This is a genomic window from Amycolatopsis sp. WAC 04169, from assembly GCF_003947535.1.
GTDB lineage: Bacteria > Actinomycetota > Actinomycetes > Mycobacteriales > Pseudonocardiaceae > Amycolatopsis > Amycolatopsis keratiniphila.
Genome location: NZ_QHJI01000008.1, coordinates 114,348 through 169,202, shown reverse-complemented (window position 1 = coordinate 169,202; position 54,855 = coordinate 114,348). Strand labels below are relative to the sequence as shown.

The following is a 54,855-nucleotide window of genomic DNA, read 5'->3' as shown; positions in this document are numbered from 1 at the left end:
GTCTCGGGGTCGATTTCCAGCGGCTTGCCGGTGACCGGGTTCGTGCCCTCGGCCGGCTTCTCCTCCGGCTTCGGCGTCTCGGGGACCTCCGCGGCCGGCGGAGTGCTGGCACCGCCACCACTGCCGCTTCCACCGCCAGTGCCACTCCCGCCACCGGTGCCGCCGCCGGTGCCCCCACCGGTGTCACCGCCGCCACCCTTGTCCTTGCCCTTGCCGTCGTCGACGGGCGGCTTCTCGGAGCCGGGCGCGGGGAACGGGTTCGTGTAGTCCTCCATGAACCGCGAAAGCTCGTGGTACTGCGTGTTGATCGTCTCGGTCGCGTTCTTGCAGAGCTTCTTGAAGTTCTCGTACCGCTCACCGAACTCGGTGGCGAACGAACCCTTCAGCCACTGCTTCGCGGCCCCGATCGCGTAATCCTTGTTCTCGTCGTTCAGCTTGCAGTCGTCGTGACGCAGCCGTTCGGCGAGGTTGTTGCCCGGACACGCGGAGTCGAGCCAGTACGCGACGTCCATGAGCTTTTCTTTGGAGTCGACCTTGCCGTTCGCGATGTCGACGACCTGCTTCGCGATGTACAGGGGCGCCGTCGCGACCTTGTCGACCCGGAGCTTCAGCGTCTCGTCGACCTTCAGCTTGAGCGCGCTGTAGATCTTGTCGATGGTCGAAGGCACCAGTTTGATGGCGCCGTCCATCTGCGCGATGAGTTCCTTCGCGTCAGGCTGGATCCGCTGCTCGTACTTGACCTTCGCGGCCGTCGCGCCCTCGCCCTTCCAATCGTGGAAGAGCGTGGTCAGCGCCGAAGACGCGTCCCGCTGGGTCTGTTCGACGATCTTCTTGGCGTCGGCGAGATCCTCGACCTCGTCGAACATCTTCTGGAAATTGATCTCACGGTTCTCGTGGAACCGGTCCCAGATGTCGGTCTTGTAGCTGATTTCGCCCGACTTCTCCGGCATCTTGTTCCAGACCTGCTCGGCCCAGTCGGAGAAGAAGTCCAGTGCCGGCTTTCCGAGGTCGAGCACCTGGTCGGATTTGGTGGTCGCACCCCCGGCGGCGGGCCGGGACATGGAGTCGAGGTCCTTGTCGGCCTGCTTCGTTTCGGCCGCCTGCTTCTTGTCCCCGGCCGCGTTCGAGTCCCGTTCGGCGACGGCCTTCTTGTATGCCTCTTCCCTGTTCCACGGCAGCATCAAGGCGTCTTTGGTGCCCTGCGTGACGTAGGGGTCCTTCAGCATTTCGTCGATCTGTGCCTGCGTCGGTTGACTCATTACTGGGCTCCCGCCTTGTTGGCAGCCGCGGCGTTCGCCTGGTCGGAAGAGGTGTAGCGGGTCGACGCGGTGCTGACTCCGCCGGCGAGCTGGGTGAGCTGGCCCGCGTACCCCTTCATCGCGTCGGAAATGGCGAGGATCCCGGTGGCGTAGCCCTTTTGGTAGTCCTTGTGGACCCGGCCGAAGTTCTCGGGCCCGACCTGGGTCGGCCCCACCTTCCCCGCCTCGGACGTCGTTTTCTCAGCCGCGCGCTCCAACGACGTCGACGCCGTGAGCATCGCCTCTGAATCGGCTTTGTAGCCCCCGTCCGGCATGACCGGTGCCCCCTTCGTCCCGCTGTATCCGCCTCGTTGTCCTACCTACGACGCACGCCGGCGGCATCAGGTGCCGTCGCATATGCACACAGAATGTACCCACCGGTCATCCGGACCGCAGGGACATTCACACCTTTGCTAACTCAAACGATTTCGGCGCAAGAAGCCTGGTAGACCGCGTTTTCGCGGTTTCGCGCCCGCCTCGACGGCTTCGGCGAGCACGGTCGCCGCGCCCCGGATGTCGACAAGGCGGTCCAGCTCGTCGAGGTCGAGGTCGACGCCGAACTCCACCTCGACGGTCGCCAGGAGCCGGACACGGCGCCGGGAGTCGACGCCCATCTCGGCGAAGGGCGTGTTCTCGTCGATGGTCTCCGGATCGACGTCGAAGGTCTCGCAGACGAGGGCCTTGATCTCGTCGACGTACTCGCTCCCGTCAGCTGCCATGGGGGGATTCTGTCCCATCCGCCGTCCAGTACCGCGTTCTGGCCGCGGAACGCGCGACCTTGCCGCTGGAGGTCCGCGGCAGGCCGCCGGGCTTCACCAGGAAGAAGGCGCGGAGGCGCACGTCGTGCCGCTCGGCGACGGCGCGGGTGGCGGCCCGCTCGATCTCGGCTTCGTCGAAGTCGGGGGCCTTCCGGGCGCGCTCGGCGACCACGACGACGCCCTCGCCTCCGTCACCGTCGACCGAGAACGCGGCGACCCGTTCGGGACCGAGAAGGGGATGCGCGGCGGCGACCGTCTCCTCGATGTCGTGGGGGCTGTGGTTACGGCCGTCGATGATGATCAGATCCTTGATGCGACCGGTCACCGACAGCCTGCCGTCGCGGATCGCGCCCAGGTCGCCGGTGCGGAGCCAGCCGCCCTCGCCGTCGAGTGCGGCGTCGAACACCTCGGCGGTCAGGTCCGGACGCCGCCAGTACCCGGCCGCCACGTTGGGCCCCTTCACCCAGATCTCGCCCACTTCGCCTTTAGCGGGCAAACCGCGATCCGGCGCAGGGACGACGCGGACCCGCTGCCCCCTGGGCCGGCCGATCTCGACGACCTCCCGGCCGTCCACTTCGGTCACCACCGGACCGTCGGAATCGCCGCTGGCGACGTAGACCGTGGCCTCGGCCAGACCGTAGGACGGCCGGAACGCGCCACGCGGGAAGCCGTGGGGTTCGTAGGCGGCGAGGAACTCCCGGACGGTCGCCGCCCGGACCGGTTCACTGCCGCTGAGCGCGATGGACACCGTCGAGAGGTCGTACTCGGCGCGCTTCGCCTCCGGCACGGCCTCGGTCACCAGGTCGTACGCGAAGTTCGGGGCCGCCGTGAGCGTGTTCGGATACGCCGACATCAGCAGCAGCCAGCGCTCCGGGCGCCGGATGAACTCCAGCGGCGCGATGAACACCGTCCGGCCGCCGGAATGCATCGTCCCCGCGAGCAGTTGTGCCAGCCCCATGTCGTGGAAGAACGGGATCCAGCCGACGCACGTGGTGCGCTCGTCGACGTCGTAGGCGTGGCAGATCTGCCAGCAAGCGGCCGACAACGCCCGATGCGTGACGATCACGCCCGCCGGTGATCGCGTCGTGCCAGAGGTGTACTGCAGGTAGGCGGGGTCTTCGGGGGAAACCGGCGACGGCAGCGACCGGTCCGCCGGATCCGTCGGCAGGGTGTCGACGGCGATGATCTCGCGGGGTGCCGGAACCGGCTCGGTCTCGGCGAACTCCGTCAGCCGCCCGACCAACGCTTCCGACGTGAGCCAGATGTCGGCGTCGCAGTCGTTGAGGACCCCGACCAGCCGCTCGCGGTGAGCGCGGACGTCCGGAGCGGACAGGGGCACCGCGACGGCCCCGGCGTACAGCGCGCCGAAGAACGCGACGACGTAAGAGAGGTCCTGCCGCGCCGTGATCGCCACGCGGTCTCCCGGCTGGATGACCTCGCGCAGCTTCGCGGCGACCGCCCGGACGTGGACGAGCAACTCCGCCCAGGTCAGCGTGTCCTCGACGGGTTCGTGCCGGTTCGAGCAATCGAGGTGCGTGTACGCCGGGCGCTCGACGTCGGCGCGTTCGAGCAGCCGCCGCACGAGCGGGGTCCGTAAGACTTCTTCGGGCACTTCTGAGCGCACTGGCACATCCTCCGGCCGCGGCATGGGCATCATACGAATGTGGACGACTTCTTCGTGCTGGACGATCCCGCGGATCGCGTCAAGGCTCTGCGCGACCGCGAACTCAGCTCGAACCCGGGCGGCGCCGCGGCCGAGACCCCGAACCTCCTGCTGATGGACGGCGCGGACCACCGGCGGCTGCGCGCGGTCGTCAAGGAGGTCATCGCCCTGGTGGAGCCGCTTCCGGAGGCCGTGCTCGCCGACCTCCGGATCGCGTTTAGCCCGCTAAAGTCGCTCCGGCGGTTCGATCTGGTGGCCGATTTCGCCAGGCCCGCGGCGGCCAGGGTGACGGAGGCGGTGCTCGGCACGGTCGAGCCACTCGGCGAGAAGCTCCTGACGAACCTTTCGGAGACCGCCGCGAACCTCGACGTCTGGTCGGGTGGGCCCGCCGGAGCCGACACCGCCGCGCTCAGGGTCGCGATGTTCTTCCTCAAGGCGACGGCCGTCGAAGGCGGCGGGCTGGCGCTGCTCCGCGAAGCGCATGAAGCGGGCCGGATCACCGAAGACGAGCTGATGATCACGCCGGTGATGCTCGCCCACGCGGCGTACGAGAACTCCATGAACTTCCTCGCCCTCGCCGGCCTCGAACTCCTACGCCGCCCCGACGTTCTCGAGGACGTACGCGGCCTGATCCACGAAATCGCCCCCACCCGCTTCGCCGCCCGCCGCGTGACTACACCGTTCTCCTTGGCGGGCAAGGACTTCACGACCGGGGACAAACTGGCCATCCCCCTGGGCCCCGACGCCGAGCTCGCCTTCGGCCTCGGCCGGCACACCTGTCCCGGCTCGCGGGTCGCGGTCGCCGAGGGCGAAGTCGCGCTTCGCGCCCTCGCCGAGATCCTGACTCCCGACCACGTCGCCGAAGACGTGCGATACAAGACGCACGCCGTCTTCCACGGCGTCGAGCGGGCCGTCGTGGCGCTGCGAACCTGACCGCTCAGGTCGCCAGCCAGTCGGTGTTGGCGAAATCGTCGTCGTCACCCCGCGCGGCCGCCGCCCGCCGGTGCCGCCCGGCCGGACGCTCCTCCGGCGCGGGTGCCGGTGGCGGCGGAGGAGGTGCCGGCGCAGGAGGAGCAGGCGGCCGGTACGCGACCGGCGGCTCCTCGGCCGTCCGATACCCGGCCCGACGCTCGTTCTCGGCCTCGTCCTCCTCGAACCCGAAGTCGCCGTCGTCCTCGACCTTCTCGCTCAGCGTCGACTCGGTCGCCCAGCCACCCGCGGCCTCCGCGCGCCGCTTCTGCTCGCTTCGCGCCGCCAAAGCCGCGGCCGTCTCCTGCTTGAGCTGGTCGCCCGCGGTCCGGGTCTCCTCGATCGTCTTGGCCGCGCGGTTGTCGACCAGGTACATCCGGTCGCCGTTCTCGCGCTCCAGCCCGGCCAGCTTGTGCCGGAGTGTGGCGAGATCCTCCTCAGGATTCACTGACCCCTCCCCTAGCGAAAGCCGATGACGCCGTCGTCGTCGAGCGAGCCGCTGATCCGGCTGCCCGTCGTCGTCGCGGTGTCGAACAGGCCGCCGTCGACCCGGTATCCGCTGGACGTGCGCTGCTGGTCTTCACCGGATCCTTGTCCGCCTCCGGCCGCACCGCCGCCCATCATGCCCATGCCGCCCATCATCCCCGCACTGGCCGCGACCGGATCCTGGACGCCCCCTCCGGGAGCGGAACCGAGCCCGGACGACGTCGTGGGCGAGGCCCCGCCACCGCCGGTCCCGGCCGGATCCGACGCCTCGCCGAGGCCGTTGTCCCCACCGGCGAACGGGTCGCTCAGCGACTGCGCCGTCGTCGCTTCCGGATCACTTCCGGCCGTCACCGGTCCGGTCTGAGCGGGCGCTCCGCCGCCGCTCCCTCCGGACGTGGCCTCGTGCGGCCGGACACCCGGCTCGGCCACCTGGCGCGCAGTCTCTTCGGCGGGCTGTGCGGCGGCATGCCTTCCAGCCGTCTGCGGTGTCGAGTCCGGGCTCGCGTGACGGCCGGCCGCGGGCTCGTCTTCGCCCAGCGTGTACTTCGACGGATGCCCCGAGCCGTCGTCGACGGTCACCAGCGTCGGCCCGTCGGGACCGCTCGGGCGTTCCGCGGTGATCTTGAGGCCGCCCTCCTCGATGTGGATCTTGCCGTCGGGGCCGGGCTGGTGGACCTTTCCGGGGTTCGAGGCCGACGGCTCGGCGCCCTCTCGCGGAGCCGGGTCGCCCGCGGCGGCCTTGCCGTCACCGAAGTCGAGGTCGTAGTCCTTGACCTGCCCGGTGCCGTTCTGGACGGAGATGCCCATCTTCCCGTCTGCGCCGGGGTCGGCCATGGAGATCTTGCGGTCACCCTGCTCGACCGTCACCGGCTCGGGCCGGGTGTCCTCCTTGATCGCCTCGCCCGTGCGGGGGTCGATCGGATACGGCTCGCCGGTGGCCGGGTCGATGTCGAGCGGCTTGTCCGTGACCGGGTTCTTCTCCTGGCCCGGGACTTCGGGCTTCACCGGCTCCGGGAGCTCGGTGTTGCTCGGCGTCATCCGCCCGGCGCCGCCCCCGCCGGACGACGGGCCACCACCGCCACCCGCGGACGGGCCACCGCCACCACCCTTCTCGACCGGCTTTTCAACGGGCTTCTCGCCACCGGTTTCCGGGGTCTTGCCCAAATCCGCGAACGGATTCTCGACCACCTGGCCGAGCGAGTCGAAGTACGCCTTCCACGCGCCGTTGATCGCGTCGCGCGTGTTCTTGCACACCAGCTGGAAGTTCTCGATGTGCTTGCCGAACCAGCCGAGGAAGACGTTCTTCAGCCAGGCAACCGCCTGAGGTTTGAGGACCTCGTCGATGGTGCTCTGGTCGATGTCGCCGGCGTCGTCGTTGAACGCGTCCTTCGCTTCGATGCTCAGGAACTTGATGCAGTGGATGATGTCGTTCTGGCTGCACGAGCCGTCGGCGATGCGGATGATGCGCTCGATGTCCTGCGCCGTGGCACCGTCGATGTTGTCGGTGAACCACTTCTGCAGCCACTCGACCTTCTCGCGGCAGAACTTGCCCACCGAGGCGTTGGTCCGCAGAAGTCCGTCGCCCGCCGCCTTGAACGCTTCGGCGACCAGGCCGGTCTTGTCCGAATACGCTTTTTGATAGGCACGGGCCTGCTCGGCCGCCGGGCCTTCCCAGGTGCCGAGCGAGTTCCCCAGCTTTCCGGAGACGTCCTGCGCCGATCCGGCGATGGCCGTGCCGACCGCGGTCAGCTCGTCCGCGCTCGCCTTGAACAGGTTGAACGGGATGTTGTCCTGTTCGTGGTAGAGCCGCTGCAGCTCGCCGAGGGATACCGCCGCCCCGCCGCCGGCCAAGGACAATGCGCGGACGTACAGCGGGTGGAAGATCTCGTAGACCTTGAACCCCGACAGACCGGGGACCATGATGTCGTTCGAATTCGCGCAGCCCGGATCGGTCTCGGTGGCGCGCCCACCGATCTCCTGGGTCTTCGCCGCGTCCTTGTTGAGCGCGTCGCGATCGCCTTGCCGTCCGGCGGCCTGGTTCGCGTCGTACTTCTCTTGCGCGGTCTTGTAAGCCGCCTGGACCTCTCCCAGGGAGCCGTCATTGACGTTGAGATCGCCCTCGGTGATCCAGTCACCGTTCATCGACTTGATGTAGTCCCGGAAGCCGTTCCGCTCGGCTTCGCTGGCGAAACCGCAGCTTTCCGGCGTCTCGTCCTCGATGTAGTCGATGTAGTTGAGGGCGAGTTCGCGTTTCGTGTCGCGGTCGATGTTCGGGTCGTTGAGGATCTTCTCGACTTCGGCCCGGCTGGGGATGTCGTGGCCGCCACCGCCGCCGACGTCTGCGAGGCCCATCAGTGCTTCCTCATCTCGGCGGCGTTGGAGTCCTCATTGGACTGGTAGAGGTCCTTGGAGGCCGCGAGTTTGCGCCCGAACTCGTCCGACGCGGCGAGATAGCTGCGCGCGCATTTCGCCAGGCGCTGGATGCTCGCGGAATAGCCGTTGAAGCAGTCCCCGTGCGCCGGACCGAAGCTCGCCGCGCTCAGGTTGATCTGCTCGACCGCCCCGATCGGCCCTTCACAGGCCTGCTTGGGCAGATCCTGCAGAACCTTGGCCGCCTCGTTCAGCTGAGCCGGATCGACCTTGTGCCCTTTACCCGCCACCGTCACCCTCCCCTAGGTATACGCACACGGAATGTACCGGGCCGGTAACCGCAGCGCAGCGACTTGGGGAGAACGTGAGAGGGCTTACGAGGCGGAGGAGACGACTCCCGCCAGCCTGTCCGCGGCCGCCTGCGCGGTGTCGTGTGCCGGAGCCTCGACCATGACGCGGACCAGCTGCTCGGTGCCCGAGGGGCGCAGCAGCACACGGCCTTCTTCGCCGAGCTCGGCTTCGACGGCACCGACGGCGTCACGGACCGCGGCCGAGACGGCGACCGCCGCCTTGTCCGCGACCGGGACGTTCACCAGCACCTGCGGCAGGCGGTTCATGACGGCGGCGAGGTCGGCGAGCGACTTGCCGGTGGACGCCATGCGGCTCATCACCCGCAGCGCGGTGAGGAGGCCGTCGCCGGTGGTCGCGTAGGCGGGAAGGACGACATGGCCCGACTGCTCGCCGCCGAGCGCGAACCCGCTCGCGCGGAGCTCTTCGAGGACGTAGCGGTCGCCGACGGCGGTGGTGACGAGGTCGATGCCGTGGGCACGCATCGCCAGGTGCAGGCCGAGGTTGCTCATCACGGTCGCGACCAGGGTGTTCTTGGTCAGCTCGCCGGTCTCGGCGACCACCAGCGCCAGGACGGCCATGATCTGGTCGCCGTCGACGAGTTCACCCGAGGCGTCGACCGCGACGCAGCGGTCGGCGTCACCGTCGTGTGCGATCCCGAGGTCGGCGCCGTGCTCGACGACGGCCGCGCGCAACGCGTCCGGGTGATTCGACCCACAGTGTTCGTTGATGTTCACGCCGTCCGGGTCGGCGTGGATCGCGATGACCTCGGCGCCGGCCTTGCGGTAGACGTCGGGGGCGGCGAAGGAGGAGGCGCCGTTGGCGCAGTCGACGACGACGCGCAGGCCTTCGAGCGGGTGCGGGGTGGCCGACAGCAGGTGCTGGACGTAGCGGTCACCCGCGTCGGGGACGTCCTTCACCCGGCCGACGCCGATGCCGGTCGGGCGGATGACGGGGGCGGCGAGACCGGCTTCGATCTCGTCTTCGATCCCGTCGGGAAGTTTGTGGCCGCCCGCCGCGAAGAGCTTGATGCCGTTGTCGGGCATGGGGTTGTGGGAGGCGGAGATCATCACGCCGAGGTCCGCTTCGAGCGCGCCGACCAGATAAGCGACGGCGGGCGTCGGGAGGACGCCGAGACGGAGCACGTCGGCGCCGGCGGACGTGAGGCCCGCCACGACGGCGGCCTCGAGCATCTCGCCGCTGGCGCGCGGGTCACGGCCGACGACCGCGACCGGGCGGTGCGAGCGGTCGTGGGCGGCGAGGACGCGGGCGGCGCTGGCGGCGAGCGAGAGCGCCAGCTCCGGGGTCAGCTCCTCGTTGGCGAGGCCACGTACGCCGTCGGTACCGAATAGACGAGCCATCTGTCGACCTCCTTGAAAAACCACCACGACAACCTAGCCAGTGCCCCTGCGCCCCCTCCCGCACCCCCGGTTCGCCTTTAGCGGGCTAAACGCGACGCGCGCGACTTTAGCGGGCTAAACGCGACACGGGTGGGGCACGTGTGGCGGGTGTGACAGGTGGGACGGCGGGCGAGCGGGGCCCGAAGGACCCCGGAAACACGGAAGCGCCCATCCGAGAGACGGATGGGCGCTTCCGCGGGTTGCGCCAGAGGCGCGATCAGCGCTTGCTGTACTGCGGAGCCTTACGGGCCTTCTTGAGGCCGTACTTCTTCCGCTCCGTGGCGCGGGCGTCACGGGTCAGGAAGCCGGCCTTCTTCAGGGCCGGACGGTCGTCGGCGTCGACCTCGACGAGCGCACGGGCGATCGCGAGACGGAGCGCACCGGCCTGGCCCGAGATCCCGCCACCGTGCAGGTTGGCGAAGATGTCGAACGAGTCGGGCTTGTCGACCGTCACCAGCGGCTCACGGATGAGCTGCTGGTGCACCTTGTTCGGGAAGTACTCTTCGAGCGTGCGGCCGTTGAGCTTGAACTCACCGGTACCGGGAACGACGCGGACCCGGACGACGGCTTCCTTGCGGCGGCCGACGGTCTGGGCGTTGCCACCGGCGGCGCGCGACGGGCGCGGGGCGGCGGGGGTTTCGCTGGTCGCGACGGCGTCACCGACCGCGGGGGTCTCGACAGCCTCGACGGCCTCGGTCTCGGTGCTGGTCACAGACTGTTCCTCACTCACTTCGCGACCTGCGCGATCTTGGTGATCTCGCGCGCCTGCGGCTGCTGCGCGGCGTGCGGGTGCTCGGCGCCGGCGTAGACCTTCAGCTTCTTCGCCTGGGCGCGGCCGAGCTTGTTCTTCGGGAGCATGCCCTTGACGACCTTCTCGAGCAGGTGCTCGGGCTTGGTGTCGAGCAGCTCGCCGAAGGAGCGCTTCCGCAGACCACCGGGGTAACCGCTGTGCCGGTACGCGAACTTCTGCTCGCGCTTGTTACCGGTGAGCGCGACCTTCTCGGCGTTGACGATGATGACGAAGTCACCGGTGTCCACGTGCGGGGCGTAGGTCGGCTTGTGCTTGCCGCGCAGCAGCGTGGCGACCTCGGTCGCGAGCCGGCCGAGCACGACATCCTCGGCGTCGATCACGTGCCAGGCACGAGTGACGTCGCCGGGCTTGGGGCTGTACGTGGGCAAGGGTCTACCTCGTCGTCAACATTGCGTGTGGGTTCTGTGCGGGCCTAGCGCTTACGCGCCGCAGCGCACAACGACATATGAAGATACCCCCACGCCCGACCCTACTGCGAAGCGGGGGTCGGTCCGGGGTCCCATACTAGGACCGGCGCCCGGCGGGCGCCCCGCAACTGTACCTCGCCGGTGTGGCGGAACCGCCCACGGCATCATCCTTCGCGGGAGAGGATGAGACGATCCGGACGCGCACCGCGCGCGGGGGACTCGATCAGGGGAACGGCGATGAACAAACGTCCAACGACCATCTTGTGCGTGCTGAGCGCCGTGCTGGCGCTGACCACCGCCTGCGGCCAGGGGCGCGCGGGCACGGCCGTGCCGAAGGGCGACGACGCGGCGACCTACGTCGGCACGAAGTTCGAAACGGCGATGAACAAGCTGCAGGACACCATCGGCGACCAGCGCGACGTCACCAGCGAGTCGGGTGCCTACTTCCGCTTCGACGAGAAGTACATCCGCAGCACGATCTCCTCGGCCCGCACCGGCTCGCCGGAAAGCCGGGTCAGCCGCCAGCGCTCGCAGAAGAACCCGGACGAGAGCATCGACTGGTACACCCCGGGCGACGGGACCGTCGAGTACGTGTACCTCGGCCCCGTCTACAAGAGCCTCGCCCCGACGCCGTGGGTTTCGATGCCGAAGTCCGAAGCCGGGCTGACCATCCCCTGCGCGTGGGTCGGCATCATCACCGCCTGCAAGATGGCCGACGCGATCGCCGTGTCCTACAACGCGGACAAGAAGATCGTGAAGGGCGCCAAAAGCCTTCCGGAGAACCGGATCGAGCTGACCGCTGACATCCCGTTCGGGAAGTTCATGGAGCGGCGGGTGGAGATCCTGCCGACGTCGATCAGCAGCGCGGTCACGGCCGAGATGAAGAAGGCCCCGGTGCGCACCACCGTCTCCCTCAACCCGGACGGGACGCTGAGCCAGATCGTGATGGAGGCCAAGATCGAGGGCGGCGGGCACAAGATAGAGCTGCGCTACGACTTCCGCTTCACCGGCAAGGCGAGCACGCAGGATCTGCCGAAGCTGCCGGACGCCTCGCAGATCACCGTGCTGCCGGACAAGGCGGCCAAGGACGACTTCAACCGCCGCTTCAACGAGTTGAAGGGCGTCTGAGGCATGACCCGCTTTCGTCCCGACGCCGTGAAGTCCTCCCCGTTCCGAGGTGACCACCGATGAGCCAGCCGCCCGAACAGCAGCCGCAGCAACCACAACAGCCGCAGCAGTGGTGGCAGCCGCCGTCGAATCCCGCGAACCAGCAGCAGGGCTGGCAGCAGGAAGGCCAGGCGACCGGACCGCACTCCGGGCAGTGGCAGCAGAACGACCCGAACGCGGCGACCACCGGTTCCTACACGGGGCAGTGGCAGCAGCAGCCCGGTGTCACCGGTTCCTTTTCCGGCCCCTGGCAGCAAAGCGCCGCTCCGGCGCCGGGCACGGCGTGGCAGCCGCAACAGCAGCAGCCGATGCCACCGCAGCAGGATTGGCAGGCACAGCAACAAAGTCCGGGCACTCCCCCGCAGGGGCAGTACGGCGGCGGGTTCCAGCCCGTCCAGCAGGCACAGCCTTCCCAGTACGGCGGGCTCGGTGCTTTCGGCACGGAACCCGAGAAGAAACCCAAGGCTTCCAAGAAGACCTTGCTGATCGGCGGGATCGCCGCGGCCGTCGTGATCGCGGGCGGCGTCGGGGCCTGGCTGCTCGGCGCGTTCGCGGGTGACACCCTCGATCAGAAGTCGGTCCAGGACGGGGTCGTCCGTGTGCTCAACGAGCATTACGGCGAGCCGGACGTGAAGAACGTGACCTGTCCGTCCGGCCAGCCGGTGGAGAACGGCACCACGTTCGACTGCACGATCGAAATGGCGGGACAGCAGAAGAAGGTCACCGTCCGGGTGCTCAACACCTCCCCGGAGTTCGAGGTCGGCGCACCGCACTGAGCCTCTCCTCAGGACAGGAAAGCCGCGACGATCCCGTCGCGGCTTTTCCTTTGACACAAACGAAACGGCGGGCTCGGCATCCGAAGATGCCTGCCCGCCGTTGCTCGTTCGGAGCCGGGAGACTCAGAACAGGCCGGTGACGCCCTGTTCCGTGGCCTGGTAGCCGTCGGCCAGCTGCGGCAGCACGCCGGCGACCTGCGCGAGCAGCTGCTTGAGCTCCTCGAACTTGTTGTCCCACTCCTGCTGAGCGGCCATGTACGCGACCTTCGCGTCACCGTCCCAGGTGTTGACCAGCGGGGACAGGTCGCTCTTCAGCTGCCCGAAGAGGGACTCCAGCTCGCCACCGGTGTTCTTGCAGTCGTCGGCCGCCGCGTGGATCGTGGCGTAATCGACCTTCATCTCGCCCATGAATTCCTCCAGTTATCAGAAAAGTCTTGGTTTTTTGGTGCGGTGTAGCCGAATCAGCCGAGGACGCCGAAGCCCTGGTTGACCGACTTGATGAGCTCCTGCTGCTGCTGCTCGGTCGCGTTGTACTTCGAACCGGCCTGCTCGAGCAGGTCACCGATGTTCTGGAGGGCCTGGTTGAGCCCACGGCCCGCCCGGTCGAAGCGCTCCATCACGTTGTTGAACGCGAGCGCCGCGTCGCCGGTCCAGCCCGCGCGGGTGGCCTCGATGTTGTCGCGAAGCTTGCTCAGGTTCTGGTCCATCGAAACGCGGACCTCGGTCACGCGCTTCTCGGCCTCGGTGAACTGCTCAACTGTCCCGGTAAATCCGCCAGCCATGGGAGCTACCCCCTTCGTTCGTGGTTTATCCGTACTCGGTGAAGTTCGTTTGGTACGGACCTACGACGGAGACACTGCCACGTCTGGTTCCCTCTTGTCGCTCGTTGGTTTCAAGTAGTTGCTTGCGTTAACGCTCCCGGCGGGAACCGCCATCGGGAATCCGGCGCGCGCGCTGCGATTCACGCCGGGAAAAGGGCTTCCACCACGGGATTTAGCGAATGCACAGTGGCCGGTCAATCGCCGCGGCTCATGATTCGCGACTGCGAAAAGTCCTCGTCGTCGTCACCCACACGTGGCCGTCTGGACACGGGTTCCGGCCGAAGGGGAACCAAATCCGCCGCCGACGGCAACGCCGGAACCGGAAGACCGGCGCCCGCGCGGAACCGTTTCGCGGCGTTCCGGAGCACGGCAGGGGTCGGCGCGGCCTCGCCGCCCGCGAGCCGTCCCTTGCCGAATTGCTTCGCGAGTTCGGCGTTCTCACCCCGGCGGCGTTCGTAGCGCGCCTTGGCCGTACGGGCGACCTGCCGGGCATAGGTGACCGCGTCGCGTCCTGTGCGCGCGAAGTGCTCAGCGGCGGTCTCGGGTTCGGGTGGCATGAGCCTCCCCCTTCAGTTGACGACCACCATCGTTTTGACGACCTGCTCGCAGGCCGCGCTCACCCGTTGTTCGTGCGGTGAGCCGGTGCCGTACTGGCAACCGATGTGGACGCGGATCTTTCCTTGAGCGACGACATACCAGTCGACGCGGGCAGCCGGCTTGGTCTCGCGGTAGTGGATGACGGTCTTGCCGGCGTACTCCGCGGCGCCGTTGAAGCCGCTGTACACATTCGGCTTGCCCCGGGCCTCGGCGCCGAGTTCGTCGACGAGCTTCTGTCTGTCGGCCGTCGCGTCGTAGGTCATCACGTATTCCTGGGCGACCACGAGGTCGTCCCCGTTGAGGGAGTCGCTCGGGTGGATCACCACCTGACGCTTGGCGACGCGGTCGTCGGTCTGCGTCCAATCCGGCGGCGCGACGAAGCGGTAGTCGTACTGGGCGAGCGTGCGGCCCTCCGGCTCGGCTTCCCCGCTGTTGACCGCGAAGAGGACGCCGCCGGCGATCGCCGCCACGGCCACCACGGCCGCGGCGACGATCCAGGGTGTCTTCTTCTTCCCGCCACGCTCGGCGGACTTGGTCTCACGGGCGGGCTCACCCGGCCGCCACGGCTGCGGGGGCGCCACCCCCTGCTGGCCCATCGGCGGCGACGGCGGCCCCTGCTGCCGCGTCGCGTTTAGCGGGCTAAACGCGCTCTGCGGGGGCGGGGCAGGCTGGTGAGGGCCGGGAGGGAACGGGGGACGCGGCGCGTCGGGGCGCCGGTCCGCGGGAGCGGGAACGGGCGCGGGGGCACCGCCGACCCGCGAGACCGCGGAGCCCGCCAGCGAACCCGTCCGGTCCGGGTCGATCAGCACGGCACGCAGCGCGCCGCGGGCGACCACGGTCTCGGGCTGGTCCAGCGTGGTGGGGACGACCCCGGTCCGCTCGTGCACCAGCCGGGACACCATCGGGATCCGGCTCGACCCGCCCACGAGGAAGATCGCCGTCAGCTGCTTCGGCCGCAGCCCGGAATCGCCGATCGCGGCCACGGTCAGCTCGACCGCGCGCCCGAGCGGACCCGCGATGAGCCGCTCGAGATCCTCCCGGGTCACATGCGCGTCGGCGAACGGCGGCGGCATCGGGACGTCGGTGTACGCGTGCCGCGACAGCGTCTCCTTCGCGCCGCGCACGTCCTGCCGCAGCACGCGGCGCCGCCGCCGGTCCGTGAGTTCGCGGCCTTCGACGAGTTTCCGCCATTCCGGCGGGTCGGCGGCCGACACCAGCGAGCCCACGTGCTCCAGCAGCGCCTGATCGACGTCCGCTCCCCCGAAGCTCGGATCCCCCCGGGTGGCCAGCACCTGGAACCCGGCGCGTTTAGCGGGCGAACTGCGATCCGCCGGGCTGCCGGGCATGCGCTGCACCACGGAGACGTCGACCGTGCCACCGCCGAGATCGAGGACCGCCAGCGCGTCGCCGGGGCGGCCGCTGAACTCGACGGTGCGTTCGGAGTTGAGATCGGCCGGGGCGAACGTCGCCGCGTGGTAGACCGCCGCGGCGACCGGCTCCGGCACGAGCGCGACCTGGCGCGCGAGCCCGTTCGCGGCCTGCCGGAGCAGCCGGGTCCGGGTCGCGCCCCAATCCGCGGGGTGGGTCAGGACGAGCAGTTCGACCTCGGCGTCACCGGCGAGCCGGCGAGCCTCGGTCACCGCGCGCTTCAGCACGGCGTGGACGACGTCGGTCACGCGCAGGACGTTGTCGCCCAGCAGCAGGTCGCCTTCGTCGATCCGGCGCTTCGGGTTCGGCTCGTAGCGCGACGGGTCCACCGCCGCCTGCCGTTCCGCCTCCTGGCCGACGAACAGCGTCCCGTCCGGCGCGGCGTAGACCGCCGACGACATCAAGGGCTGCCCGTCCACCACGACGACCTGCGGCTCGCGGCCGTTGATCGAAGCGACTACGCAGGTGCTCGATGTCCCGAAGTCCACCGCAACCCGCACTGTCACAAGCCACTCCCGCAGATCGTCGTCGTCACCCCACGCCCGGCCAGTCCCTCACCTGGTTCCGCGGGAGGTCAGTCCGGCTGGATCCACGAGACCTGCATGAGCTGCTTGCCGTGCTTCCGGGTCACGAGGTTGCCTCGGCCCGGCGGCATCTGGCTCGGCTTCACGTTGGCGACGAGGTTGCCCTCGTCCCGCGAGCCGTTCATGACCATACCGGGCGCCGCGATCTCCCTGAGCTTGCCGAGGATCGGGTCGAACATCGCCCGGCTCGCGCCACCACTGCGGCGGACGACGACGATGTGCAGGCCGACGTCCTTCGCCTGCGCGAGGAATTCGGCGAGCGGCTTCAGCGGGTTGCTCGTCTGCGTGGCGACCAGGTCGTAGTCGTCGACGATGATGAACAGCTCCGGACCGGTCCACCAGGACCGGGTCTTCAGCTGCTCCTGCGTGACGTCGGGGCCGGGGAGCCGCCGGGTCATCGACCCGTGGACGTCCTTGACCATGCTGTCCAGCTGCGCGGCGGACACCGCGTAGCCGAGCAGCTGGTCTCCACCGACGAAGCCGAGCATCGTGCGCCGGTAGTCGACGAGGATGATGACCGCTTCCTGCGTCGTGTACCGCTCGGTGATACCCCGGGTGATCTGGCGCAGCAGGTTCGTCTTGCCCGACTCGCCGTCCGCGAACGCGTAGAAGTGCGAATCGGCGGCGAAGTCGAGGTAGATCGGCTGGAGGTCTTCCTCGTTGACACCGATCGGCACCAGCTTCGTGTTGCGCTTGGTGTCGATGGCCAGGACCTCGTCGTAGGTGACCATCTCCGGCAGCAGGCGGACCTGCGGCGCCGGGCGGCCCTTCCACGCGGCCTTGATCTTCGCGACCGCGTCGGCGACGCCGGCGGCGACGTCGTCCGGGTTGCTCGACCCGTCGATCCGCGGCAGACCGGTCAGCAGGTGGAGCTTGTCCCTGGTGAGACCGCGGCCGGGGCGCCCGGCCGGGACGTTCACCGCGACCCGGCGGTCGATGTCCGACTCGCTCGGGTCACCGAGGCGGAGCTCGAACCGGGTACCGATCATGTCCTTGATCGCCGGGCGGATGTCCGCCCACCGGTTCGCCGCGATGATGACGTGCACGCCGTAGGAGAGACCCTGGGTGGCGAGCTTGGTGATCGAGGTCTCCAGCTCGTCGAAGTCGTCCCGCAGGGCCTTCCAGTTGTCGACGATCAGGAAGGCGTCGCCGAAGGCGTCTTCCTCGGGTTTGATCTCGCCCCGCCGCTTGCGGTTGCGGAACTCGTTCATCGAGTCGATGCCCATGGCACCGAACCGGCCTTCCCGCTCGGTGAGCAGGGTGGTCAGCTCGGCCACGATCCGGCGGGCCTTGTCCGGCTCGCGCCGGGCGACGGCCACGCCACCGACGTGCGGCAGGCCCTGGAGACCGGCCAACGTACCGCCACCGAGGTCGAGCGCGTAGAACTGCGCTTCCTCGGGGGTGTGGGTCAGCGCCATCGACATGATCAGCGTCCGGAGCATGGTCGACTTGCCCGACTGCGGGCCGCCGACGATCACACCGTGCCCGGCACCACCGGAGAAGTCGGCCCACAGCAGGTCACGACGCTGTTCGTACGGGCGGTCGACGATGCCCATCGGCACCTGCAGCCGTCCGTTGCCGAAGAACCCGACCGGGGAAAGACCGCGGTCGTCGGTGGGGTTCAGGTTCGGCAGCAGGGTGTCGAGCGAGTTCGGCTCCTTGAGCGGCGGCAGCCACACCTCGTGCGCGGGCGGGCCCTGGCCGATCAGCCGGGACACGATCACGTCGAGCTCGCTGGGCTCGACGGCCTCCTCCGACTTGGCCTCTTCCACCGGCGCGGCCTCGATCTGCTGCGGCTCCGGTTCCTTCGGCAGTTCGACGAAGTCCGGGACGAACAGCTGCGGGCGCTTGTCCGCGCGGACCACGGTCGCGACCGGGCCGGCGGCCTTGATGCCCGCAGGCCGGTACGGGCCCGAGACGTACGAGGCCTTGAAGCGGACCAGCGTCGAGGTGTCGTACTTGAGGTAACCGCCACCGGGCACGGACGGCAGCTCGAACGCGTCGGGCACGCCGATCGCGGCACGGGATTCCGCGGCGGAGAAGGTCTTCAGACCGATGCGGTAGGAAAGGTGCGAGTCGAGACCGCGCAGCTTGCCCTCTTCGAGTCGCTGCGACGCGAGGAGCATGTGCATCTGCAGCGACCGGCCCAGACGGCCGATGGCGACGAACAGGTCGATGAAGTCCGGCTTCGCGGCCAGCAGCTCGGAGAACTCGTCACAGACGATGAAGAGCGCGGGCAGCGGGTCGAGGTCGGCGCCGTTCTCGCGGGCCTTCTCGTACTCCCAGACGTTCTTGAAGTTACCGCCGTTCTTCAGCGCCTCCTGGCGCCGGTTCATCTCGCCCGCCAGCGCGTCCTTCATCCGGTCGACCAGCGTGACCTCGTCCGCGAGGTTGGTGATGACCGCGGAGACGTGCGGCGCGGAGTCCAGGCCGAGGAACGTCGCACCACCCTTGAAGTCGACGAGGACGAAGTTCAGCGTGCTCGACGAATGCGTGGCGAGCATGCCCAGCACCAGCGTGCGGAGGAACTCCGACTTACCGGAACCGGTCGCCCCGATGCACAGGCCGTGCGGGCCCATGCCCTCCATCGCGGCTTCCTTGATGTCCAGCTCGACCGGCTGGCCGTACTCGCCGACGCCGAACGGGACGCGGTAACGGTCTCGCACCGGGCGCGGGCGCCAGGCCTGCTGAACGTCGAAGGTCATCGGGTCGCCGGGGATGCCCAGCAGTTCGAGCAGACCGGGGTTGGACAGCAGCGGCTCTTCCTCGGCGGCGTCCTGCGCGGCGGTGCCGACGCGGTACGGGGCGAGGAGGCGGGCCAGCGCTTCGGCCTCGACCACGCTGAGCGTGTCCGGACGGCCGAACCATTCGACGCCGCCGGCGCTGCGCGCGCCGAGGCGGTCTTCCTCGACGACCAGCCGCAGACCACGGCGGGCCGCGAGGTTGCCGATGGAGTCGGAAAGGTCGATCAGGGTGACGCCGACCAGACCCTCTTCGAGGATGATCTGCTCTTCGCGGGTGACCTCGGCGTCGTCGACGATGATGACGATATGCGGCTGGTCCGGGGCGGGCGTCGCGTTGCGGGAGAACCGCTGGCGGTCACGGAGTTCTTCGTCGAGCCACTGCTCGATCTGCGCGAGGGAGCCCGCCATCATCCGCAGCTGGCCGATACCGTCGGCGAGCGCCGGGTGCTGGGCGTGCGGCAGCCACTTCGCCCACTCCCACTCCTCCTTGGCACGGCCCGCCGTCGCGACCGCGATGAGGACGTCGTCGGGGCTGTGGAAGGTGACCAGCTGGGCCAGCATCGCCCGGGTGAGGCCGCGGGTCAGGCCGCGGTCGCCCTGCATGCTGACCGCGGCGAACCCGCGGAGGGTGATCTGGGTCGGGAGATCCGGGACGATCGAGTGCGCGCGGACGAACCGGCGCAGCGCGAGCGTGGCGATGGGCTCCAACTCGTCGACCGGGCCGGTCTGCGGCGGCACGAGCCGCGTCGCGAGACGGTGCGAGCTGCGGCCGACACGGAGGTGGAGGAAGTCCTGGTCGTTCTGGCGGCGTTCCCACATGCGGCGGCTCGCGGCGAGCGACCACAGGGTCTGCGGGTCGGGGTGGACCCACTCGAGCGCGGCGCGCTGGTCGACCATGGCCTCGCGGGCCCTGTCGCGCATCTGGCCGAGGTAGCGCAGGTAGTCCTTGCGGTCCTCGTCCATCTCGGCCTTTTTGGCGCCGCCGCCCTTGCCCGCGCCGCCGGCCATCATGCCGACGGTGCTGAGCACCATCATGCCGCCCATCATCATCATCATGGGATTGCGTCCACCGGTGGTGAACATGAAGACCATCATCCCGATGGAGGCGACGATCATCACCGCGGGAAGCAGCTTCATGACGATGTTGCCCGGGATGGTGCGGGGCACCTCAGGCGGCGGTTCGAGATGCACCTCGCCGCCCGGCGGCCGCGGCGCCGCCAGGCGCGGTGACTTCTTGAACTGCAGCGTGCTCATCGAAGGACCCCTCTTCAAACTCGACGATGGCGGCCACCGTTGGTGCGCGTACGGGTGCGCGAGACAACCTATCGAACGTGACCGACGAAATCCGGACAACGCCGAGAACGGCCCCGACCGGGACCATACGCATGCCGGGAGTGTAGGGCTCCGGCTCCGCCGACGTGCGTTTAGCGGGCTAACTGCGATCCGGCGCCCACACGCCCGGACGTGCGTTTAGCCCCCTAATCGCGATCCGGCCGACCAGACGCGCCACTTGCGTTTAGCCCCCTAAACGCGATCCGGCGGTCCGGGCCCCCAGGTGCCCGGGGCTCAGGCGCATCGCGTTTAGCCCGCTAAAGTCGACGCGCCGGCAGCCGGGCAGGGAGGCTTCGCAGGTCGCCTCTCCTACTTTTGCCGGTCTTTTTCCGACAGTCGATGATGTGGGCACCCGGGTTCGGTATAGGTTCCCCCGGGAGAAGACTCTCAGGGCAGGGGGAAGGCAGTGGCAACGGGCACGACGGTATTCAGCAGGGTGACGGTGGTCGCGCCACGCACCCGGATCGACGTGGCTTTGCCGGCTGACGTCGCGGTGGCGGACCTGCTGCCCATGCTGTTGGAGATGGCGAAGGAGGCGACGCCGGACGGCGGCGCCCGCCACGGCGGCTGGGCACTGGCGAAGCTGGGCGACGCGCCACTCGACCCGAGCCGGACCCTCGCGTCCCTCGGTGTCGTCGACGGCGAGCTGCTTCAGCTGCGCAAGCGCAACGAGAACCCGCCGCCCCCGCTGTACGACGACGTCGTCGACGCGATCGCCGAGTCGTCCCCGGACAGCTTCCGTCCGTGGACCAAGGAGACGGCGCGCCGCTTCGGGCACATTGCGGGCGGCCTGTCGCTGTTCTTCGCGGCCCTCGCGCTCTTCACCAGTGGCTCCTTCTACGGCGGCAACGCACTCGCAGCCGCGATCGCCGGCGGTGTCGGCGCGATCGCGTGCGTCGCGATCGGCGCGACCCTCGCCAAGGCCTACAAGGCCGAGGCGACCGGTGTGCTGATCGCCGCAGCAGGCGGTCTGCCGCTGGCCTTCGTCAGCGGGTTCTACATCGTGCCGGGGCTGTCCCTGTGGGCGAACCTGCTGCTCGCGAGCACTCTCGTGATCATCGTGGCGGCGGTCTGCATCCTCGTCATCGGGCACGGGATCACCACCTTCATCGCGGCCGCGACGACGGCCACGATCTCGGCGCTGACGTTCCTGGCCGCGACGCTCATCGACACCCCGATCGCCGGGATCGCCGCCGGCGCAACCGCGTTCTCGCTGGCCTGCATCTCGATCCTGCCGCGCGCGACGATCAAGCTCGCGGCCCTCCCGACGCCGCACGTCCCCGGCAGCGCCGAAGAGCTCAAGGAAGACTCGGGTTTCCCGGACTACCGCGCCATCGAACGCCGCACCGCGGTCGCCCACGAGTACATGACCGGTCTGCTGACCGGTTGCGGCGCGGCCACGGCGCTGTTCGCGATCATCGCCTCGACTTCCCCGACGGTCTTCGGCCCGATCCTCGGCGTGATCGCCACGCTGGTCCTGCTCCTCAGGGCGCGCGCGTACGCGAACGGCGCGCAGGCCATCGCCCTGCTGACCACCGGCATGGTGTCCGGCGCGGGCATCCTGCTCGGCTGGATGTGGTCGGCGAGCCCGCTGAACCGCGTTCTGTTCGTGTTCGGCGCGCTGCTGCTGATCGGCGCCGGCGCGCTCGTGGTCGGCGTGATCTTCCCGAACCAGCGCTTCTCGCCGCCGCTGCGGCGGACGGTGGAGATCTTCGAGGCCGTCTTCATCGCGACGGTGCTCCCGCTGGCGCTCGGCGTCATGGATCTCTACACCACGCTGCGCCACCTCAACTTCAAGTGACGACCCGATCGGATGATGCTCTGATGGCTGTAGCGCGGAAGTCCAGGGGGACGCGCGTCCGCCACCTCGGCCTCGCCGGACGTACCGGAACGGTGCTGCTGGCGGCCGGTATCGGTGTTCTCTCGCCGGCGTCGGTGGCCCTTCCGGCGTGGGCGCAGCAAAGCAGCGTCGCGCCGGACGCAGGCGGTTACTACGGCACCCCGCCTCCGGTGGATACGTCGAAGAGGCCGAACGACTCGGGGAAGCCGGACAAGACGTACGAGAAGAAGACCGAGTGCGTCCAGCGCAGCAAGCTCGGCGGCGACCAGGTCGACATCAAGAACCGGCCCTGGGGTCAGCAGTACCTGCAGATCGAACGGGTCCACCAGTTGATGCGCGGCGCCAAGCAGTCGGTCGGCAAGGGCATCAAGGTCGCGGTGATCGACACCGGCGTCTCCGCGCACCCGTACTTCGGAGGTCGTGTCGAATCGGGTGGCGACTACGTCGCGACCCCCGGCGGCGGCAAAGCACCAGGGCTCGAGGACTGTGATGGCCACGGGACCGAGGTAGCGGGGATCATCGCCGCGAACCCGCCCGACGCGAGCATCGGGTTCCGAGGGGTCGCACCGGACGCCACGATCCTGTCGATCCGTCAGTCCAGCCAGAACTACGAGGAAGCGGAGAAGAAGGAACAGCCGCCGGCGCCGCCGGCTTCGTCCAACTCGGCTCCTCCCCCCTCATCGAACAATCCGGGGTCGCAGCTTCCGCCGTCCTCTGGGAACGGCGCTGGCGGCGGAACCGCGCCGGGCCAGGACAAAGGCGGACGTCAGCAGGAGCAGGGCAAGACCGCGGGCACGCTGACAACGCTCGCCCAGGCCGTGGTCCGGGCTGTCGAGCAAGGCTCCAACGTCATCAACATGTCGGTCGACAACTGTCGCCCGGCCACTGGGAGCATCACGAAGGGCGAGCAGGAGCTTCAGGCAGCGGTTAACTACGCCGTCGAGCGCAATGTGGTCGTCGTCGCGGCAGCGGGCAACGTCGGTGACAAATGCCCGCAGAACGACCAGCCGGATCCCAAGGCTCCCAAAACGATCGTCACGCCGCCCTGGTTCTCCGATGACGTGCTGTCGGTCGCGGCGATCGACGACACCGGTGGTGTCGCGGAATTCAGTGTCCACGGACCGTGGGTCAGCGTCGCCGCCCCAGGCACCAAGATCATTTCGCTGGACCCCGCGGAGGGTTCCAGCAGCCTGGCCAACCTGACCATCGAGGGTGGCAAAGACCCGGGCCCCATCCAGGGGACCAGCTTCGCCGCCCCGTACGTCGCCGGTGTGGCCGCACTTGTGCGTCAGAAGTTCCCGGAGCTGAATGCCCGTCAGGTGATGACCCGGATCAAGGAGACGGCGCAGCATCCCGCGGCGCCGGGCGGACGGGACAACTTCGTCGGCTTCGGCGTCATCGACCCGGTCGCGGCGCTGACGGCGATCGTGCCGTCGGAGGCGGACAAGGCCAAGCCGGTTCAGTTGCCCGCGAACCTGCCGCCCGCGAACGACCGTGACCCCGCGCCGATGATCGTCGCGCTCGCAGGAACCGGCGGGGGCCTGGTGGCGCTGCTCGTCACGCTGTTCGTGGTGCACTCGGTCCGCCGCAACCGGCCGACCGCCTCCCCAGGCCGCAAAACCCCGTAGCACTTGCGTTTCGCGGGCTAATCGCGATCCGGGCTCGCCCGGATCGCGATTAGCCCGCGAAAGTCGCTCTGGCCCCTGGGGGCACCTACTTGGCGGGCTTGTGCTTCGGAGCGGGCTTCGGCGGGGTCTCGTCCTCACCGATGACGGGCGGGACGACCTGGCCCGGCTCACCGACCACATCGGACGGCTTGGAAGCGGGCCGCGTCTTGGACTGGTGGGCCGTCCGGCCTCCACCGCCCATGCCACCCATGCCCATCATGGGCGCCATCCCCATCGGCATCATCGCCGAACCGACGCCGGCCACACCCGATCCATGCGCCGGAGCGGCCTGAACGGGCGCGACCTCCGGGATCAGCGCCTGCCCTTGCTCGGTCAGAGGTTCCTGCGATCCGGTCTGCCTGCCGTCGGCCGCGGCCGGAGACGTCGACTGCTCGTCGGACGCGGCACCGGAATCGACCTGGTCGGCGGCCTTCTCCTGAACCGGCGCGCCCTGCGCCTCGGAATTGTCGTGGAGCTTGAACTCCTCCTGCGGGTACCGGTGAGTGATCTCGATACTCCGCGATCCGGCGTCAGGATCGTCGACGCCGTCACAGAACCGCACGAAGCCTTCGAGGACGTTGCGAGCGGCTTCGAAGAGCGCCTTGGCCGACTCCTGCGCCTCCTCCAACTGGGTACGCGCCCGCCGGACGCCGCCGACCGGCAGCATCGCGGTCTCGGAGGTCAGTTCCGCAGTGTCGACGAGGACCTCGACGAGGTCGGTCAGGATTCGGCGGATCGACAGCACCAGCTCGTCGAGCGAACTCGCCAGCGTCGTGAGGGCGTCTTCGACGTCAGAACCCGCGGCGTGGATGTCCACTATGTACGCGACGAACGCGTCGGCGTCCTTACCGGACCACCCGGCGTCGAGGCGCCCGAGGTCTTCGGACAGCTCCTTCGACACGTTGCCCGCGGTCTTCGCCGCTTTCCGGAGGAGGTCGGCCTCGTTCCTCAAGTCCTCCCAGCGCCCCACCAACGGGGTCAGGTAGGTCTCGACCGGATCGATCAGCCCCAGATGGCCGGACAGCTCCGAAACGAAGGCGAGATGCGGTGCCGCGGCCTCGACCAGCTCCTCCCCGCCGGAGCCCGTCGCGTTTAGCGGGCTAATCGCGCTCGGGGGCGGTTCGGGGGCAGCCGGGCGTGCGGCCGCCATCGGGTGCGGGATGGAATCCGTCGGGTTCTCCGATTCGGCGATCATGCGGTTCAGAGCTCCACGGCGCGCTTGATCATCTGCGCGGCCTCGTCGTCGTGCCCGGCATGCCGCGCGGTCACGGTGTGCAGGGCCTCGGACGCCGACCTCAGCGCGGCCGCGCCCTCCACCAGCTGACGCCGGATGGCCTCGGCCGCACGCCCATAGGACGCGCCGAGGCCCAATTCCTCGCCCAGCGTGCCATGGGATTCGACGGTGACGCCTTCACCGGTCACTTCCGCGGCCGCCAGGTCGAGCTCTCCGGCGGCCGCGTCCACCCGCTTCGCATAGTCACCGACGACGTCGCCGTCGATCTTCAGGCCGGCCACTGCACCCTCCACTCACCCGATACCGCTCGGGCGTTGAGACGCTCGGGCCGTCCGGCGGGTTCCCATGATCAGTTGCCCGCCGGTGCCTGCTGCGACTGCGTGGCGACCGCGCCGGCCCTGTCGTCGATCGGCACCGTGTCGAACGTCCGGAGCACATCCTGCGTGTTCAGCGAAGCGCCGGTGGGCAGGATCCTGACGATGGCCTCGGGCGCCGGCACTCGCTTGTTGAGCCCGATCGAATCAGCCGTCACGGCGTCAGGGACGCCATATCGGATCCCGCGATCGGAGATCAGCTGGATCGGCCCCTTGTCGAAGGTCTCCTTGCCGGTCGCCGACTGCACGACGGCCGCGAAGCCGGGCTCCATGTAGAAGCTGTTGATCGGCGCGCCGACCGGACCGGGGGTACCGATCTTGACACCGGGCGCGGATCCGTCGGCGTTCCTGCCCTTCGGCAGCTTGTCGTCGACGAACACCGCCGTGTGCCCGTCCCGGCCGTTGCCTTCGCCCGTGATGGACCAGCGCAGGCAGGAGACCCGGGAACCCTGGGTCGCGTCGAGCACCGTCGGCACGGTCTTCGGGTAGGCGTCGAGCTCGACGACCTGCGAGACCCGCGTGAGGTTGCGGATCTTGCCCAGCGGCACGGACATGACCGACGTGCTGCCGTCGTTCTTCCCGGTCTGCACGATGTCGGCGACCGCCGGCGAGATGGCCTGGATTCCTTCCTTCGTGACGAGGTAGAAGTCCTTCCGCCCTTCGGCCTGCTCCGTCGAGAAGACGTCGCCGACCTTCATGTCCTCGATCTCGTAGTTGGGCCTCTCGCCCTTGCCCGGGACCTCCGGAAGCTTCAGCTCCGGCACCTCGGGGATCGCGTCGAGCAGGCCCTGGGAGATACCGCGGGGCCGGTCGGACAGCTTCAGCGCGGAACGGACGGCGTTCGCGTCGGGCTTGATCTCGGCCTTCACCGCGTTCGCGTTCCGGGCGTTGGGGTCCGGCGTCTGCCGGTAGATCAGGTACTCCCGGCCGTTGACACCCTTGGCCAGCAAGGCCTCGTTCTGGTCGAGCTCACGGTTCCCGAGCTGCTTCACACCCGCGTAGACGGTCGTTTCCGTCTTGGAGAGATCCGGCTGGGGTATCGACGAGTCGTATATGACCTCGTCGCAGACGCCCCATTCCGGGGAGACGCGCTGGGTGTCCGTCGGCATCAGCTGCGGGCCGTTGGGAATACCCATGAGCTGGCCGCGGGGAATGTTCTTCAGCTGTTCATCCGAAACGACTGTGGGGTTCTTCACTTCCGACGCCTGCATGGGCCCGGCCGGCTTGCCTCCCGCCTGCTGCCCTTGCTTCGACTGCGCGATGATCAGCAGCCGCGCGGACGCGAGGTTGAAGGTCGGAATCAGTTTCTTCGGGTTCCCGGCGACGACGTAGACCGTTCCGGACTGTTCGCCGATGACGATGTTGCCCGCGTCCGGCACGGAGGGCTTCGGGTTCAGCAGGCCCCAGATGAGGAAGACCAGGACGCCCAGCGCGGCCAGCACGACACCCACGATGGTGGCCCGCGTGTGCGTGCGCATCGGGTCGTGGAGCATGACGGCGTCGCGACGGACCAGCGCGGATTGCATCCGTCGCAGGACGAACTGATAAGCCTGAACTTGAGACTTAGTAGTCGGTGTTGATGGCATTCTCGACCTACAGTCCTCCCCGTCGCGGTACGGTTCCGCAGGATAGCCGTACGGGGACCGTCTGGTGTGGGGTTTCTACCAACTCCAGCTAGTGTCAAGTTCCTCGGGACCGGCTTTCCGGGTACGCAGCAAGCACGAGGGGAAGAGAAAGCGCGGATGTCCGTCACCACTCCTCCACGTCCGCCCGGCCCTCCGGGGTCTCAACCTCCTGGTCGTCCGCCGGGGCCGCCGCCAAGGCCCGGCAGACCGGGTGGTCCGGGCGGCCCGGCCGGAGGCCCGGGAGGTCCCGGTGTTCCTCGCGGTCCCGGGGGCCCAGGCGGCCCTGGAGGTCCTGGCGGACCGCAGGGTCCGGGCGGCCCCGGTGGCCCGGGAGGCCCCAAGGGACCCGGTGGGCCCGGCGGACCTGGTGGTCCGGGAGGTCCCGGTGGGCCAGGCGGCCCGGGCGGTCCTCCGTCCGGCGGCCCCGGTCCGCAGTCCGGTCCCCCGCCCGCTCCGGCGGCACGGATCGCCGCGCCCGCGCGGCGCCGGACCGGTGGGATCAACCTCGGCCCGCTGCCCGTGGCGAACCTGGTCGTGCTCGAACTCGGGCTCGCGATCGGTCTCATCCTGCTCGCGATCGACATGAAGCTGAAGTACGTCGCGATCGGCGTGCTCGGGTTCGCGCTCATCATCGCGTTCCTGCGCTGGGGCGGCCGCTGGTTCACCCAATGGGCTGGACTCACGATGCGGTACATGTTCCGGTCACACGATCGTGTGGCGAACCCGCTTCCCCCGAGCAGCATCGAGTCGCTCGCCGCCGAAGAGGACTCCGTCACCGGCCCCGACGACGCCCGCGTGAACCTGCTTCGCCTGGCTGTTCCCGATCTCGTCGTCGCGCACGGTGTGGACCACGAACGTCAGCAGGTCGGCATCGCGTGGAACGACGGCACGTGGACCGCGGTCCTGCTCGTCGAACCCGCGCCCGCGCTGATCACCCAGGCAGGTGGCGCACCGAGCCTGCCGCTGTCCGCGCTCGCGCCGTGCCTCGAAGACCGCGGTGTGGTCCTCGACTCGATCCAAATGATCTGGCACTGCTACCCGGGCAGCGCCGCGCTTCCGTCGGACTCGCCCGCCCTCAGCTCCTACATGGAGGTGCTCGGCCCGCTTCCCGCGGCCGCGCGGCGGACGACGTGGGTCGCCATCCGGCTCGACCCGCGCCGGTGCCCGGCCGCCATCCGCGAACGTGGTGGCGGCGTCGTCGGTGCGCACCGCGCGCTGATCGGCGCGCTCTCGCGGGTGCGGAACGCCTTGGAATCGCAGGGCGTGCCGACCCGGCCGCTCGACCCGGACGAGTTGCTGCGGTCCAGCATTTCGGCCGCGGAACTGACCGCGGTCGCCGGTTCGCAGGGGAAGGTCGGCCTGCAGGAACGCTGGACCGGCGTCACCGCGGCCGGCATCGGGCACGCGAGCTACGCGATCACCAGCTGGCCGAAGGGCAAGATCAGCGGCAGCCTGAACGCGCTGACCAGTGTCCGCGCGCTGTCGGCGACGGTGGCGATGTCGATCTCGCCGTCCGCGGACGAGGGCAAGATCGGGCTTCGCGGGATCGTGCGCCTGAGCGCGCGGAACCCGCGCGAACTGGACGCGGCCGACCAGCGGCTGCAGGGCGTCTCGGACCGGCTGGGTGTGACGCTGACGCCGCTGCGCGGCCTGCAGATCTCCGGGTTCTCCGCGACTTTGCCGATCGGAGGCACGGCATGAGCACCCGCATGCGTGACGCAGGCCAGAGCGCCGGTGTCGCCCCGGAATTCACCGTCGATCCGGCGATGCTCGACGCGATCAGCCCATCCGGTGATCGCGGCGGCATCGTCCTGGGCTCCGGGCTCAAGGGTGAACCGCTGACCATCTCCGCGCTGCGCTCGACGCCGACCCGGATCGTGCTGGTCGGTGGTCTCTACCTGGCTCGTCAGGTGGCGTTGCGGGCGATGGCGGTGGGGGCGTGGGTCGTCGTGGCGACCGGACGTCCGGCCGCGTGGCAGGTGCTCCCCCAGGCCGCGGGAAACCAGCCCAACGGCAGGCCTTCGCCGCTGGTGCAGATCCGGCGGCTGTCGCCGGTGGACCTCCCGCGTCCGTCCGAGGACGCACCGCTGCTGGTGGTGACCGATGGCGGTCCGACACCGCAGGACCTGTTCCCGCCGCGGTCGCCGTGGCAGACGACGGTGTACGTGCTGCCGTACCTGCACCCGCAGGCCGGGGCGACCGCGAACGCGGCCGACCTGGTGCTGATGCAGCGGCTCCCGCCGGGCCAGGCCGAACTGGCCGCCCGCATCTGGCGGCTCCCGCCCCAGATGATGAAGCAGCTCACGACGCTGAAGGACGACCAGGTCGTCGCCCTGGGCCGCAACCTGTGGCGTCCTCTCCGCCTAGTCACCACCGCCAAAGAACAGCAGATCCTGGGCCCGGTCCGCCGAGGCGACTAACCCCCCGCCCGCGTCGACTTTAGCGGGCTAATCGCGCTCTAAGGGGACACTGTCCATATCGGACAGTGCCCCCTTTGCGTCCCGCCGCATCGCGTTTTGCCCCCTAAACGCGATCCGAGGCGTGGCGTTTGTCAGTCAAGGGGCAATCGCGCCGGCTGTGGATAAGCCGGGCGTTGTGGATAAGTCGCCCCGAAATGGCATCGATGGCCGCAGGTTGTCGGCCAGGTCGGCCACCGTGTCGACATGACCAAACCCTTCGATTCATCTCACCTCCCCGATGTCTTCCGCGGATCGGAGGCGCGCAAGGCGGGTCTCATCACGGCCAGCCAGCTGCGCGGCTCGAGCGTGCGGAGGTTGTTTCAGGACGTCTACACGCGCGCCGACGTCGAGGTCACACACGAGCTGCGATGCCGAGGTGCCGCACTGCTGGCGCCTCCGGAAGCAGTCCTGACCGGGCGATCGGCCGCGACCGTCCACGGTGTCGAGCTGGCCAACCCCAGCGACCCCGTCGAGATGATCGTGCCGGAGAAGAACCGCTTCGGCCCGATCGTCGGCATCAAGGTTCGGCGGACAGAGGTCAAACCCGAAGAATCGAGGCCCTGGAACGGCATTCGCATCGCACGGAAACGCCGAATAGCGTTGGATCTCCTGCTCCGGCTTTCTCCGCGCAAATCCAGCTGGACGCGACGGCTTCGCATCGGCGTCCCGGATCTGGACCAGTTCATGAGGGCCAACAAGCTGACCGATCTGCACCTCAACGGCGAGTTCTACGGTCGCAGGAATAGAGGAATTCGCTTGGCCAGGCATGCTTTACGGCTCTCCGACCCTCGCGCAGAATCGCCTCCGGAATCGGAACTCCGCATCGTGCTGGCCGCCGGCGGCATCACGGCGACGCCGCAGGTCGAGGTCAGGTCCAGGGCCGGCCGTTTCCTCGCTCGTCTTGATCTCGCGGACGAGAAGTTCCGCGTCGCCATCGAGTACGACGGCCGATGGCACAGCACACCGAAGGAACAGGCCTATGATCGCAAACGCCGAAGACGTGTGGAGGCAGAAGGATGGCGATTCGTCATCGTCACCGCCGAGGACCTGGCGAACGACCTCAGGGGCGTCGTCGACGCCGTCTGGCGGGCCCGCCGCAGCGCGTTTAGCCCGCTAAAGGCGCCGCGGCCGGGTCAGGAGGGGGTGCGCATGGCGCGCGTTTGATCGGCACGCGCGGCGAGTTCGGCGTCTGGCGGGTAGTCGACGGCCATCAACGTCAGGCCGTGCGCGGGAGCGACGGCGCTGTCGCGCGTCCGGCTCTCCAGAACGTCGCCCGGCCAATCGAGCGGACGTCGGCCGTCACCGACCAAGAGCAGCGCCCCCACCAGACTGCGCACCATCGAGTGGCAGAACGCGTCGGCGGATACCTCGACCTCGACCGCATGCGGTCCGGTCCGCCCCCACACAAGCCGCTGCAGCTCGCGAATGGTCGTCCCGCCTTCACGCTGCTTGCAGAAGGCCGCGAAGTCCTGGAGCCCCAACAGAGCCGCCGAAGCCTCGTTCATCGCGTCAACCGACAGCGGGCGGCCCCAAGCCAGAGTGTCGTGACGCCGCAACGGATCCACGCCCCAGGGCGCGTCCGAAACACGGTAGAGATAGTGACGCCGCACGGCCGAGAACCGCGCGTCGAACCCGGGCGCCGCCACCCGGGCATCCAGCACCCGCACGTCTCCCGGCAGGTACCGGTTCCAGCGATGCCGCATCCGCCCCAGGTCAGGAATGCCGTGCTCGTCCAGTTCCAGACGACCGGATCGCGTTTTGCCCGCTAAAGGCGACGCGTCGACGTGGACCACCTGGCCGGAAGCGTGCACACCGGCATCGGTGCGGCCGGCGACGACGACGGACTTCGGGATCGAGGCTCCTGGAGGCTGTTTCGCGAGCGCCTCTTCGAGGACTCCCTGCACGGTGCGCCGTCCGGGCTGCCGCGCCCAGCCGGAGAAATCGGTGCCGTCGTACGAGATGTCCAGACGCAGACGAACGAGCCCGCCCTCCGCAGTGGGAGTGGCGGGCTCGTCCGGGGTGTTCGGTGCCGTCAGGACGTCAGTCCTTCTTGCTGTCCGCGTCCGCGGCGGGGGCCTCAGCGGCCTCGTCGGCGGCGGGAGCCTCGGTGGCCTCCGGAGCCTCGGTGGCGGCCGTGTCGGCAGCCTCAGTGGCCTCGGTGGTCTCCTCGGCGGCCGGAGCGGCGGCCTTCGGCTCGTCCTTGGCGAACTTCGTCTTGCGCGCGGCCTCGGCCTCGGCGGTGACGGTCTTCTCGGACACCAGCTCGATGACGGCCATGGGGGCGTTGTCGCCCTTGCGCGCCATCGTCTTGGTGATCCGGGTGTAGCCACCCGGACGCTCCGCGAAGAACGGACCGATCTCGGCGATCAGCTTGTGCACGACGTCCTTGTCGCGCACGACACGCTGGATCTGACGACGGTTGTGCAGGTCGCCCCGCTTCGCCTTCGTGATCAGCTTCTCGGCCAGCGGGCGCACCCGCCGGGCCTTCGCCTCGGTCGTCGTGATCTTGCCGTGCTCGAACAGCTGGGTGGCCAGGTTGGCCAGGATCAGCCGTTCGTGCGCGGGCGACCCGCCGAGACGGGGTCCCTTTGTGGGGGTGGGCATCGGTTCTCCTCGTTCAGCTCACAGCTGAAGGCCGGCGCTCCCCCACCCGACCGGTGAGGGAGCCGTAGCTGGCCTTACAGCTGCTCCGTCTCTGCGTAGTCCTGGCCATCGTCGTGGCCGTTGTCCGAAATTCCGTCCGTGATGCTGTCGACGCCCTCGGACCAGCCTTCACCGTCGTAGCTGGCCGCGGCCGCGGTCGGGTCGAACCCGGGCGGGCTGTCCTTCAGCGCGAGGCCGAGACCGACGAGCTTGAGCTTGACCTCGTCGATCGACTTCGCACCGAAGTTGCGGATGTCCAGCAGGTCGGCCTCGCTGCGCGAGACCAGTTCGCCGACGGTGTGGATGCCCTCGCGCTTGAGGCAGTTGTACGACCGGACGGTGAGGTCCAGGTCCTCGATCGGCATCGCGTAGGCGGCGATGGTGTCCGCCTCCTGCGGCGACGGGCCGATCTCGATGCCTTCGGCGTCGACGTTCAGCTCGCGCGCGAGACCGAACAGCTCCACCAGCGTCTTACCGGCCGACGCGACAGCGTCCCGCGGCGTGATCGACGGCTTCGTCTCCACGTCCAGGATCAGCTTGTCGAAGTCGGTGCGCTGCTCGACACGGGTCGCCTCGACCTTGTAGGTCACCTTCAGCACCGGGGAGTAGATGGAGTCGACCGGGATCCGGCCGATCTCCGCGCCCGCCTGCTTGTTCTGCAGGGCCGGAACGTAACCGCGGCCGCGCTCGACGACGAGCTCGATCTCGAGCTTGCCCTTGCCGTTCAGCGACGCGATGTGCAGATCCGGGTTGTGCACGGTGACACCGGCCGGGGGCACGATGTCGGCGGCGGTGACCTCACCGGGGCCCTGCTTGCGCAGGTACATGGTGACCGGCTCGTCCTCTTCCGAGGAGACCACGAGCTCCTTGAGGTTCAGGATGATGTCGGTGACGTCTTCCTTCACCCCGGGAACGGTGGTGAACTCGTGCAGCACGCCGTCGATGCGGATGCTCGTCACGGCCGCGCCCGGAATGGACGACAGCAGCGTGCGCCGCAGCGAGTTGCCGAGCGTGTAGCCGAAGCCGGGCTCCAGCGGTTCGATGGTGAACCGGGAGCGGGTCTCGTTGACCGTCTCTTCGCCGAGAGCCGGTCGCTGGGAAATCAGCATCTTTCCTAATTCCTTTCCAAACGGCGCCCGCCATATGACACCGAAAGGGATGGCGAAGCGGCGGCGCACTCCGGGCGCCGCCGCCCGTGCCCACATCGGGCCGGGGAGACCCCGGCCCGATGATGGATCACTTCGAGTAGAGCTCGACGATCAGCTGTTCCTGGACCGGAACATCGATCTGAGCGCGCTCCGGGAGCTGGTGGACCAGCACACGGAGGTTGGACGGAACGACCTGGAGCCACGCGGGAACGGGACGCTCGCCGAACGACTCCTTGGCCGCGACGAAGGGCAGCATCGCGAACGACTTCGGCCGCACGTCGATGATGTCCCACTTCGTGACCTGGTAGGACGGGACGTTGACCTTGACGCCGTTGACCAGGAAGTGGCCGTGGCTCACCAGCTGACGCGCCTGACGGCGGGTGCGGGCGATGCCGGCGCGGTAGATCACGTTGTCCAGACGGGACTCGAGGATCTGCAGCAGGTTCTCACCGGTCTTGCCAGGACGCCGGACGGCTTCCTTGTAGTACCGGACGAACTGACGCTCGAGAACGCCGTAGGTGTAGCGAGCCTTCTGCTTCTCCTGCGACTGCAGGAGGTACTCGGACTCCTTGATGCGCCCGCGGCCGTGCTGGCCCGGCGGGTAGGGGCGACGCTCGAAAGCCTGGTCGCCGCCGATGAGGTCAACCTTGAGGCGACGCGAAATACGCGTCGCGGGGCCGGTGTAACGAGCCATTTCTTCTTACTCCTCCCCGTTCCTCAGACCCGGCGCCGCTTGGGCGGGCGGCAGCCGTTGTGAGGCTGCGGGGTCACGTCCTGGATGGTGCCGACCTCGAGGCCGGCCGCCTGCAGCGAGCGGATCGCCGTCTCGCGGCCCGAACCCGGGCCCTTCACGAAGACGTCGACCTTCTTCATGCCGTGCTCGGCAGCCTTGCGGGCGGCGTTCTCGGCGGCCATCTGCGCGGCGAACGGGGTGGACTTACGCGAGCCCTTGAAGCCCACGTGACCACTCGACGCCCACGCGATCACGGCACCGGTCGGGTCCGTGATCGAGACGATGGTGTTGTTGAAGGTGCTCTTGATGTGCGCGTGACCGTGCGCGACATTCTTCTTTTCCTTACGGCGGACCTTCTTGGCCCCCGCCGCAGTACGAGACTTCGGTGGCATGTTCTGAGGGTTCTCCTGTTAGCGCGCGTTCTCTTGGTGAGCGGCGACCGCTTCGGCCTGGCCGCGCCGGATGATCGAACCGGCGTCGGTGTACAGGTTGCGGAGCGCCATCGGGCGGGCGTAGAGCGCCTTGGGCGAGACACAAGCCGAGCCGCGGCGGTGGACGCCGCCCATACGCACGACCTTCTTGCCCTGGACGCTCACTTCTTGCCAGCCTTCTTCTTGCCGGCGACCGTCTTCTTCGGACCCTTACGGGTGCGGGCGTTCGTCTTGGTGCGCTGACCACGGACGGGAAGTCCGCGACGCCAGCGAAGGCCCTCGTAGCACCCGATCTCGATCTTCCGACGGATGTCGGCGTTCACCTCACGGCGAAGGTCACCCTCGACCTTGAAGTTCTCCTCGATGTAGACCCGCAGCTTGGCGAGGTCGTCATCGCTCAGATCCTTGACGCGAGTGTCCGCGTTGAGCTCGGCAGCCGCGATGAGCTGCTTCGAGCGGGTACGGCCGATGCCGTAGATGTAGGTCAGCGCGATCTCCAACCGCTTTTCGCGGGGGAGGTCTACGCCAGCGAGTCGTGCCATTGGCGTTGATGCTCCTTCATAGAATTCATCTCCAGGTCTGCTCCCCGTCCGGTCCCGGGACCGACTCGCCTGTCGTGCCCTCTGCTTGCGCTTCGGGTGTCCCGGCCCCGGCCTGAAGTCCGGGGGTGAACCGGGCCGTTCGCACGGCCCGGCAGGTGCGGGGAGATTGTGTAGCCGTCAATCCACTCTGTACGAGTGCGAGTGATCAGCCCTGCCGCTGCTTGTGCCGCAGGTTCTCGCAGATCACCATGATCCGGCCGTGACGGCGGATCACCTTGCACTTGTCGCAGATCTTCTTGACGCTCGGCTGGACCTTCACGTCTCCTGCTCTCCTGCTTGTGCTAACTCGTCGTGATCACTTGTAGCGGTAGACGATGCGACCACGTGACAAGTCGTAGGGCGAGAGCTCCACGACAACCCTGTCCTCGGGCAGGATGCGGATGTAGTGCTGCCGCATCTTGCCGCTGATGTGTGCAAGGACCTTGTGGCCGTTCTCCAACTCGACGCGGAACATCGCGTTGGGGAGCGGCTCGACTACGCGGCCTTCGACCTCGATGGCCCCGTCTTTCTTGCCCATGTCCTCCGCATTTCCTGTCGCTACACTGTGTGATCAGTCAAAGCTTGAGTGCTTGGCTGGGTGGTGCATCGGCACACTCCTGCCCGGCTCCAATGTCCGTTCGCGAGAATTCACGAGCGCGCAGGATCCGGGCGCGATGAGTACACCGACTTGACAGTGTACGCAACCCGTGTCGTGAGCCCCAAACGGGGGGTGACTGTGTTAGGTGCCCCCTGAGCCTGCCGGGGGCACCCTCTCCATCGTACGCCCACGCCGACCTGCGTTTAGCGGGCTAATCGCGATCCGATGGGGCCGCGACCTGGGGCGCTCGGTGGCCAAGGTGCACCCGATGGGGGCAGCTGGCGGGCGCCGCAACGGCGGACCCGAGGACTGCGCCGGCCAGCGGGCCGACCTGCGTTTCGCGGGCTAATCGTGCTCCGGGAGGCCCACTCGCCTTTAGCGGGCTAAACGCGATCCCGGAGCGCACCTGCGTTTCGCGGGCTAAACGTGATCCGGCGGGCGCGGGGGCAGGTCAGGCGTCTTCGGGGGCGGTCAGCACCCACGGGCCGTCATCGGTGATGGCGACCGTGTGCTCCCAGTGCGAGGCCCGCGAACCGTCCGCGGTCACGACGGTCCACCCGTCTTCGAGCTCGACGGTCTCCCCGCCGCCACCGGTCAGCATGGGCTCGATCGCGAGCGCCATACCGGTCTTGAGCCGCGGCCCCTTGCCCGGCTTGCCCAGGTTCGGCAGGAACGGGTCCATGTGCATCTGGCGCCCGATGCCGTGACCGCCGTACTCGACGATCATCCCGTACTCGACGCCGTCTTCCCGGCCGGCCTTCTCGGCCGCGGTCTGCACCGCGTGCGAGATGTCCGTGAGCCTGCCGCCGGACGCCACCGCGGCGATCCCCGCCCACATCGCCGCCTCGGTGGCGGCCGACAGCGCGAGATCCGCCTTCGACACCTCACCGATCGCGAGGGTGACCGCCGAGTCGCCGTGCCAGCCGTCGAGGATGGCGCCACAGTCCACCGAGATGATGTCGCCGTCGTTCAGGACCTGCGTCTTCGACGGGATGCCGTGGACGATCTGCTCGTTCACCGAAGCGCAGATCGACGCCGGGAAGCCGTGGTAGCCCTTGAACGAGGGCACCGCGCCGGCGTCGCGGATCGTCTGCTCGGCGAGCTCGTCGAGATCGGCCGTGGTCACCCCCGGCTTGGCGATCTCGCGCACCGCGGTGAGGGTGCGCCAGACGACCAGCCCGGCGGCCCGCATCGCCTGGAGCTCGCCAGGGGTCTTGATTTCGATCATGCGCCCACGACGAAGCCGTTGCAGTACACGCAGTCCTCCGAGATTCACGTGCGGTCGCGCAGCGCTTCCAGCACGCGGGCGGAGATCTCGTCGACCGAGCCGACGCCATCGACCGTGACCAGGATGTCCGCGTAGTACTCGAGCAGCGGAGCCGTCTCGGACACGTAGATCTGCTGGCGGCGACGGATGACCTCTTCGGTGTCGTCCGAGCGGCCGCGGGACAGCAGCCGCTCGACGACGACGTCTTCCGAGACCTGGAGCTGGATGACCGCGTTGAGCTTGGTGTCGACCTCGCCGAGGATCTCGCCGAGGACGTCGGCCTGCTTGGTGTTCCGGGGGAACCCGTCGAGCAGGAAACCGACCTTGGCATCGGGTTCGGCGAGACGCTCACGCACCATCTCGTTCGTGACCGAGTCGGGCACGAGTTCGCCGGAATCCAGGTAGCGCTTGGCTTCCTGACCCAGCGGCGTCTGCTCGCCCACATGGGCGCGGAACAGGTCGCCGGTCGAGATGTGCGGGATCCGGAGCTTCTCCGACAGTGCTACCGCCTGAGTACCTTTGCCCGCGCCAGGAGGGCCAACGAGAACCAGGCGCGTCACTTCAAGAACCCTTCGTAGTTACGTTGCATCAGCTGGCTTTCGATCTGCTTCACGGTGTCGAGACCGACACCGACCATGATCAGCACAGCCGTGCCACCGAACGGGAAGTTCTGGTTGTTCCCGCTGCCGGTGACGGACAGGAAGAAGTTCGGAAGGATCGCGATGATGCCCAGGTACAGCGAGCCCGGCAGGGTGATGCGGCCGAGGACGTAGCTGAGGTACTCCGCGGTGGGGCGGCCCGGTCGGATACCCGGGATGAAGCCACCGAACTTCTTCATTTCTTCCGCACGCTCGTCCACGTTGAACGTGATCGTGATGTAGAAGTACGTGAAGAAGATGATCAACGCGAAGTACAGCAGGACGTGCGCCCAGCTGGACTGGTTGACGATGTAGTTCTGGATGAAGACCTGCCAGCCCGCGTTGCTGTTGGCGTCGCCGACGAGGCGGCTGATCAGGTCCGGCAGGTAGAGCAGCGACGAGGCGAAGATGACCGGGATGACACCGGCCTGGTTCACCTTGATCGGCAGGTAGGTCGAGGTTCCGCCGTACATGCGGCGGCCGATCATGCGCTTGGCGTACTGCACCGGGATCCGGCGCTGGCCCTGCTCGACGAAGATGACGCTGGCGATGATCACCAGGCCGAACACGCAGATCAGGGCGAAGACGACGCCGCCCGCGCTGCTGAGGATGTTGCCACCCTCGATCGGGATCCGGGCCGCGATGTTCAGGAAGATGAGGACGGACATGCCGTTGCCGACGCCGCGCTCGGTGATCAGCTCACCCAGCCACATCATGACGGCGGTACCGGCGGTCATCGTGATGACGATGATGGCCAGCGTGTAGACGCTGTTGTCCGGGATGATCGCGGTGTCGCACTGCGGGAAGAGCTGCTTGCGGTCGGCGAGCGCCACCACACCGGTCGCCTGCAGGACCGCGAGGGCGATCGTCAGGTACCGGGTGTACTGGGTCAGCTTGCCCTGGCCGGCCTGGCCTTCCTTCTTCAGCTCCTCGAACCGCGGGATGACCACGGTGAGGAGCTGGACGATGATGCTCGCCGTGATGTACGGCATGATGCCGGTCGAGAACAGCGACAGCTGCAGCAGTGCACCGCCACTGAACAGGTTCAGCAGCTGGTAGACGCCCTCCTGCGATCCGGTCTCCGTACATTGCTGCACGGCGGAATAGGAGATGCCCGGGGCCGGAATGGTGGCACCGATTCGGTAGACCGCGACGATGGCTAGCGTGAACAGGATCTTCTTACGTAGATCCGGCGTCGCTAGAGCCGAGCGGAAGGCGCTGAGCACGCGGGGAACCTCCTCGGCGTCGTCGGCTGTCTTACCGACGATCGGCTTGGCCGGCCTGGGGCCGGCGGGAACACACAGCTTTCTGGCACAAGCCAGGAACGCTTCGGGGCACACTCGTCCCGAAGCGTGCCGCCGACTCTAACAGCTTCACAGGGCGTGTCCGCAGTGCGTGTGGGTTTTCCGGACGAAGGTTGGTCCGCGGGGTTGATCGACCGCCGCTTCTCGCTTCGGGATCTTGACAGATCGCCTTGGCGTTCCTCACTTTCCGGCCACCGGATCGCGATTAGCGGGCTAAACGCAACGTGATCAGGAGTTCGAAGTGGCGAGCGCGCCCGCCATGCCGAGAAGCACGACGCCGGTGCCGCGGTCGACGTTGCGAGTCGCCCGGCGGGACAGCCGGAGCGTCTTCACGAGCGCGCCCACACCGATGTAGGTCGCGCCGGCGACGAACTCGGCGAGCAGGTAGACGGCGCCGAGGATCGCGATCTGGGCGGAAAAGGAGCCGTGAGCTGCGTCGATGAACTGGGGCACGAACGCGGTGAAGATGAGGATCGCCTTCGGATTCGTGATCGCGACGACGAATTCTTTCCTCGCGATCCTCGACGCCGGTACGGATTCAGCACCTCGCGGCGTCTGGACCAGCGCGGTTCCGCCGCCGCGGAACGTCGACCACAGCAGGCGCCCGCCGATCCAGACCAGGTAGGCGACGCCGGCCCATTTGATCACTGTGAGTGCAAGCTCCGACGCCGCGAGGAGCTGTCCGAGGCCCGCCGCGACAGCCGCGATGAGCACTGTGAATGCCGCCAATCGGCCTAACAGGCCGGCGAGCCCTTTCCACGCCCCCTGCGTCATTCCGTGGTGCAGGCCGAGCAGATTGTTCGCCCCTGGCGTAAAAGCCACGAGCACCGCCGCTCCGAAAAAGACGGCCACCCAAGTCATCGGCCACCTCCTCCCCCACCGTATCGGCGACCGCGAGCGCGTTTAGCGGGCTAATCGCGCTCTTTCGCGCCGGAATCCGGCGGCGGCGCGAAGGCTGAATAGTCCGGGGCCTCCGGCTGCGGCTCCGGTGGGAGCACCGTGATGGAGATGCCGTCCTTCGGTGTGGGCATTTCCGCGAGAGCCGAGTCACCGCTCAGCGGGATTTCGTCGTCCCGGACGCGGTGGCTCATGACCGCCGCCCCCGCCGCGGCGACGACCGCGGCGAAGAGCGCCCACATCCCCGCTTCGAGTGTCAGGGTCACCTTGACGCCTTCTCCCAGCTGACGCCCGCCGCTCAGCGTGGCGATGCTGCTGACGACGCCGGCGAGGAACACCGCCGCGATGGTGGTGACCCACCTGTCCAGTGCACCCACGTGTAGGCGCCCGGCGGCCCGCGTACTGACGATCGTGGCCCCCACGAGGAGCGCCGCGGCGATCAGGAGCGGAATACCGAGAGGGGACGTCGACGTGGTGAAAGCAGCTTCGTTGATCTGTTCCGCCGTCGTGTCCCACGCGCTCTGCACGAACACCATCAGGAGCTGTTCGCTGGCGTCGAAGGCGAACCGATGCTCTGTCTTGAAGAGCGGGAAGAAACAGCCGACGAGGGTCAGGACCAGAGCCAGAGCGGCCAAGCCCGCCGCCACCAGCCTGCGAGGCTCGAGCCGACCAGTCCGCGCCGGCTCACCAACGGGATCCATGGGGCCGGAAACCGACACGACCATCGGCGGGGCGTCCGGCTGCTGCTGAACGGGCTGCGGATCCTGCCCTGGAGGTATGGCCACCTCACGATCCTTCCAGCTCAGACACCCCTTCGCCACGCTCGCGGCCGCGATGTCCGACCTGCGTTTCGCGGGCTAAACGCGATCCGGGCGGCGGGCACCCGGGCGACCGCCAAATCGCGATTAGGGGGCGAAACGCAGGTCGGCGGGCGGGACCGGACAAAACGGACCAGATCGCGTTTAGCCCGCGAAACGCAGGTCGGGCCGCCGGAGGGAGCGCAAGCGAAAGGCCCGCCTGGCGGAGCCTGGCGGGCCTTTCGGTGAAGCGAGCGAAGAAAGCTCAGAGCGTGGTGGCGGAGCCACCGGCGGCGGAGAGCTTCTCCTTGGCGGAGCCGGAGAAAGCGTCGGCGGTGATGTCCAGCTTGACGCCGTTCAGGTCACCGTTGCCGAGCACCTTCACGAGCTTGTTCTTGCGAACAAGACCCTTCGCGACGAGCTCCTCGTTGCCGACCTTGCCACCCTCCGGGAACACGCGGGCGATGTCGCCCAGGTTCACCGGCTGGTACTCGGTGCGGAAGCGGTTCTTGAAGCCGCGAAGCTTCGGGAGCCGCATGTGGATGGGCATCTGCCCACCCTCGAAACCGGCGGGCACGTTCTTCCGGGCCTTGGTGCCCTTGGTACCGCGACCGGCGGTCTTGCCCTTCGAGCCCTCACCACGGCCGACGCGGATCTTGTCGCGCTTCGCGCCCGGAGCCGGACGAAGGTGGTGGATCTTGATGGCAGTCATGCCTTGACCTCCTCGACCTCCACCAGGTGGCGGACGGTGTGGATAAGGCCGCGCACCTCGGGAGTGTCATCACGCACGACGCTCTGGCGGATCTTGCGCAGCCCGAGGGTGCGCAGCGACTCGCGGTGAGCGTGCTTCGTGCCGATCTTGCTCTTGACCTGGGTCACCTTGAGCTGAGTCATGGTCAGACCCCCTGCCCCGCGCGCTGACGCAGCATGCGAGCCGGAGCGACGTCCTCGAGCGGGAGACCGCGGCGGGCCGCGACCTCTTCGGGACGCTGCAGACCCTTCAGGGCCGCCACGGTCGCGTGCACGATGTTGATCGCGTTGTCGGAGCCGAGCGACTTCGACAGCACGTCGTGGACACCCGCGCACTCCAGCACCGCGCGCACCGGGCCACCGGCGATGACACCGGTACCGGCCGAGGCCGGACGGAGCAGCACGACACCGGCGGCTTCCTCACCCTGGATCGGGTGGGGGATGGTGCCGGCGACGCGGGGAACGCGGAAGAAGTTCTTCTTCGCTTCCTCGACGCCCTTGGCGATGGCCGCGGGAACTTCCTTGGCCTTGCCGTAGCCGACGCCGACCTGACCGTCGCCGTCACCGACGACCACCAGGGCGGTGAAGCTGAAGCGACGACCACCCTTGACGACCTTGGCGACGCGGTTGATCGTCACGACCTTCTCGAGGTGCGGGGTCTTTTCCTGGCCGGCCCCGCCACGGCCGCTGTCGCGCCGGTCCCGGCGGTCGCGACGGTCATTGCGGTCGTTGCCGCCCTGCCCGCCGGGTCCGCCCTGGCCGCCGCCGAATTGCCGTGTACGTCCCGGCATCAGGCTTTCCTTCCATTCACGAGCATCTGCATCAGAACTCCAACCCCGCCTCACGGGCAGCGTCGGCGAGCGCCGCGATGCGGCCGTGGTAGGCGTTGCCACCACGGTCGAACACCACGGTCGAGACACCGGCGTTCTTGGCGCGGGCGGCGACGAGTTCGCCGACCTTGGCGGCCTTGGCCTTCTTGTCGCCTTCCAGCGCGCGGACGTCCGCCTCGAGGGTGGACGCCGACGCCAGGGTCTTGCCGGCGAGGTCGTCGATCAGCTGCACGGCGATGTGCCGCGACGAACGCTTGACGACCAGGCGCGGACGCTGGTCCGTGCCGTTGATCTTCTTGCGAAGGCGGAAGTGCCGACGGGCCTTCGCGACGCGGCGGCGGGTCGAGATGTCCTTGCCGACCGGCTTGCGCTTCGTAGTCGTGTCGCTCATGATCACTTACCCGTCTTTCCGACCTTGCGGCGGATCTTCTCACCCTCGTAGCGCAGGCCCTTGCCCTTGTACGGGTCCGGGCGGCGCAGCTTGCGGATGACCGCGGCGATCTGGCCGACCTTCTGCTTGTCGATGCCCGAGACCGAGAACCGGGTGGGGCTCTCGACCTTGAAGGTGATGCCTTCCGGAGCCTCGATCTTCACCGGGTGGCTGTAGCCGAGGGCGAACTCGAGGTCCGAGCCCTTGGCCTGCACACGGTAACCGACACCGTGGATCTCGAGCTTCTTCTCGTAGCCCTCGGTCACACCGACGACGAGGTTGTTGACCAGCGTCCGGGTGAGACCGTGCAGGGCACGGCTGGTGCGCTCCTCGTCGGGCCGCTTGACCTCGAGCGTGCCGTTTTCGGCCTGCTCGACGGTGATGGGCTCGGCGATGGTGTGCTCGAGGGTGCCCTTGGGCCCCTCGACCTTGATCTGCTGACCGTCGATGGTCACCTTGACCCCGGAGGGGACGGCGACCGGCAGCTTTCCAATGCGTGACATGTCTTTGCCCCCTTCCTTACCAGACGTAGGCGAGGACTTCGCCGCCCACGCTGTTGCGCTTGGCCTGACGGTCGGTCTGGAGGCCGGACGACGTCGAGATGATCGCGACGCCGAGGCCACCGAGAACCGACGGCAGTTCGGTCGATTTTGCGTAGACCCGCAGGCCGGGCTTGGACACGCGGCGAAGGCCGGCGATGCTGCGCTCACGGTTGGGGCCGTACTTCAGCTCCACGACGAGGTTCTTGTGCTTCTCGCCCGGCTCGTCGCGGTAGCCCGAGATGTAACCCTCGCGCTTGAGGATCTCGGCGATGTTCGCCTTGATCTTCGAGTGGGGAAGCACGACCTCGTCGTGGTAAGCCGAGTTCGCGTTACGCAGACGGGTCAAGAAGTCTGCGATGGGGTCGGTCATCGTCATGGTGACCTGTCAACCTTTCTCGCCCTGGTTCCCTGCGATTTCACTGCAGGGCCTGTGGCGAAGTGGGAGTTAAAAAAGACTCTTACCAGCTGGACTTGCGGACGCCGGGCAGCTCGCCCGCGTGTGCCATCTCGCGAAGGCAGATCCGGCAGAGCCCGAACTTGCGGAACACCGAGTGCGGGCGACCGCACCGCTGGCAGCGCGTGTAACCGCGAACCTTGAACTTCGGCGTCTTCGCGGCCTTGTGGACCAGTGCTTTCTTGGCCATCGACTCAGTTCTCCTTGAACGGGAAGCCGAGCTTGCGAAGCAGCGCGCGGCCCTCGTCGTCGGTGTTGGCGGTGGTGACGACAGTGACGTCCATACCGCGCGGGCGGTCGATGGCGTCCGGGTCGATCTCGTGGAACATGGACTGCTCGTTGAGACCGAACGTGTAGTTGCCGTTGCCGTCGAACTGCTTCGGCGAAAGCCCGCGGAAGTCACGGATACGCGGCAGCGCGATGGTCAGCAGCCGGTCGAGGAACTCCCACATGCGGTCGTTGCGCAGCGTGACGCGCGCACCGATCGGCTGGCCCTCACGCAGCTTGAACTGCGCGATGGACTTGCGAGCCTTGCGAACCTCGGGCTTCTGCCCGGTGATCGCGGCCAGGTCGCGGATGGCGCCTTCGATCAGCTTGCTGTCACGGGCGGCGTCTCCGACACCCATGTTCACGACGACCTTGACGACGCCCGGGATCTGGTGGACGTTCTCGAAGGAGAACTCCTCCTGGAGCTGTCCCTTGATCTCCTCGCGGTACCGCACCTTGAGGCGCGGGGCGATCTTCTCTGCGGTGGTCATGATCAGATGTCCTTACCGTTCCGGCGCGAGACCCGGACCTTCTTGCCGTCCTCGCCGATGCGGTAGCCCACCCGGGTCGGCTTGCCGTCGGAGTCGACGACCATCACGTTCGAGACGTGGATGGGCGCCTCCTGCGTGACGATGCCGCCGGACTGCGCGCCGCGCTGGGTCTGGGAGATCCGCGTGTGCTTCTTGATCCGGTTGACGCCCTCGACCAGTACGCGCTCGCGCTCGGGGTAGGCCTGGATGACCTTGCCCTTGGCACCCTTGTCCTTGCCGGCGATGACGACGACCGTGTCGCCCTTCTTCACCTTCATGCTCTACAACACCTCCGGCGCGAGCGAAATGATCTTCATGAACTTTCGGTCGCGCAGCTCGCGGCCGACCGGCCCGAAGATGCGGGTGCCGCGGGGCTCATTGTCGTTCTTGATGAGCACAGCAGCGTTCTCGTCGAAGCGGATGTAAGAACCGTCCGGACGACGGCGCTCCTTGCGCGTGCGAACGATGACCGCCTTGACGACGTCACCCTTCTTCACGCCGGCAGCCGGCATGGCGTCCTTCACGGTGGCGACGATGATGTCGCCGATGCCCGCGTAGCGCCGCCCCGAGCCACCGAGAACGCGGATGCAAAGGATCTCCTTCGCGCCCGTGTTGTCGGCAACCCGAAGCCGCGACTCCTGCTGGATCACGTCTACTCCTGTATGTCGCGCTGGTTCTCGCGATGAACCGCGAGCCTTGCGGAACTAAGGGACTCAAAAAGAGCCCTACTTACTTGGCCTTCTCCACGATCTGCACCAGACGCCAGCGCTTGGTCGCCGACAGCGGGCGGGTCTCCATCAGGGTGACCCGGTCGCCCACGCCCGCCTCGTTGTTCTCGTCGTGCACCTTGACCTTGCTGGTGCTGCGGAGAACCTTGGCGTAACGACGGTGCTTCTTGCGGTCCTCGAGCTCGACCACGATCGTCTTGTTCATCTTGTCCGAGACGACGTAACCCTCACGGACCTTGCGGTCGTTGCGGGGGGCCGCCTCAGCGTTGGGCTGCTCGCTCATGCGGCACCTTCACTCTCGGCGTCAGGGGAAACGGACAGGCCGAGTTCACGCTCGCGCATGACCGTGTAGATCCGCGCGATGTCCGTGCGGACGGTGCGCAGACGGCGGTTGTTGTCGAGCTGTCCGGTCGCCATCTGGAAGCGGAGGTTGAAGAGCTCCTCCTTGTATTCCTTCAGACGCAGAACGAGCTCTTCCGCGGTGAGCTCACGCAGCTCCGATGCCTGGGCGGCACCTGCCTTCGCCATCAGAACTCACCACCTTCACGGGTCACGATGCGGCACTTCATGGGCAGCTTGTGGATCGCGCGACGGAGCGCCTCACGGGCGGTCTCCTCGTTCGGGAACGAGATCTCGAACATCACGCGGCCCGGCTTCACGTTGGCGATCCACCACTCGGGCGAACCCTTACCGGAACCCATGCGGGTTTCCGCCGGCTTCTTGGTCAGCGGGCGGTCCGGGTAGATGGTCGTCCACACCTTGCCGCCACGCTTGATGTGACGCGTCATGGCGATACGAGCGGACTCGATCTGCCGGTTGGTCACGTAGCTGTGCTCAAGCGCCTGGATGCCGTACTCGCCGAAGTTCACCTTCGTACCGCCCTTGGCGGCACCGTGGCGCTTCGGGGAGTGCTGCTTCCGGTGCTTGACCCTGCGCGGGATGAGCACGTGTCAGCCCTCCGTCTTTTCTGCAGTCTCAGCAGCCGGGGCCTCGGTGGCCGTGTCGCCCTTGGGAGCGTCGCCGCTCTTCGCGGCGGCGGCCGCCCGGCCGGCTTCGGTCGAGGTCGGCGTCGTGCCCGACGAGCCGGAACGGCGCGGTCGGGACGGGCGGTCGCCACGGTCACGGCGCGGGGCGCGCTCGGCGGCCGCGGCGGCGTCACGCGCCTCCTTGGCCTTGAGGCCACCCACGAGCTCGCCCTTGTAGATCCACACCTTCACGCCGATGCGACCGAACGTCGTCTTGGCCTCGAAGAAGCCGTAGTCGATGTCGGCGCGCAGCGTGTGCAGCGGGACGCGGCCATCGCGGTAGTGCTCGGAGCGGGACATCTCGGCACCGCCGAGACGACCGCCGCACTGCACGCGGATGCCCTTGACCTGCGGCGAGCGCATGGAGGTCTGGATCGCCTTGCGCATCGCGCGGCGGAACGCCACACGGTTGCTCAGCTGCTCCGCGACACCCTGCGCGACGAGCTGGGCGTCGGCCTCGGGGTTCTTGACCTCGAGGATGTTCAGCTGGACCTGCTTGGCGGTCAGCTTCTCCAGCGCGCCGCGGATGCGGTCGGCCTCCGCGCCGCGACGGCCGATGACGATGCCCGGCCGGGCGGTGTGGATGTCGACGCGGACCCGGTCACGGGTGCGCTCGATCTCGACCTTGGAGATCCCGGCGCGCTCCATGCCCGTGGACAGCAGCTTCCGGATCTTGACGTCCTCGGCCACGTACTCCGCGTACTGCTTGTCGGCGTACCAACGCGACTTCCAGTCCGTGGTGATACCCAGGCGGAAGCCGTGCGGGTTGATCTTCTGGCCCACTACCGGCCACCTGCCTTCTTCTTGCCCTGTGCCTTCTTGGCCTCGGCCTTGGGACGCGACTCCACCTCGACGGTGATGTGGCTGGTCCGCTTGCGGATCCGGTACGCGCGGCCCTGGGCCCGCGGACGGATGCGCTTGAGGGTCGGGCCCTCGTCGGCGTAGGCGTTCTTGACCCAGAGGGTGTCCGGGTCGAGATCGAGGTTGTTCTCGGCGTTGGCCACGGCGCTGGCGAGCACCTTCGCGACCGGCTCGCTTGCCGCCTGCGGGGCGAACTGGAGCACGGCCAAGGCGTCGGCGGCGCTACGTCCCTTGATCAGCTCGATCACCCGGCGCACCTTGGTAGGCGAGTCCCGGACGAAGCGAGCCCGCGCGTAAGCCGTCGGCAAAGCCTCGGCCACGTCGTTCTGGGCGTTCATCGCTAGTTCCTTGTTCTCTCGTGCCCGCTCAGCGGCGGCGCGACTTGCGGTCGTCCTTGATGTGGCCCTTGAAGGTCCGAGTCGGCGCGAATTCGCCCAACTTGTGACCCACCATCGCCTCGGTGACGAACACCGGGACGTGCTTGCGGCCGTCGTGCACCGCGATCGTGTGACCCAGGAAGTCCGGGATGATCGTGGAGCGACGCGACCACGTCTTGATCACGGTCTTCTTGCCCGACTCGTTGAGAGCGTCCACCTTCTTGAGCAGGTGGTCGTCCACGAAGGGGCCCTTTTTGAGGCTACGTGGCATGTTCTTCTACCTCCCTGCTCAGCGCTTCTTGCCGGTACGCCGGCGGCGGACGATCATGGCGTCGGAAGCCTTGCGGCGGCGGGTGCGGCCTTCGGGCTTACCGTTCGGGTTCACCGGGTGGCGACCACCGGAGGTCTTACCCTCACCACCACCGTGCGGGTGGTCGACCGGGTTCATGACGACACCACGGACGGTGGGGCGCTTGCCGCGCCAGCGGTTACGGCCCGCCTTGCCCCAGTTGATGTTCGAGTGCTCGGAGTTGCCGACCTCGCCGATGGTGGCGCGGTTGCGCACGTCGACGTTGCGGATCTCGCCCGAGGGGAGACGAAGCTGGGCGTACGGCCCGTCCTTCGCCACCAGCTGCACCTTGGCACCGGCGGACCGCGCCATCTTCGCGCCGCCACCGGGGCGGAGCTCGATCGCGTGGATCACGGTGCCGACCGGGATGTTGCGCAGCGGCAGGTTGTTACCCGGCTTGATGTCGGCACGGGGGCCGTTCTCGACCGTGTCACCCTGCTTGAGCTTCTCCGGGGCGATGATGTAGCGCTTCTCGCCGTCGGCGTAGTGCAGCAGCGCGATCCGAGCGGACCGGTTGGGGTCGTACTCGATGTGCGCGACCTTGGCGGGAACGCCGTCCTTGTCGTTCCGGCGGAAGTCGATCAGCCGGTACGCACGCTTGTGGCCACCACCCTTGTGCCGGGTGGTGATCTTGCCGCTGGAGTTACGGCCGCCGGACTTGCTCAGCGGACGCAGCAGCGACTTCTCCGGGGTGGACCGAGTGATCTCGGCGAAGTCGGAGACGCTGGAACCGCGACGACCCGGGGTCGTCGGCTTGTACTTGCGGATGCCCATGTGTCAGCTCAGTCCTTTACGCGGTGGGTCCGCCGAAGATCTCGATCGGCTTGCTCTCAGCCGAAAGAGTCACGATGGCGCGCTTGGTGTCCTTGCGCTTGCCGAAGCCGGCGCGAGTCCGCTTACGCTTGCCCTGGCGGTTGGCCGTGTTGACGCTGACCACCTTGACGCCGAACACCTTCTCGACCGCGATCTTGATCTGGGTCTTGTTGGCGTCCGGGCGGACGATGAACGTGTACTTGTGGTCCTCGAGCAGCCCGTAGGACTTCTCGGAGATCACCGGCGCGAGCAAGATGTCGCGGGGATCGGGGATGGCGATCGCACTCACTGCTCGTCACTCCCTTCAACCTCGCTCGACCGAGCCGAAGCCTTCGCGCCCTTGCCCCGGACGGGGCCGGCGACGAACACGTCGTAAGCGGCCTTGGTGAACACCACGTCGTCGTTGACCAACACGTCGTAGGTGTTGAGCTGGTCGGGCGTGATGATGTGGACCTCGGCCAGGTTGCGCACGGAGTTCCAGCTCAGCTCGTCGTCGCGGTGCAGGACCACGAGAACGCGCTTCGCCTGGGTCACCGCGGCGATGGCGGCCTTGGCGGACTTGGTGGACGGCTTCTCGCCGGTCACCAGTTCGGTGATGACGTGCAGCTGTCCGGCACGGGCCCGGTCGGAGAGGGCGCCACGCAGGGCGGCGGCCTTCATCTTCTTCGGGGTCCGCTGGGTGTAGTCACGCGGCGTGGGGCCGTGGACGACGCCACCACCGGTGAACTGCGGCGCACGGGTCGAACCCTGGCGGGCGCGGCCGGTGCCCTTCTGGCGGTACGGCTTCTTGCCACCACCGCGGACTTCACCGCGGGTCTTGGTGTCATGCGTGCCCTGGCGGGCGGCGGCCAGCTGGGCCACCACGACCTGGTGCATGAGGGGCACGTTGGCCTGCACGTCGAAGATCTCCGAGGGGAGCTCGACCGTGCCGTCGGCTTTACCGGCCGGGGTCTTCAGCTCGACGCTGGTCATGTTCAGTTACCACCCTTCGCGGCGCTGCGAACGAACAGCAGGCCGCCCTTGGGACCGGGCACGGCGCCCTTGATCAGCAGCAGGCCGTCCTCGGCACGCACCGCGTGCACGGTCAGGTTCTGCGTGGTGACCCGGTCGTTGCCCATCCGGCCCGCCATGCGCAGGCCCTTGAAGACACGGCCCGGGGTGGCGCAGCCACCGATCGAGCCGGGCTTGCGGTGCACGGCCTGGGCACCGTGGCTCGCGCCCTGGCCCTTGAAGCCGTGACGCTTCATGACACCGGCGTAGCCCTTGCCCTTGCTGGTACCGGTCACGTCGACCTCGATACCGGCCTCGAACACCTCGGCGGTGATCTCCTGGCCGACCTCGTAGGTCTCGGCGTCGGTGGTACGCAGCTCCGCAAGGTAACGACGCGGGGTCACGCTCGCCTTGTCGAAGTGGCCGGTGCGCGGCTTGTTCACGCGACGCGGGTCGACCGCGCCGAAAGCCAGCTGCACGGCCTTGTAGCCGTCGTTCTCCTGGGTCCGAACCTGGGTGACCACGTTCGGCCCGGCCTGCACGACGGTCACCGGGACGACCCGGTTGTTCTCGTCGAAGACCTGGGTCATGCCGAGCTTGGTGCCCAGGATGCCCTTCACTTGCCTGTCAGACATGAGTCTCTTACTCTCCGCCGCTCGCCAGCCGCTGCTACTGGATGTTGACGTCGACGCTCGCCGGCAGGTCGATGCGCATGAGCGCGTCGACCGTCTTCGGCGTCGGGTCGAGGATGTCGATCAGACGCTTGTGCGTGCGCATCTCGAAGTGCTCGCGCGAGTCCTTGTACTTGTGCGGCGAGCGGATGACGCAGTAAACGTTCTTCTCGGTGGGCAGCGGCACCGGCCCGACAACACGGGCGCCGGTACGCGTGACCGTCTCGACGATCTTGCGTGCCGAGGTGTCGATCGCCTCGTGGTCGTAGGCCTTGAGCCGGATGCGGATCTTCTGTCCCGCCATGGTGGCTGCTCGTTCCTTGTCGTCTCGTGCCGCTTTTGTCTTTTCAAACCTCAGCCTGGCTGAGGTTTTCCCAGTTCAACGGCCCTGTCCCCGGTCCACGCGGTCGGGCGTGTCGTGCCCGACGCACAGACGGATCCCGCGGGATCTTCGTCTTGCCTGGTCTTCCTCAACGTGAGGAGGCATCGAGCCGGCGGAAAAGCTTGGATCGCCGTCTCAAACGCCCTTGCCCGCTAGCCTCACCCGAAGGAAGTGCTCCGCGGACCGTGGCCGCTCATACCAGGGCGGCCGGAACCTGTCTTCCGTAGAAGTACGAGTTCGGCCGCCCCAGGACGAGCAACCTGAATAGTGTCGCACACGTGATTTGACGCCCCTAACCCGGGGGTGTATTAACCCCCGGGCGGGGCGCCTAAATCACTTGATGATCTTGGTGACCTGGCCGGCGCCGACGGTCCGACCACCCTCGCGGATGGCGAAACGCAGGCCCTCGTCCATCGCGACCGGCTGGATCAGCACGACGCTGATGTCCGTGTTGTCGCCCGGCATGACCATCTCGACACCCTCCTTGAGGGTGACGACGCCGGTCACGTCCGTGGTACGGAAGTAGAACTGCGGGCGGTAGTTGTTGAAGAACGGGGTGTGACGGCCACCCTCGTCCTTCGACAGGATGTAGACCGAGCCCTCGAACTCCGTGTGCGGGGTGGTGGTACCCGGCTTCACGACGACCTGGCCGCGCTCGACGTCCTCGCGCTTGATACCGCGGACCAGCAGACCGACGTTGTCGCCGGCCTCGCCGGTGTCCAGCAGCTTGCGGAACATCTCGACACCGGTGACGGTGGTCTTGGTCGACTTCTCCTTGATGCCGACGATCTCGACCTCTTCGTTCACGTTGACGCGGCCGCGCTCGATGCGACCGGTCACGACCGTGCCACGGCCGGTGATGGTGAAGACGTCCTCGATCGGCATGAGGAACGGCTTGTCGAGCTCGCGGACCGGGTCCGGCACGTTCTCGTCGACGGCTTCCATCAGCTCGAGAACGCTCTCGCCCCACTTGGCGTCGCCCTCGAGGGCCTTCAGGCCGGAGACCTTGATGACCGGAGCGTCGTCACCCGGGAAGTCCTGGGAGGACAGCAGCTCGCGGACCTCGAGCTCGACGAGCTCCAGGATCTCCTCGTCGTCGACCATGTCGGCCTTGTTCAGCGCGACCACGATGTAGGGCACGCCGACCTGCTTCGCGAGCAGCACGTGCTCACGGGTCTGCGGCATCGGGCCGTCGGTCGCCGCGACCACGAGGATCGCGCCGTCCATCTGCGCCGCACCGGTGATCATGTTCTTGATGTAGTCCGCGTGACCGGGGGCGTCCACGTGGGCGTAGTGACGCTTCTCGGTCTGGTACTCGACGTGCGAGATGTTGATCGTGATACCGCGCTGCTTCTCTTCCGGCGCGTTGTCGATCTGGTCGAACGCCGAAGCGGTGTTCAGCTCGGGGTACTTGTCGTGCAGAACCTTGGTGATCGCCGCGGTCAGAGTGGTCTTACCGTGGTCGACGTGACCGATGGTCCCGATGTTGACGTGCGGCTTGGTCCGCTCGAATTTCGCCTTCGCCACTGGAATGTCCTCCTGGACTGTTTTGCTTACTCACCGGCCAACGTGGCTGTCGGACGGGGATTCGTTTCTTGACGGATGCTGCGGACGTTCAGGAGTGTTCCTTATGCCCGCGAGCGGACGGGAACTACTCCCCCGTCGCCTTCGCGATGATTTCCTTCGCGACGTTCGCGGGAACCTCGGCGTAGGAGTCGAACACCATGGAGTAGTTGGCACGTCCCTGCGTACGCGAACGCAGGTCGCCGACGTAACCGAACATCTCCGACAGCGGGACCAGTGCCTTGACGACACGGGTACCGGCGCGCTCCTCCATGGCCTGGATCTGGCCACGGCGGGAGTTGAGGTCGCCGATCACATCGCCCATGTAGTCCTCGGGCGTGGTGACCTCGACGGCCATCAGCGGCTCGAGGATGACCGGACCGGCCTTCTTCGCGGCTTCCTTCATCGCCATGGAGCCGGCGATCTTGAAGGCCATTTCCGAAGAGTCGACCTCGTGGTACGCGCCGTCCAACAAGGTGAACTTCAACCCGACGAGCGGGTAGCCGGCCAGCACGCCGTACTGCATGGCGTCCTGCGCGCCCGCGTCGACCGACGGGATGTACTCCCGCGGCACGCGGCCACCGGTGACCTTGTTGTCGAACTCGTAGAGGGCACCGTCGGTGGACTCGAGCGGCTCGAGCTTGACGATGACCTTCGCGAACTGACCGGAACCACCGGTCTGCTTCTTGTGCACGTAGTCGAGCTTCTCGACCGTCTTGCGCACCGTCTCGCGGTAGGCGACCTGCGGCTTACCGATGTTCGCCTCGACCTTGTAGTCGGACTTCATGCGGTTGACCAGCACCTCGAGGTGCAGCTCGCCCATACCGGCGATGATCGTCTGGCCGGTGTCCTCGTCCAGGTTGACCTGGAACGTCGGGTCCTCTTCGGCCAGCTTCTGGATCGCCAGGGACAGCTTCTCCTGGTCGGCCTTGGTCTTCGGCTCGATCGCGACGCGGATGACCGGCGCCGGGAACGTCATCGACTCGAGGACGACCGGGTTCTGCGGGTCGGCGAGGGTGTCACCGGTGGTGGTGTCCTTCAGGCCGATGACCGCGTAGATGTGGCCTGCCTGGGCCTCGTCGACCGGGTTCTCCTTGTTGGAGTGCATCTGGAAGAGCTTCCCGATGCGCTCCTTGCGCTCCTTGGTCGCGTTGATCAGCTGCGCGCCGGAAGCGATCTTGCCCGAGTACACCCGGATGTAGGTCAGCTTGCCGAAGAACGGGTGCGCGGCGATCTTGAACGCCAGTGCGGAGAACGGCTCGTCGACGGACGGCTTCCGGCTGACCGGGGTCTCGCCGTCGGGCAGCGTGCCCTCGACGGCCGGGACGTCCAGCGGCGACGGAAGGTAGTCGATGACCGCGTCGAGCATGGGCTGGACGCCCTTGTTCTTGAACGCGGAACCGGTGAGCACCGGGTACGCCTCGCGGGCGACGGTGAGCTTCCGGATGCCGGCCTTGATCTCGGCCTCGGTCAGCTCCTCGCCCTCGAGGAACTTCTCCATGAGCGCGTCGTCGGTCTCGGCGACGGTCTCGACGAGCTTCTCGCGGTACTCGGCGGCCTTGTCGGCCAGCTCCGCGGGAATGTCCTCGACCGAGTAGTCCTCGCCCTTCTGGACCTCGCCGCGCCAGGTCAGCGCCTTCATGCGGACCAGGTCGATGACGCCTTCGAACTCGTTCTCGGCGCCGATCGGCAGCTGGATGACCAGCGGGCGGGCGCCGAGGCGCTCCTCGATGGTGCGGACGGTGAAGTAGAAGTCCGCGCCGAGCTTGTCCATCTTGTTGACGAAGCAGATACGAGGAACCTCGTACTTGTCCGCCTGACGCCAGACCTGCTCGGACTGCGGCTCGACACCTTCCTTGCCGTCGAAGACGGCGACGGCACCGTCGAGCACCCGCAGCGAACGCTCCACCTCGACGGTGAAGTCGACGTGACCCGGGGTGTCGATGATGTTGATCTGGTGGTCGGCCCAGAAGGTGGTGGTGGCAGCCGAGGTGATGGTGATACCCCGCTTCTGCTCCTCCTCCATCCAGTCCATCGTCGCGGCGCCGTCGTGCACCTCGCCGATCTTGTAGTTGATCCCGGTGTAGAACAGGATCCGCTCGGTGGTGGTGGTCTTACCGGCGTCGATGTGGGCCATGATGCCGATGTTGCGGACCTTGTTCAGGTCGGTCAGCACGTCACGTGCCACGAGAGTGTTCCCCTGTCTCAAAATTGGGGCCCGGCAAGGCTTTGATCGGCAGCCGGGCGGATATCACCAGCGGTAGTGCGCGAAGGCCTTGTTGGACTCGGCCATCTTGTGGGTGTCCTCACGCCGCTTCACGCTGGCGCCGAGGCCGTTGCTCGCGTCGAGCAGTTCGTTCTGCAGACGCTCGATCATGGTCTTCTCACGGCGAGCCTGCGAGAAGGAGACCAGCCAGCGGAGCGCGAGGGTGGTGGAGCGGCCCGGCTTGACCTCGATCGGCACCTGGTAGGTGGCACCACCGACGCGGCGGCTCTTCACCTCGATGGTGGGCTTCACGTTGTCGAGGGCGCGCTTCAGCGTGACGACCGGGTCGGTGCCGGTCTTCTCGCGAGCGCCTTCGAGGGCGCCGTACACGATGCGCTCGGCCAGGGACCGCTTGCCGTCCTTCAGCACCTTGTTCACCAGCTGGGTGACCAGCGGGGATGCGTAGACGGGGTCAGAGATCAGCGGCCGCTTCGGGGCCGGACCCTTGCGGGGCATTAGCTCTTCTCCTTCTTCGCGCCGTACCGGCTGCGCGCCTGCTTACGGTTCTTGACACCCTGGGTGTCGAGCGAACCGCGGATGATCTTGTAGCGGACACCCGGCAGGTCCTTCACACGACCACCGCGCACGAGCACCATCGAGTGCTCCTGCAGGTTGTGGCCTTCACCGGGAATGTAGGCGGTGACCTCGATGCCGCTGGTCAGCTTCACACGAGCGACCTTGCGAAGCGCCGAGTTCGGCTTCTTGGGGGTTGTGGTGTACACGCGAGTGCACACGCCACGCCGCTGCGGGCTCCCCTTGAGGGCCGCGGTCTTCTGCTTGGCAGCCTTGTCCTGGCGGCCCTTACGGACCAGCTGCTGGATCGTGGGCAATG

At 67.8% G+C, this 54,855-nt stretch carries 65 protein-coding genes (1 of these 65 cut by a window edge); 8 read left to right on the top strand and 57 right to left on the bottom strand.

What is annotated here, in order from left to right:
* The 4 genes from DMC61_RS41200 to DMC61_RS23055 form a co-directional block, all read right to left on the bottom strand.
* A protein-coding gene (locus DMC61_RS41200; protein ID WP_158634131.1) for a hypothetical protein crosses the window boundary here: on the bottom strand, positions 1-1,259 show its 5' portion. The gene continues 1,141 nt to the left of window position 1, outside the view; 1,259 of the gene's 2,400 nt are visible here — the first part of the coding sequence; its start codon is at positions 1,257-1,259; its stop codon lies off the left edge, out of view.
* Positions 1,259-1,573, bottom strand: coding sequence for a hypothetical protein (locus DMC61_RS23065; protein ID WP_016331125.1), 315 nt, complete (start codon positions 1,571-1,573; stop codon positions 1,259-1,261). Before DMC61_RS23065 ends, DMC61_RS41200 begins: the two co-directional genes overlap by 1 nt.
* A gap of 138 nt (positions 1,574-1,711) precedes the next feature.
* Entirely contained in the window at positions 1,712-2,017 is a 306-nt protein-coding gene (locus DMC61_RS23060; protein WP_037332633.1) for an acyl carrier protein, read from the bottom strand.
* The gene (locus tag DMC61_RS23055) at positions 2,007-3,704 is read right to left on the bottom strand and encodes a fatty acyl-AMP ligase (RefSeq protein WP_125691701.1); all 1,698 of its coding nucleotides are present in this window, start codon (positions 3,702-3,704) and stop codon (positions 2,007-2,009) included. Before DMC61_RS23055 ends, DMC61_RS23060 begins: the two co-directional genes overlap by 11 nt.
* Positions 3,705-3,719: 15 nt before the next feature.
* Here DMC61_RS23055 and DMC61_RS23050 point away from each other — a divergent pair, with 15 nt between their 5' ends.
* Positions 3,720-4,652 carry a cytochrome P450 gene (locus DMC61_RS23050; protein ID WP_125691167.1) on the top strand — a complete coding sequence of 311 codons (933 nt, stop codon included), beginning with the start codon at positions 3,720-3,722 and terminating at the stop codon, positions 4,650-4,652.
* 4 nt (positions 4,653-4,656) lie between these two features.
* On the opposite strand, the gene DMC61_RS23045 is transcribed toward DMC61_RS23050, so the two are convergent.
* The 6 genes from DMC61_RS23045 to rplM form a co-directional block, all read right to left on the bottom strand.
* Positions 4,657-5,136 (bottom strand): hypothetical protein, encoded by a 480-nt coding sequence (locus DMC61_RS23045; protein WP_125691165.1) that lies wholly within the window; start codon positions 5,134-5,136, stop codon positions 4,657-4,659.
* A gap of 11 nt (positions 5,137-5,147) precedes the next feature.
* Positions 5,148-7,526 carry a hypothetical protein gene (locus DMC61_RS23040; RefSeq protein ID WP_125691163.1) on the bottom strand — a complete coding sequence of 793 codons (2,379 nt, stop codon included), beginning with the start codon at positions 7,524-7,526 and terminating at the stop codon, positions 5,148-5,150.
* Positions 7,526-7,834 carry a type VII secretion target gene (locus DMC61_RS23035; protein WP_016331119.1) on the bottom strand — a complete coding sequence of 103 codons (309 nt, stop codon included), beginning with the start codon at positions 7,832-7,834 and terminating at the stop codon, positions 7,526-7,528. The genes DMC61_RS23040 and DMC61_RS23035 overlap by 1 nt, the downstream gene beginning before the upstream one ends.
* Before the next feature lie 84 nt (positions 7,835-7,918).
* Complete coding sequence (gene glmM, locus DMC61_RS23030; protein ID WP_125691161.1) at positions 7,919-9,253, bottom strand: phosphoglucosamine mutase; 1,335 nt, start codon at positions 9,251-9,253, stop codon at positions 7,919-7,921.
* 256 nt (positions 9,254-9,509) lie between these two features.
* Positions 9,510-10,004, bottom strand: coding sequence for a 30S ribosomal protein S9 (gene rpsI / locus DMC61_RS23025; RefSeq protein WP_007031073.1), 495 nt, complete (start codon positions 10,002-10,004; stop codon positions 9,510-9,512).
* A 14-nt stretch (positions 10,005-10,018) separates the two neighbouring features.
* Entirely contained in the window at positions 10,019-10,471 is a 453-nt protein-coding gene (gene rplM / locus DMC61_RS23020) for a 50S ribosomal protein L13 (RefSeq protein ID WP_016331117.1), read from the bottom strand.
* Between the two features lie 276 nt (positions 10,472-10,747).
* On the opposite strand from rplM, the gene DMC61_RS23015 reads away from it, so the two are divergent.
* The gene (locus DMC61_RS23015) at positions 10,748-11,638 is read left to right on the top strand and encodes a hypothetical protein (RefSeq protein ID WP_125691159.1); all 891 of its coding nucleotides are present in this window, start codon (positions 10,748-10,750) and stop codon (positions 11,636-11,638) included.
* Positions 11,639-11,697: 59 nt separating this feature from the next.
* Positions 11,698-12,453, top strand: coding sequence for a DUF4333 domain-containing protein (locus tag DMC61_RS23010; RefSeq protein ID WP_125691157.1), 756 nt, complete (start codon positions 11,698-11,700; stop codon positions 12,451-12,453).
* Positions 12,454-12,576: 123 nt separating this feature from the next.
* Here DMC61_RS23010 and DMC61_RS23005 read toward each other — a convergent pair whose 3' ends face one another.
* From DMC61_RS23005 to DMC61_RS22985, 5 genes are all read right to left on the bottom strand, one after another.
* Positions 12,577-12,861 (bottom strand): WXG100 family type VII secretion target, encoded by a 285-nt coding sequence (locus DMC61_RS23005; protein ID WP_125691155.1) that lies wholly within the window; start codon positions 12,859-12,861, stop codon positions 12,577-12,579.
* Positions 12,862-12,914: 53 nt separating this feature from the next.
* Positions 12,915-13,235 carry a WXG100 family type VII secretion target gene (locus tag DMC61_RS23000; protein ID WP_081809631.1) on the bottom strand — a complete coding sequence of 107 codons (321 nt, stop codon included), beginning with the start codon at positions 13,233-13,235 and terminating at the stop codon, positions 12,915-12,917.
* Between the two features lie 233 nt (positions 13,236-13,468).
* On the bottom strand, positions 13,469-13,831 hold the full coding sequence (locus tag DMC61_RS22995; RefSeq protein WP_125691153.1) for a hypothetical protein: 363 nt from the start codon (positions 13,829-13,831) through the stop codon (positions 13,469-13,471).
* Between the two features lie 12 nt (positions 13,832-13,843).
* Positions 13,844-15,805: a type VII secretion-associated protein gene (locus DMC61_RS22990; protein ID WP_125691151.1), complete on the bottom strand. Its 1,962-nt coding sequence runs from the start codon at positions 15,803-15,805 to the stop codon at positions 13,844-13,846.
* Between the two features lie 68 nt (positions 15,806-15,873).
* Positions 15,874-19,881, bottom strand: a complete 4,008-nt coding sequence (locus tag DMC61_RS22985; RefSeq protein ID WP_016331110.1) for a type VII secretion protein EccC — start codon at positions 19,879-19,881, stop codon at positions 15,874-15,876.
* A gap of 514 nt (positions 19,882-20,395) precedes the next feature.
* Between DMC61_RS22985 and eccD the strand changes: the two genes are divergently transcribed.
* Both eccD and mycP read left to right on the top strand, forming a co-directional pair.
* The gene (gene eccD / locus DMC61_RS22980; RefSeq protein WP_125691699.1) at positions 20,396-21,760 is read left to right on the top strand and encodes a type VII secretion integral membrane protein EccD; all 1,365 of its coding nucleotides are present in this window, start codon (positions 20,396-20,398) and stop codon (positions 21,758-21,760) included.
* 23 nt (positions 21,761-21,783) lie between these two features.
* Entirely contained in the window at positions 21,784-23,427 is a 1,644-nt protein-coding gene (mycP, locus tag DMC61_RS22975) for a type VII secretion-associated serine protease mycosin (protein ID WP_125691149.1), read from the top strand.
* 85 nt (positions 23,428-23,512) lie between these two features.
* Here the strand turns inward: mycP and DMC61_RS22970 are convergent, their stop codons facing one another.
* From DMC61_RS22970 to eccB, 3 genes are all read right to left on the bottom strand, one after another.
* The gene (locus DMC61_RS22970) at positions 23,513-24,661 is read right to left on the bottom strand and encodes a WXG100 family type VII secretion target (protein ID WP_125691146.1); all 1,149 of its coding nucleotides are present in this window, start codon (positions 24,659-24,661) and stop codon (positions 23,513-23,515) included.
* A 5-nt stretch (positions 24,662-24,666) separates the two neighbouring features.
* Positions 24,667-24,981 (bottom strand): type VII secretion target, encoded by a 315-nt coding sequence (locus DMC61_RS22965; protein ID WP_016331105.1) that lies wholly within the window; start codon positions 24,979-24,981, stop codon positions 24,667-24,669.
* A gap of 68 nt (positions 24,982-25,049) precedes the next feature.
* Positions 25,050-26,660: a type VII secretion protein EccB gene (gene eccB, locus DMC61_RS22960; protein ID WP_125691144.1), complete on the bottom strand. Its 1,611-nt coding sequence runs from the start codon at positions 26,658-26,660 to the stop codon at positions 25,050-25,052.
* A gap of 558 nt (positions 26,661-27,218) precedes the next feature.
* On the opposite strand from eccB, the gene eccE reads away from it, so the two are divergent.
* The 3 genes from eccE (at position 27,219) to DMC61_RS22935 (ending at position 30,322) form a co-directional block, all read left to right on the top strand.
* Positions 27,219-28,400, top strand: coding sequence for a type VII secretion protein EccE (eccE, locus tag DMC61_RS22945; protein WP_199750073.1), 1,182 nt, complete (start codon positions 27,219-27,221; stop codon positions 28,398-28,400).
* Positions 28,397-29,119 carry a hypothetical protein gene (locus DMC61_RS22940; protein ID WP_007031058.1) on the top strand — a complete coding sequence of 241 codons (723 nt, stop codon included), beginning with the start codon at positions 28,397-28,399 and terminating at the stop codon, positions 29,117-29,119. The genes eccE and DMC61_RS22940 overlap by 4 nt, the downstream gene beginning before the upstream one ends.
* A gap of 243 nt (positions 29,120-29,362) precedes the next feature.
* On the top strand, positions 29,363-30,322 hold the full coding sequence (locus DMC61_RS22935) for an endonuclease domain-containing protein (RefSeq protein WP_125691142.1): 960 nt from the start codon (positions 29,363-29,365) through the stop codon (positions 30,320-30,322).
* Here DMC61_RS22935 and truA read toward each other — a convergent pair.
* The 39 genes from truA to rpsL all read right to left on the bottom strand — a co-directional run bounded on the left by truA (position 30,292) and on the right by rpsL (position 54,853).
* The gene (truA, locus tag DMC61_RS22930; RefSeq protein WP_125691695.1) at positions 30,292-31,125 is read right to left on the bottom strand and encodes a tRNA pseudouridine(38-40) synthase TruA; all 834 of its coding nucleotides are present in this window, start codon (positions 31,123-31,125) and stop codon (positions 30,292-30,294) included. The genes DMC61_RS22935 and truA overlap by 31 nt on opposite strands.
* Before the next feature lie 73 nt (positions 31,126-31,198).
* Positions 31,199-31,762: a 50S ribosomal protein L17 gene (gene rplQ / locus DMC61_RS22925; protein WP_037332675.1), complete on the bottom strand. Its 564-nt coding sequence runs from the start codon at positions 31,760-31,762 to the stop codon at positions 31,199-31,201.
* 74 nt (positions 31,763-31,836) lie between these two features.
* Entirely contained in the window at positions 31,837-32,910 is a 1,074-nt protein-coding gene (locus tag DMC61_RS22920) for a DNA-directed RNA polymerase subunit alpha (RefSeq protein WP_005166811.1), read from the bottom strand.
* 127 nt (positions 32,911-33,037) lie between these two features.
* Positions 33,038-33,643: a 30S ribosomal protein S4 gene (gene rpsD / locus DMC61_RS22915; protein ID WP_007031054.1), complete on the bottom strand. Its 606-nt coding sequence runs from the start codon at positions 33,641-33,643 to the stop codon at positions 33,038-33,040.
* Between the two features lie 23 nt (positions 33,644-33,666).
* The gene (rpsK, locus tag DMC61_RS22910; RefSeq protein WP_004558885.1) at positions 33,667-34,074 is read right to left on the bottom strand and encodes a 30S ribosomal protein S11; all 408 of its coding nucleotides are present in this window, start codon (positions 34,072-34,074) and stop codon (positions 33,667-33,669) included.
* Positions 34,075-34,092: 18 nt separating this feature from the next.
* Positions 34,093-34,278: a hypothetical protein gene (locus DMC61_RS22905; protein ID WP_005166807.1), complete on the bottom strand. Its 186-nt coding sequence runs from the start codon at positions 34,276-34,278 to the stop codon at positions 34,093-34,095.
* Complete coding sequence (gene rpsM, locus DMC61_RS22900; protein WP_005166805.1) at positions 34,275-34,655, bottom strand: 30S ribosomal protein S13; 381 nt, start codon at positions 34,653-34,655, stop codon at positions 34,275-34,277. Before rpsM ends, DMC61_RS22905 begins: the two co-directional genes overlap by 4 nt.
* 205 nt (positions 34,656-34,860) lie before the next feature.
* Positions 34,861-34,974 (bottom strand): 50S ribosomal protein L36, encoded by a 114-nt coding sequence (rpmJ, locus tag DMC61_RS22895; RefSeq protein ID WP_004558882.1) that lies wholly within the window; start codon positions 34,972-34,974, stop codon positions 34,861-34,863.
* A gap of 36 nt (positions 34,975-35,010) precedes the next feature.
* Entirely contained in the window at positions 35,011-35,232 is a 222-nt protein-coding gene (gene infA / locus DMC61_RS22890; RefSeq protein WP_005166804.1) for a translation initiation factor IF-1, read from the bottom strand.
* A 511-nt stretch (positions 35,233-35,743) separates the two neighbouring features.
* Entirely contained in the window at positions 35,744-36,520 is a 777-nt protein-coding gene (gene map / locus DMC61_RS22885; protein WP_125691140.1) for a type I methionyl aminopeptidase, read from the bottom strand.
* Between the two features lie 44 nt (positions 36,521-36,564).
* Positions 36,565-37,119 (bottom strand): adenylate kinase, encoded by a 555-nt coding sequence (locus DMC61_RS22880; protein WP_007031052.1) that lies wholly within the window; start codon positions 37,117-37,119, stop codon positions 36,565-36,567.
* Positions 37,116-38,423: a preprotein translocase subunit SecY gene (gene secY / locus DMC61_RS22875; RefSeq protein WP_007031051.1), complete on the bottom strand. Its 1,308-nt coding sequence runs from the start codon at positions 38,421-38,423 to the stop codon at positions 37,116-37,118. The genes DMC61_RS22880 and secY overlap by 4 nt, the downstream gene beginning before the upstream one ends.
* A gap of 306 nt (positions 38,424-38,729) precedes the next feature.
* Entirely contained in the window at positions 38,730-39,362 is a 633-nt protein-coding gene (locus DMC61_RS22870; protein ID WP_125691138.1) for a LysE family translocator, read from the bottom strand.
* 50 nt (positions 39,363-39,412) lie between these two features.
* Complete coding sequence (locus DMC61_RS22865; RefSeq protein ID WP_233594917.1) at positions 39,413-40,183, bottom strand: hypothetical protein; 771 nt, start codon at positions 40,181-40,183, stop codon at positions 39,413-39,415.
* 277 nt (positions 40,184-40,460) lie between these two features.
* A complete protein-coding gene (rplO, locus tag DMC61_RS22860; RefSeq protein WP_016331095.1) occupies positions 40,461-40,907 on the bottom strand; it encodes a 50S ribosomal protein L15 in 447 nt (148 codons plus the stop codon).
* The gene (rpmD, locus tag DMC61_RS22855) at positions 40,904-41,089 is read right to left on the bottom strand and encodes a 50S ribosomal protein L30 (protein ID WP_007031047.1); all 186 of its coding nucleotides are present in this window, start codon (positions 41,087-41,089) and stop codon (positions 40,904-40,906) included. The genes rplO and rpmD overlap by 4 nt, the downstream gene beginning before the upstream one ends.
* Before the next feature lie 2 nt (positions 41,090-41,091).
* Positions 41,092-41,736, bottom strand: coding sequence for a 30S ribosomal protein S5 (gene rpsE / locus DMC61_RS22850; RefSeq protein WP_007031046.1), 645 nt, complete (start codon positions 41,734-41,736; stop codon positions 41,092-41,094).
* A 31-nt stretch (positions 41,737-41,767) separates the two neighbouring features.
* On the bottom strand, positions 41,768-42,166 hold the full coding sequence (gene rplR / locus DMC61_RS22845) for a 50S ribosomal protein L18 (RefSeq protein ID WP_007031045.1): 399 nt from the start codon (positions 42,164-42,166) through the stop codon (positions 41,768-41,770).
* 2 nt (positions 42,167-42,168) lie between these two features.
* The gene (gene rplF / locus DMC61_RS22840; protein WP_016331093.1) at positions 42,169-42,708 is read right to left on the bottom strand and encodes a 50S ribosomal protein L6; all 540 of its coding nucleotides are present in this window, start codon (positions 42,706-42,708) and stop codon (positions 42,169-42,171) included.
* Between the two features lie 16 nt (positions 42,709-42,724).
* Entirely contained in the window at positions 42,725-43,123 is a 399-nt protein-coding gene (rpsH, locus tag DMC61_RS22835) for a 30S ribosomal protein S8 (protein WP_007031043.1), read from the bottom strand.
* 82 nt (positions 43,124-43,205) lie between these two features.
* Positions 43,206-43,391, bottom strand: a complete 186-nt coding sequence (locus DMC61_RS22830; RefSeq protein WP_005166789.1) for a type Z 30S ribosomal protein S14 — start codon at positions 43,389-43,391, stop codon at positions 43,206-43,208.
* 4 nt (positions 43,392-43,395) lie between these two features.
* Entirely contained in the window at positions 43,396-43,959 is a 564-nt protein-coding gene (gene rplE, locus DMC61_RS22825) for a 50S ribosomal protein L5 (protein ID WP_016331092.1), read from the bottom strand.
* Positions 43,960-43,961: 2 nt separating this feature from the next.
* A complete protein-coding gene (gene rplX / locus DMC61_RS22820) occupies positions 43,962-44,276 on the bottom strand; it encodes a 50S ribosomal protein L24 (protein WP_005166786.1) in 315 nt (104 codons plus the stop codon).
* Between the two features lie 3 nt (positions 44,277-44,279).
* Positions 44,280-44,648, bottom strand: coding sequence for a 50S ribosomal protein L14 (gene rplN, locus DMC61_RS22815; RefSeq protein ID WP_005166785.1), 369 nt, complete (start codon positions 44,646-44,648; stop codon positions 44,280-44,282).
* Between the two features lie 79 nt (positions 44,649-44,727).
* Positions 44,728-45,009 (bottom strand): 30S ribosomal protein S17, encoded by a 282-nt coding sequence (rpsQ, locus tag DMC61_RS22810; RefSeq protein ID WP_007031041.1) that lies wholly within the window; start codon positions 45,007-45,009, stop codon positions 44,728-44,730.
* The gene (rpmC, locus tag DMC61_RS22805) at positions 45,006-45,254 is read right to left on the bottom strand and encodes a 50S ribosomal protein L29 (protein WP_007031040.1); all 249 of its coding nucleotides are present in this window, start codon (positions 45,252-45,254) and stop codon (positions 45,006-45,008) included. The genes rpsQ and rpmC overlap by 4 nt, the downstream gene beginning before the upstream one ends.
* Positions 45,254-45,673, bottom strand: coding sequence for a 50S ribosomal protein L16 (gene rplP, locus DMC61_RS22800; RefSeq protein ID WP_005166782.1), 420 nt, complete (start codon positions 45,671-45,673; stop codon positions 45,254-45,256). The genes rpmC and rplP overlap by 1 nt, the downstream gene beginning before the upstream one ends.
* A 3-nt stretch (positions 45,674-45,676) precedes the next feature.
* Positions 45,677-46,534, bottom strand: a complete 858-nt coding sequence (gene rpsC, locus DMC61_RS22795; protein ID WP_037332686.1) for a 30S ribosomal protein S3 — start codon at positions 46,532-46,534, stop codon at positions 45,677-45,679.
* Positions 46,534-46,950: a 50S ribosomal protein L22 gene (gene rplV, locus DMC61_RS22790; RefSeq protein WP_005166780.1), complete on the bottom strand. Its 417-nt coding sequence runs from the start codon at positions 46,948-46,950 to the stop codon at positions 46,534-46,536. Before rplV ends, rpsC begins: the two co-directional genes overlap by 1 nt.
* Positions 46,951-46,978: 28 nt before the next feature.
* Entirely contained in the window at positions 46,979-47,260 is a 282-nt protein-coding gene (gene rpsS / locus DMC61_RS22785; protein WP_003102083.1) for a 30S ribosomal protein S19, read from the bottom strand.
* Between the two features lie 18 nt (positions 47,261-47,278).
* The gene (gene rplB / locus DMC61_RS22780; RefSeq protein ID WP_005166779.1) at positions 47,279-48,112 is read right to left on the bottom strand and encodes a 50S ribosomal protein L2; all 834 of its coding nucleotides are present in this window, start codon (positions 48,110-48,112) and stop codon (positions 47,279-47,281) included.
* A 16-nt stretch (positions 48,113-48,128) separates the two neighbouring features.
* Positions 48,129-48,440: a 50S ribosomal protein L23 gene (gene rplW, locus DMC61_RS22775; RefSeq protein WP_005166778.1), complete on the bottom strand. Its 312-nt coding sequence runs from the start codon at positions 48,438-48,440 to the stop codon at positions 48,129-48,131.
* Complete coding sequence (gene rplD / locus DMC61_RS22770; RefSeq protein WP_016331090.1) at positions 48,437-49,123, bottom strand: 50S ribosomal protein L4; 687 nt, start codon at positions 49,121-49,123, stop codon at positions 48,437-48,439. Before rplD ends, rplW begins: the two co-directional genes overlap by 4 nt.
* 2 nt (positions 49,124-49,125) lie before the next feature.
* On the bottom strand, positions 49,126-49,776 hold the full coding sequence (rplC, locus tag DMC61_RS22765; protein ID WP_007031036.1) for a 50S ribosomal protein L3: 651 nt from the start codon (positions 49,774-49,776) through the stop codon (positions 49,126-49,128).
* A 34-nt stretch (positions 49,777-49,810) separates the two neighbouring features.
* Complete coding sequence (gene rpsJ / locus DMC61_RS22760; RefSeq protein ID WP_003102098.1) at positions 49,811-50,116, bottom strand: 30S ribosomal protein S10; 306 nt, start codon at positions 50,114-50,116, stop codon at positions 49,811-49,813.
* A 411-nt stretch (positions 50,117-50,527) separates the two neighbouring features.
* Positions 50,528-51,721, bottom strand: coding sequence for an elongation factor Tu (gene tuf, locus DMC61_RS22755; protein ID WP_016331088.1), 1,194 nt, complete (start codon positions 51,719-51,721; stop codon positions 50,528-50,530).
* 124 nt (positions 51,722-51,845) lie between these two features.
* Entirely contained in the window at positions 51,846-53,945 is a 2,100-nt protein-coding gene (gene fusA / locus DMC61_RS22750; protein WP_016331087.1) for an elongation factor G, read from the bottom strand.
* Between the two features lie 63 nt (positions 53,946-54,008).
* Positions 54,009-54,479: a 30S ribosomal protein S7 gene (gene rpsG, locus DMC61_RS22745; protein ID WP_007031033.1), complete on the bottom strand. Its 471-nt coding sequence runs from the start codon at positions 54,477-54,479 to the stop codon at positions 54,009-54,011.
* Positions 54,479-54,853 carry a 30S ribosomal protein S12 gene (gene rpsL, locus DMC61_RS22740; protein ID WP_003102113.1) on the bottom strand — a complete coding sequence of 125 codons (375 nt, stop codon included), beginning with the start codon at positions 54,851-54,853 and terminating at the stop codon, positions 54,479-54,481. Before rpsL ends, rpsG begins: the two co-directional genes overlap by 1 nt.
* Positions 54,854-54,855 lie beyond the last annotated feature (2 nt).

What these genes read in the sequence shown, in the direction of transcription:
- DMC61_RS23065 (WP_016331125.1), bottom strand. Translation starts at nt 1,573, where the DNA reads ATGCCGGACGGGGGCTACAAAGCCGATTCAGAGGCGATGCTCACGGCG.
- DMC61_RS23060 (WP_037332633.1), bottom strand. Translation starts at nt 2,017, where the DNA reads ATGGCAGCTGACGGGAGCGAGTACGTCGACGAGATCAAGGCCCTCGTC.
- DMC61_RS23055 (WP_125691701.1), bottom strand. Translation starts at nt 3,704, where the DNA reads ATGCCGCGGCCGGAGGATGTGCCAGTGCGCTCAGAAGTGCCCGAAGAA.
- DMC61_RS23040 (WP_125691163.1), bottom strand. Translation starts at nt 7,526, where the DNA reads ATGGGCCTCGCAGACGTCGGCGGCGGTGGCGGCCACGACATCCCCAGC.
- glmM (WP_125691161.1), bottom strand. Translation starts at nt 9,253, where the DNA reads ATGGCTCGTCTATTCGGTACCGACGGCGTACGTGGCCTCGCCAACGAG.
- DMC61_RS23015 (WP_125691159.1), top strand. Translation starts at nt 10,748, where the DNA reads ATGAACAAACGTCCAACGACCATCTTGTGCGTGCTGAGCGCCGTGCTG.
- DMC61_RS23010 (WP_125691157.1), top strand. Translation starts at nt 11,698, where the DNA reads ATGAGCCAGCCGCCCGAACAGCAGCCGCAGCAACCACAACAGCCGCAG.
- DMC61_RS23005 (WP_125691155.1), bottom strand. Translation starts at nt 12,861, where the DNA reads ATGGGCGAGATGAAGGTCGATTACGCCACGATCCACGCGGCGGCCGAC.
- DMC61_RS23000 (WP_081809631.1), bottom strand. Translation starts at nt 13,235, where the DNA reads ATGGCTGGCGGATTTACCGGGACAGTTGAGCAGTTCACCGAGGCCGAG.
- DMC61_RS22995 (WP_125691153.1), bottom strand. Translation starts at nt 13,831, where the DNA reads ATGCCACCCGAACCCGAGACCGCCGCTGAGCACTTCGCGCGCACAGGA.
- DMC61_RS22985 (WP_016331110.1), bottom strand. Translation starts at nt 19,881, where the DNA reads ATGAGCACGCTGCAGTTCAAGAAGTCACCGCGCCTGGCGGCGCCGCGG.
- mycP (WP_125691149.1), top strand. Translation starts at nt 21,784, where the DNA reads ATGGCTGTAGCGCGGAAGTCCAGGGGGACGCGCGTCCGCCACCTCGGC.
- DMC61_RS22970 (WP_125691146.1), bottom strand. Translation starts at nt 24,661, where the DNA reads ATGATCGCCGAATCGGAGAACCCGACGGATTCCATCCCGCACCCGATG.
- eccB (WP_125691144.1), bottom strand. Translation starts at nt 26,660, where the DNA reads ATGCCATCAACACCGACTACTAAGTCTCAAGTTCAGGCTTATCAGTTC.
- DMC61_RS22940 (WP_007031058.1), top strand. Translation starts at nt 28,397, where the DNA reads ATGAGCACCCGCATGCGTGACGCAGGCCAGAGCGCCGGTGTCGCCCCG.
- DMC61_RS22935 (WP_125691142.1), top strand. Translation starts at nt 29,363, where the DNA reads ATGACCAAACCCTTCGATTCATCTCACCTCCCCGATGTCTTCCGCGGA.
- rplQ (WP_037332675.1), bottom strand. Translation starts at nt 31,762, where the DNA reads ATGCCCACCCCCACAAAGGGACCCCGTCTCGGCGGGTCGCCCGCGCAC.
- DMC61_RS22920 (WP_005166811.1), bottom strand. Translation starts at nt 32,910, where the DNA reads ATGCTGATTTCCCAGCGACCGGCTCTCGGCGAAGAGACGGTCAACGAG.
- rpsD (WP_007031054.1), bottom strand. Translation starts at nt 33,643, where the DNA reads ATGGCTCGTTACACCGGCCCCGCGACGCGTATTTCGCGTCGCCTCAAG.
- rpsK (WP_004558885.1), bottom strand. Translation starts at nt 34,074, where the DNA reads ATGCCACCGAAGTCTCGTACTGCGGCGGGGGCCAAGAAGGTCCGCCGT.
- rpsM (WP_005166805.1), bottom strand. Translation starts at nt 34,655, where the DNA reads ATGGCACGACTCGCTGGCGTAGACCTCCCCCGCGAAAAGCGGTTGGAG.
- infA (WP_005166804.1), bottom strand. Translation starts at nt 35,232, where the DNA reads ATGGGCAAGAAAGACGGGGCCATCGAGGTCGAAGGCCGCGTAGTCGAG.
- map (WP_125691140.1), bottom strand. Translation starts at nt 36,520, where the DNA reads ATGATCGAAATCAAGACCCCTGGCGAGCTCCAGGCGATGCGGGCCGCC.
- DMC61_RS22870 (WP_125691138.1), bottom strand. Translation starts at nt 39,362, where the DNA reads ATGACTTGGGTGGCCGTCTTTTTCGGAGCGGCGGTGCTCGTGGCTTTT.
- rplO (WP_016331095.1), bottom strand. Translation starts at nt 40,907, where the DNA reads ATGACTGCCATCAAGATCCACCACCTTCGTCCGGCTCCGGGCGCGAAG.
- rpmD (WP_007031047.1), bottom strand. Translation starts at nt 41,089, where the DNA reads ATGACTCAGCTCAAGGTGACCCAGGTCAAGAGCAAGATCGGCACGAAG.
- rpsE (WP_007031046.1), bottom strand. Translation starts at nt 41,736, where the DNA reads ATGCCGGGACGTACACGGCAATTCGGCGGCGGCCAGGGCGGACCCGGC.
- rplR (WP_007031045.1), bottom strand. Translation starts at nt 42,166, where the DNA reads ATGAGCGACACGACTACGAAGCGCAAGCCGGTCGGCAAGGACATCTCG.
- rplF (WP_016331093.1), bottom strand. Translation starts at nt 42,708, where the DNA reads ATGTCACGCATTGGAAAGCTGCCGGTCGCCGTCCCCTCCGGGGTCAAG.
- rpsH (WP_007031043.1), bottom strand. Translation starts at nt 43,123, where the DNA reads ATGACGATGACCGACCCCATCGCAGACTTCTTGACCCGTCTGCGTAAC.
- DMC61_RS22830 (WP_005166789.1), bottom strand. Translation starts at nt 43,391, where the DNA reads ATGGCCAAGAAAGCACTGGTCCACAAGGCCGCGAAGACGCCGAAGTTC.
- rplE (WP_016331092.1), bottom strand. Translation starts at nt 43,959, where the DNA reads ATGACCACCGCAGAGAAGATCGCCCCGCGCCTCAAGGTGCGGTACCGC.
- rplX (WP_005166786.1), bottom strand. Translation starts at nt 44,276, where the DNA reads ATGAAGGTGAAGAAGGGCGACACGGTCGTCGTCATCGCCGGCAAGGAC.
- rpsQ (WP_007031041.1), bottom strand. Translation starts at nt 45,009, where the DNA reads ATGAGCGAGCAGCCCAACGCTGAGGCGGCCCCCCGCAACGACCGCAAG.
- rpmC (WP_007031040.1), bottom strand. Translation starts at nt 45,254, where the DNA reads ATGGCGAAGGCAGGTGCCGCCCAGGCATCGGAGCTGCGTGAGCTCACC.
- rplV (WP_005166780.1), bottom strand. Translation starts at nt 46,950, where the DNA reads ATGAACGCCCAGAACGACGTGGCCGAGGCTTTGCCGACGGCTTACGCG.
- rpsS (WP_003102083.1), bottom strand. Translation starts at nt 47,260, where the DNA reads ATGCCACGTAGCCTCAAAAAGGGCCCCTTCGTGGACGACCACCTGCTC.
- rplB (WP_005166779.1), bottom strand. Translation starts at nt 48,112, where the DNA reads ATGGGCATCCGCAAGTACAAGCCGACGACCCCGGGTCGTCGCGGTTCC.
- rplD (WP_016331090.1), bottom strand. Translation starts at nt 49,123, where the DNA reads ATGACCAGCGTCGAGCTGAAGACCCCGGCCGGTAAAGCCGACGGCACG.
- rplC (WP_007031036.1), bottom strand. Translation starts at nt 49,776, where the DNA reads ATGTCTGACAGGCAAGTGAAGGGCATCCTGGGCACCAAGCTCGGCATG.
- rpsJ (WP_003102098.1), bottom strand. Translation starts at nt 50,116, where the DNA reads ATGGCGGGACAGAAGATCCGCATCCGGCTCAAGGCCTACGACCACGAG.
- rpsG (WP_007031033.1), bottom strand. Translation starts at nt 54,479, where the DNA reads ATGCCCCGCAAGGGTCCGGCCCCGAAGCGGCCGCTGATCTCTGACCCC.